Origin of the sequence: Pantoea sp. LS15, from assembly GCF_012241585.1 — a bacterium.
GTDB lineage: Bacteria > Pseudomonadota > Gammaproteobacteria > Enterobacterales > Enterobacteriaceae > Enterobacter.
Map to the genome: position 1 here is coordinate 1 of NZ_JAAVXA010000015.1, position 57,671 is coordinate 57,671.

Below are 57,671 nucleotides of genomic sequence, written 5' to 3' on the forward strand. Positions count from 1 at the left end.
AAGCTCTTTTCGTCCCCCATTGGGACCCCCTTTTGATTTCTTGTTTCTCTCTTGCAGTTGCCAGACCGCAAGTTGTTTTAACAAATCAAAAGGGGTTTTTATAACTGGCTTAAAGCTGAAAGCTTTCCGGAACCCCCAGCCTAGCTGGGGGTTTTCTGTGCACAAAAAGAAACCCGGCAATCGCCGGGTTTCTTTTTTAAGCGCCGTTAACGGTAGTTAACGATGACAGCATTACTCTGAACTTTCAGCGCCGGGATCAAACGCCCTCCACCCGGCACTTCCCAGATAAAACGCAAAGGTTCGATGGCCGGCACGCCATTAAATGCCTGTGTGGTGCCATTCTCTCCGTCGATTTCCGTACAGCGAGTCTGAGAGCAGAGGCGTACCTGCAACCCTGCTGGTGTTGGGCCAATCAATCTGTAGTTCCACACCACAAGTCCCATCAGGCCGGAAACCGGCTCAGAGGGCGACAACGGGTTTGATGACATGGCGACCCCACGATTGCTGAGGGTCACACCCATGCTGCTCGCCTGCCAGGTCCCTTCCCCGGCAGCCTGCGCCACCAGCGGGAAGAAGAAGATCCATAACCACTTACGCATTATTTTCCTCCAATCGTCGCCGTCATACGGATATGGCGGTTATCCGACAGCTCCATATTCGACAGCACGACCAGCTGGCTCAGGCTACGACGCAGGAAGCGTGACAGCAGCGGACGCAGCGCATGGTTAACCAGCAGCACCGGCGGCGCCCCCAGCATCTCCTGACGCGCCAGCGCCTCCTGCGTTTGCGCCAGCAGACGGTCCGCCAGACCCGGTTCCAGCCCGCCACCACCCTGCAAGGCCTGCAGCAGCAGACGTTCAAGCGGCGTATCGAGACCAATAACCTGCACTTCTCCGGTTCCAGGGAACCACTGCTGGGTGATTGCCCGTCCCAGCGCCACGCGCACCACCGCCGTCAGCTCATGCGGATCATTTTGTAACGGCGCATGCTCGGCAAGGGTTTCCAGAATTGTACGCATATCGCGGATCGGTACTTTCTCGTCGAGCAGGTTTTGCAGCACCTTATGCAGCGTGGTTAAGGTCAGCACGCCCGGCACCAGATCTTCCGTCAACTTCGGCATTTCCTGCGTGACACGGTCCAGCAGTTGCTGCGCTTCCTGACGGCCAAACAGCTCTGCCGAGAATTGGCCAATCAGGTGATTAAGATGCGTTGCCACCACGGTACTGGCTTCAACAACTGTATAACCCTGGATTTGCGCCTGCTCTTTCAGCGCGCTTTCAATCCAGATAGCGGCCAGACCAAAGGCTGGATCGATAGTTTGCTCGCCTGGCAATGTACCTGCGGCAGTCCCCGGGTTAATCGCCAGCCAACGGCCTGGATAGGCATCACCACTGCCAATTTCCACGCCTTTCATCAGAATACGATAGCGCGCGGGTGGGAGATCCATGTTATCCCGAATGTGAACAACTGGCGGCAGGAAGCCCATATCCTGGGCGAATTTTTTACGGATACTGCGGATGCGGCCAAGCAGTTCGCCATCCTGCTGGAAATCGACCATCGGGATCAGGCGATATCCGACTTCCATTCCCAGCGAATCTTCCAGTTGAACATCGTTCCAGGTCGCTTCGACGGCCTGGTTATTCTCCGGCATTTTGACCGGAACCGGTTCCGCTGCCGGTTTGGTTTCACGACCACGCATCCACCAGGCAAGACCCAGCAGTGCCGCCGTAAACAGCAGGAAAACGAGGTTTGGCATACCCGGCACCAGACCGAGCAACCCCAGTACCGCAGCGGCCAACAACATTACGCGCGGGTTACTGAAGAGCTGGCCAACCATCTGCTCGCCAACGTCTTGATCGGTACTCACGCGGGTCACAATCACGCCCGCCGCTGTGGAGATAACCAGCGCCGGGATCTGTGCGACCAGGCCGTCACCAATGGTCAGCAGTGTATAGCTTTCCGCCGCGTGGCCCATGTCCATACCATGTTGCAGAACACCGACCAGCAGGCCGCCGACCACGTTAATCACCATAATCAGAATGCCCGCAATGGCGTCACCGCGCACAAACTTACTCGCACCGTCCATGGAGCCGTAGAAGTCTGCTTCCTGCGTCACTTCCGCACGGCGTTTTTTCGCTTCATCTTCCGCGATAAGTCCGGCGTTCAGGTCGGCATCAATCGCCATCTGCTTACCTGGCATCCCGTCCAGCACAAAACGCGCGCCCACTTCGGCGATACGTCCGGCACCTTTAGTGATAACCATAAAGTTGATGATAACGAGGATCACGAACACCACGATACCGATGGCGAAATTACCGCCGACCAGGAAGTGGCCGAAGGCCTCAACGACTTTACCCGCCGCAGCCGCACCCGTATGACCTTCCATCAGAATGATACGCGTGGAGGCCACGTTCAGCGCCAGTCGCAGTAAGGTGGTAAACAGCAGAATGGTCGGGAACGCCGCGAACTCAAGGGTACGCTGGGTGAACATCGCCACCAGCAGCACCATGATGGACAACGCAATGTTGAATGTGAAAAGCAAATCGAGGATGAATGCCGGGAGCGGCAGTACCATCATCGACAGAATTAGCAGGATGAGAATCGGCCCGGCAAGGATCTGCCATTGGGTCGATTTCAGGTTGCCGGGCAGGCGCAACATTGCCACCAGATTAGCCATCAGTGTCCTTCTCGTTCAAAAAATCCAGCGCTTCAGGCACCGGAAGGTTCTCAGGTTTCACAGGTCGTTGTCCGCCAGCCAGACGCCAGCGCTTCAACTGCCATACCCAGGCCAACACTTCCGCCACGGCGGCGTAGAGTTGTCCGGGGATCTGTTGTCCAATTTCCGCATGGCGGTATAAGGCACGCGCCAGCGGAGGGGCTTCCAGGATAGGTACGCGGTGTTCAGTACCTACCTCACGGATGCGAAGTGCTATCAGACCCGCCCCTTTCGCCACCACTTTCGGTGCACTCATTTTGTTTTCGTCATAGCGCAGCGCAACGGAATAGTGTGTCGGGTTGGTGACGATCACATCGGCTTTTGGCACATCTTCCATCATGCGTCGACGGGCAGCGGCGCGCTGCATCTGGCGGATACGCCCTTTGACATGCGGGTCACCTTCCATCTGTTTGTATTCGTCACGGATATCCTGGCGTGACATGCGCAGTTTCTTGAAGTGGGTATAAAGCTGGAAAATCACGTCAAAACCCACCATCGGGATAATGCTGAGCACCACCAGCAGCGCACAGAGCCCGACCAGGTTCAGCGCATTGCTCATTGCGGTGAGGGGGGATTCGCTGATAAGACGCATCATTTCCGGCCAGTGGTACCAGAGGTAAAACCCCGCTGAACTCCCCATCAGTACCGATTTGAGAATGGCTTTGAGCAACTCCGCCCCGGTCTGCGCAGAGAACATTTTCGCAATGCCCGGCAACGGATTCAGTTTGGAAAATTTCGGCTGCAGCGATTTGGCACTAAAGACCAGACCACCCAGCATCACCGGAGAAACCAGCGCGACCAGCACAACCCCTGTAATCAGCGGCAGCAGCGCAACCATCGCCCCTTTTATTAGCTGGATAATCTGGCTGAGGATCAGATTCGGGTCATTGACCATGCTGTGGTCAAAACGTAAGCCAGTAGATAACATTCCCGCCAGCTTACGGGCGAGCGACTCCCCACCCCACCAGATAATGCACACCCCTACGATAAGGATCAGCAGGGAAGTCAGTTCTCGGGATCGGGGGATCTGCCCTTCCTCACGCGCCTTTTCTAGTCGGTGGGGTGTGGGGGCTTCCGTTTTGTCGTCGTTCTCTTCTGCCACAGTGCATGTCCAGCCCATTACGTCACGGGTATCATGCCTAAGATTCACTGTATCAATCGCGTAATTAAACCAACAAAAAGGGTTGAATTACTCCCTTAACAATAACAACGCTCCCCCTCCTCTCGTTTGTTGCGTAGCGTGTTCCAGTTCTGACAAATTCATATCGAGCCTTCTGGTACCAGTTATTTCAATTTGCTAGGTTGGCTGAACTGCCTCAATAAAAAGGATGTTTTATGGAATGGTGTAAGTTATTAAACAGTGGAAGACGCAAAGATAAAGAGAAAAATCCGGAATTGGAGCCTTCAGTTCTCTCTGCCGGGAGACAAGAAATTGAACGAGATTTTGACCGTTTGCTCTTTGCAGCACCAACACGTCGATTAGCTGATAAAACGCAGGTTTTTCCACTAGATCTTAATGACAGTGTACGTACACGATTAACCCACTCCCACGAAGTGGCAAATTTTGCCCGAGGAATTGGGATGCGCCTCGCCTTTGAAATGAAAGAAGAGATCTTCGGTACACATTGCGACCACCTCGTACTTGAAAGAGATGTTCCTGCTCTGCTGGCAACAATCGGTCTCGCGCACGATCTTGGTAATCCCCCTTTTGGACATCAGGGCGAGGCAGCCATGGCTGCTTGGTTCAGCCGAAATCTAGAGCCTGTAGTTAAGTATGATTTCGACGAAGAAAGTCGCTCTATATTCAATGACTTCATGAAATTTGATGGCAATTCTCAGACGTTACGTCTTGTGACGAGACTTCAAATCATCAATGACAATTATGGTTTAAATCTTACATATGCGTCACTTGCAGCAATGATCAAATACCCTCAGTCTTCCTATACCCAAAATAAGAAATGGAGTAAACACGGGTATCTGTTTTCTGAAGAACACGTCGTTCATGAAATCTGGGAAGAGACAGGGCTTACAGAAGGAGTTAGGCATCCCTTTACCTACCTGATGGAAGCTTGCGATGACGTTGCTTACTCCATTCTTGATGCTGAAGACACTATAAAAAAAGGTTTGGCCTCCTATCAGGATTTAATCAGTTTTCTGACCAACTGGAGAAATGGGACAGATCAAACAATTCAGGAACTGGTAAAGAGAGTGCAGAACAAAAATCAGGAATGGGACTATCGGAAACAGGATCTTTCCCCTGCAGAAATCAATGATATGAGTATGCAGATGTTTCGCGTACACGGCACAAACGTACTCATAACGAGTATTGTTGAAGCTTTTCGACAGCGTCATAAAGAACTTTGCCAAACTGATTGTAGTATCAAAGATCTTATTAGCATCAGTACTGGCCATGAACTCTGTTCAGCTTTGAAAAAATTCGATAAAACCCGTGGCTATCGTCACCGCACGGTTCTTGAACTCGAACTGAAAGGATCGAATTACATTCAGGGGCTAATGGATATGCTATGGCTAGGCATTAAAGGCCGCAAAAGTGGCGGAAAGAGCTGGGATACCCCCTTCGGCCGTTATGCTTATGGTCGTATATCAGAAAACTATCGACGTGTTTTTGAAGACCCGGAAAATGACTTGCCGCCTCTTTATAAAGAAGCCCAGCTCCTGGCGGATGCCATTTCAGGCATGACAGACAGTTATTTGATACGTCTTCACGATGAGCTAAAATCGCTTTATGAATATGAAAGTCGTATCCAGCCATCAACGCCTTAAGCTCAGAATCGAAGATTTTTTCGACATTAGCGAAGAGCGAAAGCAAGCCAGGGCACTCATTGATGCCCTGGCCGAGCGATCTCATGCGTGGATTTTTGGCGGAATGATTCGGGACATCGGACTTTTTGGGCGTGGTGGATTCACCTCAGATATCGATCTTGTTATCGACCTGTCGCGAGACGATCTGATTAACGTTCTGAAAACACTGAGCATCGATCGTTTCAGTGTGAATAAGCTCGGAGGGATCCGCTTTCATTATAAAAGCCTGGATTTTGATATCTGGAGCATCAGCGATACCTGGGCATTTAAGAACCGAATTGTTGAGTTTAAAGATACCTCGAGCCTGCTGAATACAACACTTATGTCATGGGATTCCGTTCTTTACGATGTAAAGAATAAACATGTCATTAGTCCTGAAAACTATCTCCATGATTTACATCATCGTCGGCTTGAACTCGTCCTTCAGAAAACACCAAACGAAGTCGGTTCCGTTATTAAGATCCTGCGCACGATTTACAACAAGCGAGTCCAGATTATCGGTCCCCAGCTTTCCATTTTTCTCTTGCAGGCACTACAAGAACACAGTTACGACCAGCTAAGGCAGTATGAATACTGTAGCTATCGCTCATCATCGTTTAACGATGATGACCTGCAGCGCCTAAAAGAGAATATCTGTCATTCCGAAACCGGATTTGATATCAAAATTTGTCTTTAAAACAGTAAAGACACCACCTCCTTGAGGTGGTGTCTTTATATCAGAAGCCGAGGCTGTCGAGCAGATCGTCCACCTGGTCCTGGCTTGCTACCACGCCCGCTTTGCTGGCGTCGAGCTGTGGACCATTGAGCAGGCTTTCGTTCTCGCGTTTTGGGCGGGCTGCAGGTTCTGGAATGTTCTCCAGCAGCACCATCAGCAACTGACGTTCAATCTCCTGGATAACATCCATCATGCGCTTGATAACCTGACCGGTCAGGTCCTGGAAATCCTGCGCCATCATGATGTCCAGCAGTTGTGCGTTGGTGAAGCTGGTATGGCCGGGAACATCCCCCAGGAACTGACGGGTATCGGTAACCAGCTCACGGGCGTCCGCCAGCTCGATTGGATTCTCAAACCACTCATCCCAGCGTTTTGTCAGCGCTTTCGCGCCCTTTTCCATCGCGTCCTGGTGCGGTTGTGACGCTTCAACGCTGTTCAGCGCACGTTCAGCCGCCTGAGCAGTCATCTGCACGACATAGTCCAGGCGATCACGCGCATCAGGAATGGCTTCCGCCGCTTCGGCAATCGCCTGATCCAGCCCCAGTTCACGCAGGCTGTCACGCAGCATGCGTGTCAGGCTACCGATGCGAACGATGATATCGCTCGGCGAGTGTTCTTCAACGGGTTTCATAGCAGGTTGCATCATGACCAACACCTCACATGCCGAGTTTCTCGAAGATCTTACCGAGCTTCTCTTCCAGGGTCGCTGCGGTGAATGGTTTCACCACGTAGCCGCTTGCGCCCGCCTGTGCAGCGGCAATGATGTTCTCTTTTTTCGCTTCTGCAGTAACCATCAGAACCGGCAGAGACGCCATGCCCGCATCTGCACGAATGGTTTTCAGCAGTTCCAGACCATCCATGTTTGGCATGTTCCAGTCGGAGATAACAAAACCAAACCCACCCGCCTGCAGTTTGTTCAGCGCATCAACACCATCTTCTGCTTCTTCAACGTTGTTGAAGCCCAGCTCCTTCAGCAGGTTGCGTACAATGCGACGCATGGTGGAAAAGTCATCCACAACCAAAAACTTAAGCTCTTTATCCGCCATCTAATTCTACTCCTGAGTCAAATACGTATTGCCTGTCCGGCACTGATTTTCGCCAACATCTGCTGGCTTACCTGGCTAAGATCGACCACTTCGCTCACGCCACCCATATTGATGGCCTCGCGCGGCATGCCGAACACCACACAACTTGCTTCATTCTGCGCAATCGTCCAGGCGCCAGCCTGGTGCATTGCAAGCATTCCGGCGGCACCATCGTTGCCCATCCCCGTCAGGATCACCCCAACGGCGTTGCGCCCCGCATGTTTCGCCACCGAATGAAACAGCACATCCACCGACGGACGGTGCCGGTTGACCGGCGGCCCGTCATGAATTTTGATTTGATAGTTGGCGCCACTACGCGCCAGCTCCATATGCTTGTCACCCGGTGCAATATAGGCATGCCCCGGGAGTACGCGTTCGCCGTCTTCCGCCTCTTTCACGCTGATCTGACACAGTTTGTTCAGACGTTCAGCGAACGAGCGGGTAAAGCCAGGCGGCATATGTTGAGTGATCAGAATACCCGGACTTGAAAGCGGCAATGGCTGGAGTACATGACGAATTGCCTCTGTTCCCCCGGTTGACGCCCCAATCACCAGCAGTTTTTCCGAGCTGAGTAATGGACCCGCCTTCAACGTTGCCGGTGCAGCCATCGGTTTGTGAGCGGCGAGTTTCGCGCGCGACGCCGTACGGATCTTCTCCGCGATCATCTCGCTGTAAGCCAGCATTCCTTCACGAATGCCGAGCTGCGGTTTGGTGACAAAATCCACCGCCCCCAACTCCAGCGCGCGCAGTGTGATTTCCGATCCTTTTCCCGTCAGGGAGGAGACCATCACCACTGGCATCGGACGCAGTCGCATTAACTTTTCCAGGAAATCTATGCCATCCATGCGCGGCATCTCGACATCCAGCGTTAGCACGTCGGGGTTATATTTTTTAATTAAATCCCGCGCTACCAGCGGATCCGGCGCTGTTGCCACCATCTCCATGTCGCTGTGGCTATTGATGATTTCAGTCATGATCTGGCGCATCAGCGCCGAATCATCGACAGACAATACCCTGATTTTACTCATGCTTTTTCCTTACTCAGCGCATATACCGTTTGCCCACGCAGGCTAAACTCACGCACGAGGTTGCTGAAGTTTTCCGAGTGCCCGGCAAACAGTAAACCGTCAGGCTTGAGCAACGGAACAAACCGACGCAGAATGTCCTGTTGCGTCGTTTTATCAAAATAGATCATGACGTTACGGCAAAAAATAGCGTCAAAAGGTCCCGGCACGTTGTACTGCTTATCCAGCAGGTTAACGGGCGCAAATTCGACGCAGTTCGCCAGCTCCTGGCGTACGCGTACCAGGCCTTCATGTGGACCCGTTCCACGCATGAAATAACGCTGCAGCTGCTGCGGCGACAGCGTTTTCAGTTCATCCTGGCGATAAACACCGTTACGCGCCTTCTCCAGTACCTCGGTGTCGATATCACTGGCGTAGACTTTCCAGCGTCCGGGTGCCATGCCCAGAGTATCGGCAAGAGTGATCGCCAGCGAGTACGGCTCCTCCCCCGTCGAGGCGGCCGCACTCCAGACGCGATACTCCCCGGTGCGGCGACGCGCGTGCTCTGCCAGGACCGGGAAGTGGTGCGCTTCACGGAAAAATGCCGTCAGGTTCGTGGTTAATGAGTTAATAAAAGCCTGCCACTCGGCGCTGTTCTGGTTCGCTTCGAGCATGCTCAGATAGCGACCAAAGTCATCCAGCCCCAGCGTACGCAAGCGCCGCACCAGACGGTTGTAGACCATGTCTCGCTTATGATCCGCAAGCACGATCCCTGCACGCTGGTAGATTAACTGACATATCCGACGAAAATGCGCGTCGGACAGCGCGAGGCGCTGTGTCATCTGCAACAATAATGACGTTTGCCCGGAGGGCATTGGTGATGTCATAGCGCCTTCTTAATTACATTCAGGATACAACTGGCACGGCCTGCGACCGCCCGACTTCTGTTACTGCTTCAACGTGCTCTTTCACATTAAATACCGCGACCAACCCGGTGAGATGATCCGCCTGGCTCGCCAGTTGATCGGTTGCTGCTGCCGCTTCCTCAACTAACGAGGCGTTCTGTTGCGTGACCTGATCCATCTGACTGACTGCCTGAGCGACCTGCTCAATCCCGCGACGCTGTTCGTCCGACGCAGAGGCAATTTCGCCCATGATGTCGTTCACCCGCGTGACAGAGGTGACGATCTCGTGCATGGTTTTTGCCGCCGTATCGACCAGCGTCGAGCCCTGCTGGACGCGTGAAACCGACTCTTCAATCAGCACCTTAATCTCTTTCGCCGCGTTGGCACTGCGGCTCGCCAGGTTACGCACTTCACCCGCCACTACCGCAAAACCACGCCCCTGTTCACCGGCGCGCGCCGCTTCGACAGCGGCATTGAGCGCCAGAATGTTGGTCTGGAACGCGATACCGTCAATCACACTGATGATGTCACCAATTTTCTGCGAACTGGTGGCAATCTCCTGCATGGTGCTCGCAACATGAGAGGCCTGATCCCCACCCTTTTTCGCCGTCATTGCCGCCTGTTTCGACAGGTCAGACGCCTGACGCGCGTTATCGGCGTTCTGACTTACCGTCGCAGTCAGTTGTTCCATACTCGCTGCCGTTTGCGCCAACGAGGCCGCCTGTTGCTCGGTACGGGACGAGAGATCGTTATTGCCTGCCGCTATCTCTGAAATCCCGGTGTGCATGGCATAACTGCCCTGACGCACATCGGATACCGTTTCCCGCAACGATCCCTGCATTGCCTTCAGGCTGGCAAAGATCGCCGAAATTTCGTTCTTGCCATAAACCGCCACCGGACGCGCCAGATTCCCCTTCGCAATACTGTCGAAGTGGCTGCTAATGATCGCCAGCGGCTGCACAATCATCCTGCGCGACCAGAGCAGTGCCCCGCCGGTCAGCAGCGCCGCCAGAATCACCACCACGGCAAAAATCACGCCGGACATGTGGTAGCTCATTCGGCTGTCTTCCCCTGCGCGTTGGACAAACTGGTTAATATCCTGCTGCCACGCATTGAAGCTGCCATCAAACGCCGCCTGAGACGCCTGAACCGGTGCGGTCATAAAATCTGACAGCTGGTTGTTCTCAAGCCAGGTTGCCTGATGGTCCAGATCGCTGTACCACTGTTCAAAGTTCTTTTTCATGGCAGCCTTTAGCGTTTTCTCTTTCTCGCTAACGGCTTCCTGCGCCGTAAAGGCTTTAAATTGCCCGTCTGCCTGTTTCAGACTGTCACGCGCGGTCGCCATCAGCGCTTTGATGTCATCCGGCGGATAACTCAGCGCGGTTAAGGTTCCCGCTTTGTTCAGCGCAGTGCTTGCCTGCAACAGCACGGCACGCGTTTGTGCCAGTGCGGAGCGCTGCTGATTACTCGCCTCAACTTCCTGCAAATTCTGATAGCCATCGCGAAACGCCCAAAAAGACAACCCGTTACTGCCAACCTGCAACACACCGCAAAGGATCAGAATCAAAAACAGTGTGGTCGAGATACGAATACGATTTAACATCCACGCTCCCATCAAGCGGCAAGCAGCCGCGGTTTAATTGTCAGTCAAAATGTTTCCCAGTTTTCATCTTGTCCGGTCGTCGCAGCACGGGTACGGGTTGCCGCTGATTCTGCAGCGGGCACACGATAGGTGGCTTGCGGGGTGACCGTGTTTCCAGCGAGTGAAGCGAGACGAAACGCCGAGACGGCCATCTTCAGACGGCTCGCCTGGTCTTCCAGAGCAGCGGCCGCCGCAGCGGACTCCTGCACCAGCGCGGCGTTTTGTTGTGTCACGCGATCCATTTCCGATACCGCCAGAGCAACCTGGTCGATACCACGACTCTGCTCATCAGATGCAGAGGCGATTTCACCCATGATGTCCGTTACGCGAGTAACAGCATTCACGATGTCATTCATGGTTTCCCCGGCACTTTCTACCAGCACGGAGCCGGTATCCACGCGGGAAACGGAATCTTCAATCAACGCTTTGATCTCTTTCGCCGCGTTGGCACTGCGACTGGCGAGGTTACGTACTTCACCCGCGACCACGGCAAACCCACGTCCCTGCTCGCCCGCACGTGCCGCTTCCACGGCGGCGTTCAGCGCAAGGATGTTAGTCTGGAAAGCAATGCCATCGATGACGCTAATGATGTCGGCGATTTTCTTCGAGCTGTCGGCAATTTCGTGCATGGTTTTCACCACGCCATCCACCACGCGACCACCACGTTGCGCCGTCTCAGAGGCACTTTCAGCCAGTTGAGAGGCCTGACGGGCGTTATCGGCGTTCTGCTTCACGGTCGCAGTAAGTTGTTCCATGCTGGCGGCCGTCTCTTCCAGAGCAGATGCCTGCTCTTCAGTACGGGAAGAGAGATCGTTATTACCCAGCGCAATTTCGCTGGTGCCGGTATAGATGGCTTCTGATCCATTACGTACGTTGGCGACAGTCTCGATCAACGAACGCTGCATATGGTCGACGCTGTTGGCCAGTTCGGTTATCTCATTGCGCCCGGTTACGGTCAGCGTTTTGGTCAGGTCACCACCGGCAATTTCACGGATATGACCAATGACACGACCAAGAGGATTAAGCAGGATATGGCGAATGCCATACCATACCGCCACCAGCACAATGACCAGTGCCAGTGCCATTACGGCCATCTGCCATTTCGCAAAGCGGTAATCATTCTGACTTTCAGTAAAGGCCGAGTGATACAGATCGCTACTGACCTTCGCATATTCCCCCAGCGCCGCACCGAGTGCGTTTTGCATCCCTTGCGTTGGCTGTGCGAAATAGGCGTCCATGTTGCCGCTTTCCAGGAACTGAATCAGTTCCGTCAGACCGGCATTGTAGGCGTTGTATTTTTCGTCGACGTTCTGGCTCACCTGCTCCATGGCAGGTTGCGGGGTGATCTTTTTGAAGGCGTCGTAATGTTTTGCGGCGTCAGCGAGAGTAGCACGGGCATTTTTCAACAGATCGGTTTTCGCGCTGCTCTGCTGATTATTCGGATCCATCATCATGCGCGCGGACGAGCGGCTCAGGTTGATACGCGTTTGCAGCATCAGATCCCACGTCGACGTGAGTTCACTCTGCTGCAGGCGGAGATCGTTCGAGGCCGCGAAACTGTCCTGGTTCTGTTTTAATGACGAGAAAAAAAGCCCGCCGGAGATGAGCTGAAGAAGTGCGAAAATGACCAGCACCATCATAAGCATTGTGACAACGCGGATACGGTTCAACATACAACACCTTCTCATAGATTTATTAACGGTGTTATCGGCACTGCCCACAGGAACTTTACATTTGAGAAAGGGAAAAGCGTGGGGTTAAAACGCCACGTCGACAATCAGCGTATCGGTGTAGGTTCCGGCGGGGGGCGTGGCCTGATTTGTCAGGACTTTCGCGGTGTAGTTGTAGGTGCGCAGTAAACCATCGGTACTGACCTGGGACGATACCGCACTGGACCAGCGCTCGCTGCCGCTTCCTCCCCAACGGTTACTGGTGGCTTCTTTATAAATGTCGTAGCTCATAAAGTTGCTGCCATTCACCATGCGCCGCACATTGTTCAGCGCATTAGCACCGTTATTAATGCCGATGGTATACGTACTTCCTTTGGTGCAGGTGACGGCAATCGCCTGCAATACAGTGGGGAAACTTTGTACCAGCGGCGCGCTGTTAAAGTTGACGTCCGGCGTGGTCATGGCGCTGCAGTCATTGGTGACGGTCATATCCAACGTGATGCTGGTTCCTTTCGTTCCGGTTTGCAGTCCCGATAAACACGCGTTGAGCACGCCCACCGAGCAGACTCTATAGGTGATATCGAAGTTTAGCGTCACCTGATAAGGACCAGCGGTCACATTTTGCCCCGGGACCGTCCGGAAATAGAGAGGGATATTGTATTGTTTGCCGCCGATCAGATTTAACAAGGTACTGCTGTCCCAGGTATAGGTTTTACTGGTTTGCACTTCGCTGTTGTTAGCGCAGCCCGACTGCCCGCACAGGCGCGTCGGGATCACATCCGTAATGGCCGCGTTGTCGGTACGCTTCATGGTCGCACGACCATTTGCCGAAACAGTCGCTGAGACAAAATTTAGCGTGATGGTGTCCCCGGTCAGCAAGTTCACCAGCGCATCGCAGTCTACGACCAGCGTACCGGTGGTTGCCACTTCGCCAGAACCACTCAGCGCGAATGAGGTCACACTCCCAAACGCGGCATTGACCGTGCTGACCCGACAGTCAGCCCAACTGCCGCTGGTCGCCAGCAGCAGAAGCAGGAATAGCAGGTGCTTCACTGTCCCTCCCGACAAACCAGAGGACCGTAGGTTTGCAGTTTGTGTTGTGGATTGGCACCCACCGTCAGCGTGACCGAGCAGTGCTTTCCGTCAGGTGTGATAACGTCGAGCAGGTTCACATCACTGAGATTTTCCAGCCAGGCGATCCCGTCATATCCCACCACCGCATTGCTACGCGAGGCGCGTCGAACCTGGCTTCCCACCGGAATCGCCTCTCCCTGCGCATCATGCAGAATAACGCTGGCCACCCGCTCCTGCTCCATTGGGAAATCTACCAGATAGCCGCTATGGCGACGGATCGCAACCCGGCGTTCGGTCTCTTTCAGCCGGGTATCCGCAGGCAAATTCAGCGTATCAATCCGATAGCTTGCCGGATAATACGCCGACACGCCGCTGACCAGCAGATAACCGTTGTTATTGGTTTTACCGACGGGCTGGTTCTCATAACTGACGGGGACATCCGAGTGACCATCGGTACTGATGACCACAAACGCATCGTTGATTTTGTTGGCCGCAAACAACTCTCCGTCCATCAGAACAATCGCCCCCATCGCCTCCCCCCACCATGTCATGGTGTCCTTTTCACCATAACCGCCTCCCTGCAGCTCAATGTTGTTATTGCGCCAGCCCAGCGTTCCTTGCTGATAGTCACTGGCTTTCGACTGGTTAGCCCATGCCATGTTCCAGCTAAACCCGCCGTCGGAAGGCATGGCGTGGTTATAGTTGATGCGCTGCGTGCTGCCTGCGTCCGGGGTGTTTTCGAAAGTGACGGCGGTACTGTCACGCGCCCCCAGCGGCACCTGCAGCGACAGCGCCACCGTCCAGTCTCCCCGTTGCTGGTCCCGACTTGCTGCCAGATAAATACTGCTCGCGCCCCACAGGTTGCGGCTCCAGGAGAAATTGAGCAGTTCGGTTTTTTGACTGTCGAAACTCTCTACACCGATCCAGGCTGCACCAATATTGCCGTACTGCCCCAGGTTAAAGGTCAGAGAATACTGATCCGTATTACGACTAAAACTGGCGATGGGTTTGTCATTTTCGTCGTAGACCGTCGGCTGATCGTAAAGGGCCAGATTACTAAAGCCGCGATCGCGCCGCGTATGCTGGGTCGCCACGCTAAACTCACTGGTGCTGTACTGGTAACCCCAGTTGATTTGCCCGCCCGTGTCACCGCGCATGCGGCTGTGCGAGTAAGAGGTATTCACCACGCCAAACTGGCCGAGTTTTATCACCGTCCCCGCCCCGCCCAGCGCCAGCTCTTGCGCCCCTTCCGCATGCCCCTCCAGCGTGAGCCAGTCGGTCAAACCATAGCGATATGAGCCACTGCCTGCGGCAGGACCGTAGTCAAAATTCCTGATGCCATAATTACGCCGCAGGCTGCCCAGCGTCACAGCCCCGTCGCTCAGGCCTTGTTTTAACAAATCACTGGTGACATAAAACGGTAGCGTGGTACTCACCTGACGCCCCAGTGCATCAGTGGTGACCAGCACCGCATCCCCTGCACCGTTGATATAGGGCAGATTAGTCAGCGTAAATGGCCCCGGCTGGAGCTGAGTGGAGCCGGAGCGATAGCCATTGATAAAGAGATCAACCGAGGTGGGTACTGCGGCTTCTCCCGAAAATTCTGGCAATGGCCATGTCACCAGATCCGGACGCAAGGAGAAATCCCTTCCGAAACTTATCCCGCCCATGCGCACGCTGGTACTCCAGCTCAGAGCGTCGCTGATCACATCCCCGACACTCCAGGAAATTGCCTCATCCTCATTCGTGAACAGTAGAGTGGTGTCATAGCGGACATACCCTTCCTGCTGATCATTATTCCCGGCGAAATTTTCCCGGGCGTAACCGGTAGAAGAAAACGAGCCGTTCTCGTTAAAGTAGCGGAATTCATGCCAGAGTGACGCCTGACCACCGAAGTGCTCCGTGTGGTTGGTGTAGAGATCATAATTAAGCAGTGCCCCACGCCCGAAGTGCGGTTTGCTCTGCGCCGTTTGTGTGCTGAACGGCGTCACACGGGTCGTGACCCAGTCGCGGGGAACGGTCAGCAACAGCCGTTGCGCAGCGCTGTCATACTCCACCCGAACCTGAGAAAGCGAGGAGAGATTAACCTCTCCGGTTGGCACATGCTCAGGGGGAAGTCCTGCGCGTAGCAAATCGGCGCTGGAGATAAAGAAAGCGCCTTTACGTTGCGTTACAGGCACCACCAGACCGGTATCGTAGTGGTTCAGCACGAGGTCAAGCTGGAAGACGGCCTCATCATTGATCACCTGTGCCTGAGGAGGCGGCGGTAAACTGTCGTCGCCGGGTTCAGCCCAGGAGGTGGTGCTGACGCAAAGCAGTATCATCATCGCCGGTTTCAGTTGACGGGCGTCGACTGCCATTGAGCGTCCCTGGCATTAATTTGCGCACTCATCCGGTCAGGCTGACGAACCCCGGCGGGTATTGGCCAACTGCGGGTGCTGCCGGGGAGAACGTAACCCAGTAATCCCTCCGCCACGGTGCGTTTTTGTCCTCCCTGATCCAGCGTCACCTGGCTGAGCCTGACATGGACATCACCCTGATTACGGACTTCCAGGGCAGGATGCCCGGCTTCCTGCGTCACGCGCCAACTCAGGTTTCGGGTCTCTGCCAGCGCATGATGCGCCCCCTCTTTTATTGTCGGGATCCCCTGCCCATAGACAAACAAAGGGATGGAATAGCGCATCTGTAATTTGAGGCCGATAGCAGGCTCAGCGTTGGCATCGGGCTGGGGAATTTCATCCACAATTATGCGGTAGGCTTGTTCAATACCAGCTGGCACGGTGCCCTGCTTAATAAGACGAATGAGCTGTTTGTTACCTTTTTCAATGGTGACAATTGGCGGGCTGGCGACCACGTCCTGCTGCGCGGAATAGCGCTCGTACCCACCCTCCTGCTTCCAGCGCATAATCCGTACCTGCATCGTTGTTGCACTGTTCCCCTGGTTCTGGATCCACAATTCGGTGGCTTTGGCATCCGCTGAAAGCCATGGATCAATGGGCCATAGCAGAATGGTGGCTGCCGCCTGCGCCTGGCCGGTTACCGCAGCCATACCCAACACGCCCGCCAGACATACCGGTCTGAAAAATGGCTTCATCAACACTCTCCCTTTATTACCATGACAAGGTCACGGTGAGCTGATCGGAATACGTTCCTGCCGGGCTAACCCCGCTCAGTAGCGCCACGCCAAATAGCGGCAGCGCGATGTTATTGCTGTTGGTATACGTCACCGGTATGGCCTGGTTGACCCCAATTTCACTGTTTGCTGCCAGTGAACTGCTGCTGTATAGCCGGTATCCCACCATTTCCGTTCCGCCTGAGCGTTTCATACGGCGAACAGATGAGTAATTCTGTCCACCATTAATGCTCATGCTCAGCGTGACACCCGGTGTGCAGGCAATTGACAAGGCACCGTTGGGTACAAAACTGGTGCTGACCTGCGCGCTTTCCACACCGGTATGGGTGCCAAAATCCAGCGTACCGAGAAGCCCTCCACTCCCCGTGGCCACCGCACATCCAGGTACAATGGTCGCGCTGACCTTAAATGACTGCGATGTCACCGCACCCGCTATGGGTACCATCAGCAACCCGAAGGTGAGCGCGATAAAAAGTTGCACATATCCCTCTGCGCATCTGCGCAGACTTATAAAGGATGCTCTCATGGCGATGCAGGTACTAATAGGTAACGCTGACGTTTATCGTATCGGTGTAGGTTCCCGGAACGACCGTCACGCTGTTACCGCCGCCGGTAATGCGCCCGTAGAGGGTGTAACTGTCTACCCCTCCTGCTGTGGACGTGATCGGCAACGCGGTGTTATTGGTAATCTCGGTGTTGAATCCGCTGTCAGTGTAGAGGCTGTAAGCGACACCCTGCGCCGTGTTGGAGGTATTAATCAGATAGCGAGCAGGCGTCCCCGGCGTACCTACAACAGTACCCGGTGCAGTGGAGTTAGTATTACCGGTAATCGCCACCGTATAGCTGGCCGTCGTGCATTGAATAGTGAAGGTGTTGCCGCCGCTGGCGCCGGTCAACTGCGTGGTCAGAGTGGAAAACGTGGCGGGATGGGTACCGAAATCCAGTGTCCCGAAATTAATGCCATTTTGCGTGGGTGAGCCATTTATCAGACAACCGTTTGTCAGCGTCAGCGTTGCACCGACGGTACCACTGCTGGTGACGGCCAGTGCCTGATGGGCTGTTGTCGCAACCAGTAAAGTGCCTGTGCAGATCAAAAGGAGTTTTCTGTTCATTTACCACCCTCCAGAAGACGTCTTCGTTCCCTCGCAACATTTTATTTTGTTGTTCAAGATGTTATCCCCGCTTAGTGTTCCTCTGGGGGTTACTGAGAATTTAGTTTATGGTTATCGCTTCTACCACCTGCTCCACGACGCATAAGCCATATGTCTTATTGACGAAAATTTTTCCTACATAACAATTAGTTAAATACAAACCATCAGAGATTTTATTTTTTCCGGAGAGAATATATCCGCCATAATGTGATCTCGATCACGATATATCGTCAGCGAGTTAACAACAAAATTAATAAAACTTAAAAAGGAGTTGTATCCCCCCCCGCTTTGCGTCAATTTATGTGCCGAATAATTTCCGGCGTCGTATTAAAAAATTTATATATATCGACGCGGGCTACATCTAAAGCGCATAGAGGGTCTTTTTTCGTGGCAAGTGCAAACAAACTCACACTCTTCATCGTGATTTTCATGCTGGCGGGTATTCTTTCTGGGGCAGCAATTCATGAGTACGCATCTGCGGATGCTATCAAAGCCTGGTCGGATAACATTACCCTTCTGACCGATATCTTCCTTCGCCTGATCAAAATGGTGATTGCACCTTTGGTCTTCAGCACGTTAACCGTCGGTATTATGAAACTGGGTGAAACCTCCACCATTGGTCGCGTTGGCGGCAAAGCGATGGTGTGGTTTATCAGCTCATCCGTGCTGTCCATTCTGGTGGGGCTGTTTATCGTCACACTTGAGCATCCGGGAAGCGGTTTAAACCTGACGATCCCAACCGAGGCGGTCGATACCGGTCTGGCCGTTGGGGGCATGACATTGAAAGCCTTCCTGTCGCACACCATTCCAACCAGTATCGCTGGGGCGATGTCGAACAATGAGATCCTGCAGATTGTGGTGTTCTCAATGTTCTTTGGTATTGGCGGCGCGTCGCTGGGACAGAAATTCAACGCACCTCTGGTAGCTGCGCTGGATGTGGTTTCCCATATCATGCTTAAGGTGACGGGTTACGTGATGTACGTTGCGCCACTGGCCATTTTCGCGGCGATTTCATCCGTTATTGCCACTCAGGGTCTGGGTATTCTGCTGAACTATGCGTCCTTTATTGGCGGATACTATGTGGCGATCCTTCTCACCTGTATGGTGCTGCTGGCCGTAGGTTACATGGTGTTGAAAAAAGAGGTGTTTCGCCTGGTCAGTATGCTGAAAGACCCGGTACTGGTGGCGTTTACCACCAGCAGCTCTGAAGCGGCCTATCCAAAAACGCTGGAACAGCTGGAGCGTTTTGGTTGCTCGCGCAACATCGCCTCTTTCGTGCTGCCGATTGGCTACTCCTTCAACCTGGTGGGTTCGATGGTGTACTGCTCTTTCGCCTCAATGTTTATCGCCCAGGCGTACAACATTCACCTGAGCTTCTCTGAAGTAACGGTTCTGATGCTGACCCTGATGCTCGCCTCAAAAGGCATTGCAGGCGTACCGCGTTCATCGCTGGTCGTTCTGGCGGCAACCATTCCAAGCTTCAATATTCCGGTGGCCGGTATTCTGCTGCTGATGGGGATTGATCACTTCCTGGATATGGGTCGTTCTGCGATTAACGTTCTGGGGAATGGTATCGCGACCGCGATGCTGTCGCAGAATGAAGGGGTGCGGGAAGCGGAAGCCGAAGCTGAGCTGGTAAAACAGGAAGCATAAGGGTATGAAAAAGCCGGGTAAGCGTCAGCGCCACCCGGCTTTGTTTTACGCTACGTGACTCGCGGCGATATCCAGCAGAGCCATCTCATCGCTGTTCAGCAGCTTCTCAATGTTCACCAGAATCAGCATTCGCTCGCCGAGCGCGCCCAGACCGGTCAGGTATTCCGTAGACAGCGTGACCGCAAACTCCGGAGCAGGACGGATTTGGTCAGAGGTCAGGGAAAGCACATCAGACACACCATCCACCACAATGCCCACTACGCGCTGCCCCAGGTTCAGAACAATCACCACGGTGTTGTCGTTGTAGTCAACGTCGCCCTGGCTGAACTTCACGCGCAGGTCAACGATTGGCACAATCACACCACGCAGGTTGGTGACACCTTTAATAAAAGCAGGCGTGTTAGCGATGCGGGTAACCTGGTCGTAACCACGGATTTCCTGCACTTTCAGAATGTCGATACCGTACTCTTCGTCACCTAAAGTGAAAACCAGGAATTCCTGCCCTGATGGCTCGCCCGCCAGTTTCGTTACATTACTCATACCGGTCATGTTATTACCTTCTACTTAATCAGGCGGCTGTGTACGCCACACGTTGTTCACGATTTAATCCCTGAAGCGCCGACACATCGACGATCAGTGCCACACTACCATCACCCAGAATGGTCGCGGCAGAAATACCCGGCACCTTGCGGTAGTTGCTTTCGAGGTTTTTCACCACCACCTGGTGTTGGCCAATCAGCTGATCAACCAGCAGCGCGTAGCGGCGGCCTGCACTTTGCAGGATCACAACGATACCCTGCGTGGCCTCTGTCTTCGCACCGTCCACTTCAAACACTTTCCACAGTTCCACCAACGGCAGATACTCACCGCGCACTTCGAGAACACGCTCGCCACCCGCCAGCGGATGCAGATCCTCCTCACGCGGTTGCAGCGATTCCATCACGGCGTTCAGCGGCAGAATAAACACTTCGTCTGCCACTTTGACTGACATACCGTCCAGAATTGCCAGCGTCAGTGGCAGCAGGATGCGAATGGTGGTGCCAGAGCCCTGCTTAGACTGGATCTCAACGTGGCCGCCCATCTCCTGGATGTTACGTTTCACCACGTCCATGCCCACACCGCGCCCGGAAACGTCGGTCACTTGTTCCGCAGTCGAGAAGCCTGGCGCAAAGATCAACATGCCCACTTCTTCGTCGGTCATGTTTTCATTGACCGCCATCCCCTGCGAAATCGCTTTTGCCAGGATGCGCTCACGGTTAAGGCCCGCACCGTCATCGGTCACTTCGATGCAGATGTTCCCACCCTGATGCTCTGCAGAGAGGATCAGGTTTCCGACAGGAGATTTCCCGGCGGCAATACGGTTTTCAGGCAGCTCAATACCATGGTCGAGACTGTTACGCACCAGGTGCGTTAACGGGTCAATGATGCGCTCGATCAGACTCTTATCGAGTTCTGTTGAGCTGCCCATCAGGGTCAGTTCAATCTGTTTATTCAGTTTGCTGGCCAGGTCGCGAACCAGACGCGGGAAGCGGCTGAAGACGTATTCCATCGGCATCATACGGATGGACATGACCGATTCCTGCAGATCGCGGGCATTACGCTGTAATTGCCCCATGCTGGTGATCAGATCGCCGTGCGTCACCGGGTCCAGTTCGTTCGAACGTTGTGCCAGCATTGACTGAGTGATAACCAGTTCACCCACCAGGTTAATCAACTGATCAACCTTCTCAACAGCCACACGGATGCTGGTGGACTCACTGGAACGCGCAGCCGGTTTTTCACCACGGCCTGGTGCCGCAGCCTCTTTTGGCACGGCTTTCAGCGCCGGAGCCGCAGGCACAACAGCCGGAGCTGCAGCCTGAGCAACAACAGCGACCTCTTCTGCTTCTGCTGGGGTTTCGACAACGGCGGTTTCGGTTTCGAAGGCAATCTGATCGGCTTCAATGACGAAGCACAACACCGCCACGATATCGTCCTGGCCAATACCGTCATCAAGTGTCGCAGCAAGGCTGTCTTTACCTTTTACTACGTTGCTTAACTTCGCCAGGTTACCCAGCTCTTCTTCCAGCAGGTTAACTTCATTTTCTTTGAGGCGTGACAGCACAACGCGCAGTTTGCCCGCTTGTGCAGCGGCTGGCGCGGCCTCTTCAGCAGCATCGACAACGCTCAGTTTTGCGGCCGGAACAACGGCTGCGGCCACCTCACCTTTTGCTTCCAGCGCGAGCTGGCGCAGCGCATTGCAGATGTATTCAAAGCTGGCGGCATCAGGCTCTGCCGAGCTTTTATAGGCGTCGAGCTGTTCCTGCATAATATCTTTGGTTTCCAAAAACAGGTTGATAATATCGGTATTGAGCTGCATCTCACCGCGTCGTGCTTCATCAAGCAGGTTTTCCATCAAATGGGTCGTTTCCTGCAGGATGGTAAATCCAAACGTTCCGGCTCCGCCTTTAATGGAGTGCGCCGCACGGAAGATGGCATTGAGCTGCTCAGAGTCCGGTGCTTCAGGCACCAAATCGAGCAAGTGTTGCTCCATATCGGCCAACAACTCGTCGGCTTCATCAAAGAATGTCTGGTAAAAATCGCTAATATCCATGCTCACGCTATCACCTCGGATTGGCTGGTGGCGATGTTGGAACGGCAGCCGAAGGAACGGCCCCAGGCTGTTTTAAATCGTCCAGTGACTCATTCTGACTTTCGGCGTTTTCATGCAGGATGGCCTGCTCCGCCTGCTGGTTCAGCACTAAAAGACTGATACGACGGTTGATGGCGTCATCCGGCCCGCGGTCAGAGACACGCATGGTTGCTGCCATACCGACCACACGCAGTACCTTGCCATCATCAAGCCCACCGGCCACCAGCTCGCGACGCGAGGCGTTGGCACGATCGGCAGAAAGCTCCCAGTTGCTGTATCCCTTCTCTCCACTGGCATACGGGAAATCATCCGTGTGTCCTGACAGGCTGATTCGGTTAGGAATGCCATTCAGCACCGGCGCAATGGCACGCAAAATATCGCGCATGTACGGTTCGACTTCCGCACTCCCGGTTTTAAACATTGGGCGGTTCTGGCTATCAATAATCTGGATACGCAGCCCTTCCTGTACCAGATCGATTTTCAGATGCGGACGCAGCGCGCGCAGTTTGGGATCCGCTTCAATCAGTTGATCAAGATCGCCACGCAGTTTCTTCAGACGCGCCTGCTCCATCTTTCTTTTCAGCTCGTCGATGTTCGGCTCTTTTTTCACCTCACCCTTCTGCTGGGTGTAATCATCGCCACCGCCCGGGATTGGGCTGTCGCTGTTAGAAATGCGCGGCCCACCGGCCACCGCCGTCGCCAGCGGCGTTCGGAAGTATTCAGCAATCTGGATCAGTTCTTTCGGGCTGGAGATGGAGATCAGCCACATCACCAGAAAGAACGCCATCATTGCAGTCATAAAGTCGGCGTACGCAATTTTCCACGAGCCATGTGCGCCATGCCCGCCGCCCTTATGCTTGCGTTTTTTTACGATGACGATCGGATGGGACTGGTTTTTCATGCGTCCTCAGTTGTCGTCTGTTGGTTTGGGTTTTTCACCGCGCGCACGTGTTCTTCAAGCTCGATAAACGACGGACGCTCACTGGAGTAAAGCGTTTTACGGCCAAATTCAACCGCGATCGGTGGCGCATAACCATTGAGGTTAGAGAGCAGCGTGATCTTCACGCACTGCATCATTTTAGTGGTTTCCGCGCTCTTCTGACGCAGGACGCTTGCCAGCGGAGAGATGAAGCCATACGCCAGCAAAATACCGAGGAAGGTACCCACCATCGCATGGGCGATCAGTGCGCCCAGCTCAGCGGCAGGACGATCCGCCGAGGCCAGGGCGTGAACAACACCCATGACCGCCGCGACGATACCAAACGCCGGAAGGGAGTCGCCCACCAGTGCCAGGCTGTTGGCAGGCACTTCGGATTCACTTTCGTGGGTTTCGATCTCTTCGTCCATCAGCGCTTCAATTTCGAAGGTGTTCATATTGCCGCTGATGATGAGTCGCAGGTAGTCAACGATGAAATCCAGCATCATGGCGTCGGCAAGAATACGTGGATAGCTGGCAAAAATTTCACTCTCTTTCGGGTTTTCAATATCCCGCTCAAGAGAGAACATGCCCTGTTGACGTGACTTCGCCATCAGGCGATAGAGCAGCGCCAGCAGATCCATATACATGCTTTTGGTGTATTTTGAGCGACGGAACAGCAATGGAATCGCTTTCAGCGTGCCCTTGATCGATTTACCGTTGTTACCAACGATAAAAGCCCCTACCCCTGCGCCGCCGATGATAATAAGTTCAGCCGGTTGATAGAGTGCTCCAAGGTGCCCGCCGGTCATCATGTAACCGCCGAAAACTGTACCGAGAACTACCAGGTAACCTAATAAGATAAGCACGACATCATCCTTCCGCTAGTGACTATGGCAAGGACGTTCAGTTCGCAGCGTTTACCGTTTGCGGGGTAAAAAAAAGCAGCGGTAATTGCTTACCGCTGCTGGAATCTTGCCCACACGTTCGGGTTAAACAGCTTGTTCGATCTGTTCATCCAGCAGTTGTGGAATAATATCGGCAGCATCCCGGGAAAGTTTACGTCTTTTTACTGCACGGGATGGAGGCTGACATAAACTACAGGCGAAGCTGCCTGCAGGCTGATGAGCATGGGTAATAAAATTGCCATCGCAGCAATTGCAGCGCGACAGCTCAAGCATTCCGCTTTCAACAAAACGCACCAGCGTCCATGCGCGGGTCAGCGCCAGCAGTGGACCATCTTCCTGCTGTGGGCATTGTTCAAGGTAAAGTTTGTACGCTTTGATCACAGCGTCAACGCCGCTACACAAACCGGTTTTGAGAAGATACTGCCAGGCATTACAGAACATGGAAGCGTGAATATTCTGCTCCCACGTCATAAACCAGTCGGTAGAAAACGGCAGCATGCCTTTCGGCGGGGGACTACCACGTAACTCTTTATACAGTTTGATGAGACGACCACGGCTCAACTGAGTCTCGCTTTCCAGCATTTGTAAACGAGCACCCAGTGTAATCAGCTCCATGGCCAACTGTATGTCACGCGCTTCCTGAACAATGCTTTTTTCGCTCATTGCTAGGCCCTTTTCTTACGGGCTGCGTCATCAGGCTGGCTGATTTCGTTAAGCAAGCGAGTGGAGAGAAGAATACCGGTATGGATCTGTTGAAGATCGTCAACACGGGATTCCTGCGTCAGACGCGTTATTGTCTGCGAATCATCGAAACGGAACTGGCAAACCAGTTGATTCGTTTCAGCCAGTTTAACCATCTGCGGGAGGGTTAAGCCCCCCAGCATGGTTGCCATTTCTTCGTTAATACCCAGACGAAACATCGCGGACGCCTTGTCCTGACTAATCAAACGCTGCGCGAGCAGTAAATACGACAAATTGATGTCATAGATATGTTTTAGCAACTCGGATGTATGCATTGTTCCCATCCCGAATAACCAACTATTATTTTTATGCGGAAAGACCGCACCCCGTGATGTCGCCGGGAAATCACCCGGTATAAAAAGAAAAGGCCAAATGCATAGTTGAATTTAGGTTTGTATTCATTTGAAACACGCAAGAGCAGAAACGCCGTTGCGTCTCTTACATGTTTTATCATTTCTTACAAATAACTAAGATTTTTCCTAATTCGACGCAAACTCTACTCGTCAGTTTTGATACATACAATGCAGCCTTCCTCAAATTTAAAAAAAATGTGATCCACGTCACATAATTTAAGTGAATATCACCCATAAATCCATCAGTATGACTTGTAATTTGCTCAACTATTGAACAATCAGTACTGTTTTGTATTCTTAATTGACGAATACTCATGCAGAAGGGTGATCCATACTGGCATACAACGTGCTTTTCCTGCCGTAAGCGGCGCGCGGAAACATTCACATCAATCTCATCTCTGAGAAACATTTTTCTTACCGTGAAAAAACATATAGTTATGCAGGTAGCACAAAAAAACTGTTTCAGCTCGCAATCATTAGAAATGGTTTTGTAACGTGGCAAAACGGTTTAACAACGAAAGCGGCCATTTGTGTGATTTACGTTAAGTTGTTAATTTTTTTCATTTAGACGCATTTTTCAGTTATTCTTCTTATAAGAATAATTAATGAATAATTATGATAAGCTTCACACTAATGTCGTATTCAGCTCTTGCAGAACCCGGTAATTCGCGGTAATGGTGAGTAGACGCAGTCTGTCAGACATCTAAGGAGTGCACCATGAGTTACTCCCATCTTCTTGTTTCTGTTGCAGTTTCACCCGAGAGTCATCAACTTGTCGCCCGGGCAGTTTCCATTGCCAGACCACATAATGCCCGCATCAGTCTCATCACCCTCGCGGCCGAACCCGAAATGTATAACCAACTGGCTGCCCCTATGCTTGAAGATATTCGAGAGGTACTTCAGGAAGAAACACAGCAATTTCTGCGGGAGCTGACTGAAAAGGCACAATATCCTGTTTACGAAACCGTTATTGCGACGGGGGAACTTAATGCACATATTCTCGACATGTGTCGTAAACAAAATATTGATTTAGTGATATGTGGGAACCATAACCACAGCTTTTTATCGCGCGCTGCCTGTGCAGCGAAATCTATTGTCGCTTCAAGCCAGGTTGATGTGCTGTTAGTGCCTCTTGGGGGAGGTTAATCCCCCAGTTGAAAATCAGGCGAGTTTAGGAAATGTCGCGATCTTTTTTTGCAGATCACCTTCCCTGCTGTTCGGGGCAATATCACGTAAATCCCGAATAAATTGAGCTTGCCAGTGATTAATGTCGTTCTTACGGATCGTCTCCATCATCTCGGCATGCCGGGAAATACGCTCCGTTAGCGGCATAGTCAGGGCGCGATTCAGTGCGTTAGCCACATCATCCCGATCGTAAGGATTCACGATAAGCGCGGAGGAAAGTTCATTTGCCGCCCCGGCAAATTGTGAGAGCACCAGTACACCAGGGTCGGCAGGATCCTGAGCCGCCACATACTCTTTTGCCACCAGGTTCATCCCGTCACGCAGCGGCGTGACCAGGCCAACATCCGCATAGCGGAAGACTTTCATCAGGATTTTACGGTCAAAGTGTTGATTCAGATAAAAGAGCGGTGTCCAGCCCAGTTGGCCGTAGCGGCCATTGATGCGCCCTGCTTCTGTCTCCAGTTGGTGCCGAATATCCTGGTAGGCCTGAACTTCACCGCGTGACGTTGGCGCTATCTGGGTATAGCGGATTTTACCGTGGTGTTGAGGGTATTTATCCAGCAGCGTTTCATACGCCAGAAAACGTTCCGGTAATCCTTTGGAATAATCAAGACGCTCTACCGAGAAGATATTTTTTACATGCTTGAGTTCATTCTTAAGCTGGGCCAGCTTGGGTGGCAACGGGCCGGAGGCCTGCTCCGCGATCTCGTCGGGTTCAATCCCTATCGGATACACGTCGGCGTGGAATGTTTTCCCCCAGGCAGTATGCGTTTTCCCACCTTTGGTCACCAGCCGCGTTTTGCCTGACACAGAATCCAGAAACGCAAGGCGATCATTTTCCGTCTGGAAGCCCAGTAAGTCGTAATCACATAGCGCCTCCAGCAACGCTTCATGGGGGGGTAACGCGGTAAAAATCTCCGGTGTCGGGAACGGGATATGCAGGAAAAAACCAATCCGGTTATTTACGCCCCTTTCCCGCAACTCTCTGGCGAAGGGAAGCAGATGATAATCGTGGATCCATAAAATATCGTCTTCTTCGATTAAAGGCAGCAGTTTATCTGCCAGCAGTGCATTGACTCGCGTGTAGCCTTCGAAGGATTCACGCTGGAATTTAACCAGGTCAAGACGGTAGTGAAATGCAGGCCACAGGACGGCATTCGAGAACTGCGAGTAATACTCGTCATAGTCTTTCTCTTTTAACGCGAACGATGCCCACGTAATATTTCCGCGCGTCACTTTTTTGAGCGGTTTTTCGTCTTCACTGATTTCACCACTCCAGCCAAACCACAGCCCGCCAGCAGCTTTTAAGGCACCTAACACCCCTACCGCCAGGCCACCAGCACTGACTTTTTTATCATCAGGCGGCGCGATTCGGTTAGAGACGACGACTAAGCGACCCATAATGGTTTCCCCCTTGGTTTTGCGCTATTTGTTGTTGTTGCTGGTTAGCGATGTCAGATATCCACTGCCAGACGCTGGCGACATCCGCCAGCCGCCATTGGGCAACCGTGTCGCCGGGCCCAACCTTAACGGAGATCCCTCTGGCCTGATTCACCACGCGGAACCCTGCCTCGTCGGTCAGGTCATCCCCAATGAACACGGGCGTCCGGTCTTTGAAAGGCGGTGTCGCCATAAACGCAGTGATGGCCGCACCTTTATTGATCCCTTGCGGTTTTAGCTCCACCACGCATTTACCTGGCTGTAACGCCAGCTGCGGATGCGCATTCGCAATCTCTCTGGCAAGAGCCACCACACGCTCTTCGTGTTGTGGCGCCTGGCGATAATGCAGAGCAAAGGCCATGCCTTTAGCTTCCAGTTCTGTGCCCGGCAGTTCTGCCAGCGCAGCAGAAAGTTTCTCCTGGAGACGTTGTGTGAGTGCATCGGGAAGTGAAACGATATGCGTTTGATCATGGATGTCGCGGCGCTCCGCTCCGTGTACACCGGCCAGCGGAAAGTGGTAAGGACTGGCGAGCATATCCAGCTCGGCCATTGAGCGCCCTGATATCAATGCCAGTGCTCTCTCATTCATAAGCGAGAGCTGATGCAAATCCTGTAATACCGCATCCGGAATAGCCACCTGATCAGGGTGCGGTTTTATCCCGGCGAGCGTGCCGTCGAGATCAAAAAAGAAAGCATAATGTCCGGACAGTACAGGCGGTGCAGTTAACAAGTCAGCCACCCTTTTCCTCCTTACGGTTTGCGAGAGGTAAACGCCTTTACCTCTTTCATAGCCATGTAAGTATAGACAGTGTGACGTCGCTCGCCATTTGACAACCGCCCCGCAGGTTTAACTGGCGGGGCGGCTAAGGGGACAACTAAGGTTATTAGTTGGGCAAGAAAAAGTAAGAACTGGGGTTACACAGTACGCTTCGCTTTTTGCTTGTAACGGTCGAAAATCACCGCTGCCAGCAGGATCAGACCGCGAACCACGTACTGAGAGAACGGAGAAATATTCAGCAGGTTCATAGCGTTCTCTACCGTCCCTAAGATCAGGATACCGGCCACCACATATGAGATTTTTCCGATGCCGCCTTTAAGGGAAACGCCCCCTAAAACGCAGGCAGAAATGACGATCAGCTCATAACCGATAGAGGTCATGGGCTGGCCGCTAGTCATGCGTGATGCCAGAATAATCCCCGCGGCAGCAGAAACCAGCCCCGAAAGCACAAAGATAATAATCTTGGTTCGCACGACTGGTACCCCAGCCAGACGCGCCGCTTCTTCATTTCCACCAATCGCCAGTGTATTACGGCCAAAGGTGGTCCGGTTGAGCAGGAAACCGAACAGAATCAGGCAGGCAACCGTCAGCCAGATAGGTGCAGGCAACCCCAACCAGTTGGCGTAACCCAGCGTAAAGAAGCGCTCGTCTTCAATCCCCACCGCTTTACCGTCAGAAATAATATAGGCCAGGCCTCTGACAATTTGCATTGTGGCAAGCGTGGTGATCAGGGCGTTAATCTTCAGACGCGCAATGACAAAACCGTTGACCAGACCGCTGATGACGCCCAGTAACAGACCGGCCAGGACACCGATCCACAGGCTTTCAGTCATGTTGATCACCACTGCGGTAGTCACACCCGCGCAGGCAATAACGGATGCCACCGACAGGTCAAAATCGCCGGAGGCCAGGCAGAATAGCATACCGCAGGCCACCATCCCTGACATGGAAATAGCCAGCCCCAGCCCTTTCATATTAATGAAGGTGGCAAAATTAGGAACAAAGATCGCACAGGCGACGAACAATGCGGCAAAGACCACCAGCATGCCGTACTGATCCCAGATGCGTCCAAAACTGAAAGCCGACTTCGGCACTCCGGATGTAGTAACAGAGGACATCATTAACTCCTTACTCAGGCGACAGCCTGGCTGACTTTAGGCATGGCGAGGTTCAACGCCTGTTGTTCATTCGCCTGTTCATGAAGTAATTCACCGGCAATTTCACCTTCACGCATCACGACAATGCGGTCGGCAACGCCAAGCACCTCCGGCAGATCGCTGGAGGCGAAGAGCACCGCCACGCCGCGTTTTGCCAGTTCATAGATCACGTTATAAATTTCGTGTTTTGCCCCCACATCAATACCGCGCGTTGGCTCATCTAATAAAATGACCTTCATATCTTCCGACAGCCAGCGGCCTAAAATAGCCTTCTGCTGGTTTCCGCCGGAGAGATTCATGATCAGCTGTTCCGGGCCAGGCGTTTTGATATTCAGCGAACGAATATGGTGGTCGGCGTTGCTCGACTCCCAGCTATCGTTAATCAGGCAACCTGCGCGGATAAACTTACGGCGGGCGGAAATATTGATGTTATCGCGCACCGAATGAACAGGAATAATCCCCTCCGCTTTACGGTCTTCCGGGCAGAGCATCATCCCGGCCTTGATCGCGTGGGCCGGTTTCTGGATATCTACCCGCTCGCCATCAATAGAAACCTGACCTTCGGTGATCCGGGTGCCGCCGAATAACCCTTTCATTAACTCACTGCGCCCCGCCCCCACCAGACCAAACAGTCCGACGATTTCACCGCTGCGTACTGACAATGAGATTGGCGTACGCACGCCTGGCGCTTTTACGCTATCCAGACGCAGGCGTTCAGGGCCATACTCGCGCGGCTGCCAGTGATAAATGTCACCCAACTCGCGGCCAACCATCGCCTGAACAAGCTGGTCATGGTTAACCTGTTGCATGTCGGTAAAGGTGCGCACATAGCGTCCGTCTTTAAAGACGGTAATGGCATCACTCAGGGCGAATATCTCTTCCATACGGTGCGAAACGTACAAAATGGTGCGGCCTTCCTGACGCAATTCGCGGATCACACGGAACAAATTTTCGATTTCACGCGCGGAGAGCGAACTGGTGGGTTCATCGAAGGCAATAATTCGGGCGTTACGCGCCAGCGCCTTAGCAATTTCAACCATCTGCCACTGACCAATAGAGAGATATTTCAGTGGCGTCTGAGGATCGACGTCCAGGCCAAGATGTTTAAGCTGCAGCCCCGCTTCATAATTAAGTAGCGAACGATTCACCACGCCGCTTTTATGCGGAAGCTGTCCTAAATAGATGTTTTCTGCCACGGTCATCTCAGGGATGAGGTGCAGTTCCTGATAAATAATGGCTACCCCGGCGTTGAGCGCCGCCGTGGTATCGGCAAACGCCACCTCGTCTCCGCGAATTGCCAGCGTGCCAGTCGTCGGTGTGTAGTTGCCGCTGAGGATTTTCAACAGCGTGGATTTTCCCGCACCGTTTTCCCCCATCAGGGCGTGAACCTGGCCGGCATAGCAGTCGAAACTGATATCGGTCAGCGCATTAACACCGGGGAAAGTTTTACCGATGCCGCGAAAAGAGAGATACGGCTCAGACTGTTGCATAACGTCTCCGTGATTCCAGTAGTGTGTACATCTGGCCCCTCACAGGAATGAGGGGCACAATCACAGCGTATTACTTACCGCCCAGTCCTTTTTTCGCCAGCTCCTCTTTGAAGTTGTCACGGGTGATCAACACCACGTCGGTCACTTCGGTAAATTTCGGCGGTTCAGCCCCTTTGGTTACCCAGTTGTAGAGCATCTCGCTGGATTTGTAGCCGTGAACGTCCGGGCTTGGCAGCAGAGAGCCGTAGAAGCCAGTGGCCTGCGCTTTGGACAGTTCGCTGACGGCGTCAACACCGTTGATACCGATCCCGATCACATCAGGTGCTTTGAAGCCCTGACCTTCCGTCGCGCGTACACCGCCCAGCACGGTGTTGTCGTTCATCCCGACCACCAGCCAGTGTTTCACTTCCGGATGCTGAACCAGCATAGAGTTCGCTGCGTCGAAAGCGCCCGGAATATCGTTGGATTTGGTTGGGACTTTATAGATCTGTTTTTCCGGGAAGCCGGCTGCTTTCAGCGCGTCCATGGAACCGGTAGTACGACGACGTGCCGTGTCCAGTTCGTCCGCAGTAATGGCCATCACAGCGGTTTCTTTCACATCCCAGCCACGCTTTTGCATCTCTTTATAGAGCTCCTGGCCCTGACGTTCACCGATTTTGGTCGCCGCCATCATCACCAGAGGGACGCTGTCCATCGGTTTGCCTTTGGCGTTAACGAACTGATCGTCAACCGCAATGACCTTCATATCGTAACCACGCGCTTTCGCCGCGATTGCCGATCCCAGTTTTGGATCGGGTGTACAAATAACGAAACCTTTCGCGCCGCTGGCCGCCAGGCTGTCGATGGCATTCAGGGTTTTTTCACCGTCAGGCACGGCGATTTTAATCACTTCAAAACCTAAATCTTTTCCGGCTTTATCTGCGAATTTCCACTCAGTCTGGAACCAGGGCTCTTCGGGCTGTTTTACCAAAAAACCGAGTTTTAAATTCTCAGCGATAGCGGATTGTGACATAACGGCAGCCAGACCGATGGCCGCCAGCGCTTTAGTAAATTTGTGCATGGTAAACTCCAGCTTTAGCATTCTTTTCTGTAGGGAATATGTGCGTGCTTCTTATTTAATCGGACTTAAAACAAGGCATTAGCGCTTACCTCGTCATAAGCGTTATTGCTGGTGATAGTTTTAGCGGGAAATTAATCATCCATAAGAGAGCCCCATCACACCGCAGAATTACAGTAATTGCGTACATAAATTCAGCGAAAAATGACATAAAAAAGGCAGGATTTGTCAGACAAATGAAAGAGGGTTAAGCAGAATTATCCATAAGATTAGCTAAGAAATCCCTGACACCGTCCGCCGGGCAAAATGGCAACCAACGTAAAAAAAGGATCAAACTGCGTTTCATCACAAATGAACAGGAACCACACCGAACTGTTATTCTGCAGAAATTGATTTAGCTCAATTTTTCCAGCGCATCATATATTCGCAATGAATAATCCGTATTTCATTTTTTCTCAGAGCATTATTCCAACTTAATATTTACGGAAGGATATTAGCATGCAAGAATTCGAAACAAACATTATTTATCAATGAGTTATATTATATTTGTTTTGTGGCAATCCATTTGCAAATTTGTAGTATTTTAATTTTTGTAATGTATGGTAAACATAAGGTGTTTAGGAGTTTTCTTACCCCAGAGACAAGGGTATGCTTATTTATATCGAACACAGGAAGTGAATTTTCGGTCGATTTTAGTTACTGCGGAAATTGTATTTCTGCGAATTATTCGTCATTGCCTGACGCTCAGGTTAAGCAGTGGACATCACGTCCCACAGTCAATAAGGATATGAGTATGGCTACCCCAACGATGATGCAAAAACTGAATGCGCAGATGAACCTTGAGTTCTATGCGTCCAATCTGCACCTTCATTTAAGTGCGTGGTGTGCTGAGAACAGTCTTACGGGTTCTGCAACATTCTTCCGTACTCAGGCACAAAGTAACGTCACGCACATGATGCGCGTCTTTAACTTCATGAAGGCCGTTGGCGCCAATCCAGTCGTTAAAGCCCTTGATACCATTAACGATGACTACTCTTCCCTGGAAGAATTGTTCCAGAAAACGCTTGAAGAGTATGAACAACGTTGCGCCACTCTCAGTAAACTGGCCGATGAAGCCAGAGCGCAGCAGGACACGATAACCCTCAAATTCTTACGCGATATGGACAAAGAGCAGCAGCAGGACGGCATGCTGCTGAAGATACTGGCGGATGAACTCCGCAATGCGCGACAGGCAGGGTTATGCCCGGAACAAACTGACCGTCACCTGCTCGACATTGTCACGGTGCAACATCACTGATCCCTTTTAACCTGCTCCCGCCCGGGGGCAGGTTTCTCTTCTTACCGCCAACCTTTTGCTTTTGCTGAAATTTAACAAATCAGATCTTGCTCCCAATGATTATCCACACAACGTGTAATGATTTATTTAATTACATAATCATTGACGAGGGAGCATCATGATCACCATCGAGTTTGTTGTCATTCTCCTCTGCCTGCTGACAGGTACACGTTTCGGCGGCATGGGACTTGGGTTAATAAGCGGTATTGGTCTTTTTATTTTGTGTTTTGTTTTTGGGCTGCAACCAGGCAAGCCCCCGGTTGACGTCATGTTGACCATCCTCGCGGTGATTGGTTGCGCTGCAACACTGCAGACCGCAGGCGGTCTCAATGTCATGATGCAATTTGCAGAGCGTCTGCTGCGTAAACACCCACAGCACATCACACTTCTCGCCCCCTTTACCACCTGGATGCTGACTTTTCTGTGTGGCACCGGACATGTGGTCTATACCATGTTCCCGATCATTGCAGATATCGCCCTGAAAAAAGGGATCCGTCCGGAACGTCCAATGGCGGTGGCATCCGTTGCCTCACAGATGGCGATTACAGCATCACCGGTTTCCGTTGCCGTTGTATCTCTGGTGTCCATCCTGGGGGCTCAGCATGGAATTGGCCATGCGTGGGGGATACTTGAAATACTTGCCGTGTCAGTTCCTGCTTCACTTTTCGGCGTTGCCATCGCTGCCCTGTGGAGTTTGCGACGCGGGAAAGATCTGGCCGACGACATGGATTTTCAGGAGAAGCTTAAAGATCCAAAGCAGCGCGAGTTTATCTATGGCGGAACAGAGACGTTAATGAATCAACGTTTTCCAAAACAAGCCTACTGGTCCACGTGGATTTTCTTTGCCGGTATTGCCGTAGTGGTGCTGTTGGGCGCATTCCCGGAATTACGCCCCGCTTTTGAACTGAAAAGCAAAATGACGGCGCTGTCGATGAACCTTGTCATTCAGATGATGATGTTGATTGCAGGTGCCGTGATGCTGATGGCCTGCAAGGTCAATGCCTCTGCAATTTCTAACGGAGCGGTATTCAAAGCCGGAATGGTGGCGATCTTCTCGGTGTTCGGCGTAGCGTGGATGAGCGATACCTTTTTCCAGGCGCATCTCGACGAGTTAAAACTGGCACTGGAAGGCGTAGTGAAAAGTCACCCGTGGACGTATGCCATTGTACTGTTTCTGGTGTCGAAGCTGGTGAACAGCCAGGCGGCTGCGCTGACGGCTGTTGCGCCCATGGGCCTGATGTTGGGTATTGAGCCGAAAATGCTGATCGCCTTTTTCCCGGCGTCATACGGGTATTTTGTCCTGCCGACCTACCCAAGTGATTTGGCCTGTATCGGTTTTGACCGTTCAGGAACGACCCGCATCGGCAAATTTATCATCAACCACAGCTTTATTCTGCCAGGGTTGATTGGCGTGAGTTGCGCGTGCGCGGCAAGCTACCTGCTGGTCCAGACGTTCTTCTGATGGCATTGAAGGGCGACAAATACTGTCGCCCATTTTCACTCTTCAGTGAGACTCACTCTGTGGCGTGAATCGCAGCTCAATCAGCGCAATGGCTTTCTGGATGGCACGAAGCGTAACCGGATCAGCCGCTGCCGGATGACTGGCGAAATCAATGTTTTTCAACTGAGTTGACATCTTCTCGCGCACTTCAACTGGCGCAATAACGTCCAGGACATCAAGGATTTGTTTGATAACCAGCTGACAGGCGACAACGTCAGAGACCAGTTCCTGATCGGCACTCAGGTTTTGAGACATGGGGGCTTTCTCCTTATATAAAGGCCGCCATAGTAGCAAAACGCAGGCCCTTTTATCTCCCCTTCGTCACGTGCAGGTACAAAAAAGCCGGCGATATAACATGCGCCGGGTGCGGATTACATTCAATTCCATCCCGTTGCAAAGAGAGAGGGCAGATTGTCCGGCTATTCCAGGCATTGCAGCAGACATCTGCAGGTACGATAACGTATTTCCATCCATTCAGAGCGAACCATGAAAAGAGTCATTGTAGCTGGCACGATCCTGCTGCTCGCGGGGTGTAGCATTAACCGCCAGGCTGAGGTCAGCAGCCTCGACGCGCCCAACGGCATAGTCCGCCTCGACTACGGCCAGGCGGCGCTACAAAATGCGTATTCTGATGAGTATGTGAATAACGGTACTGCAGCAAAAGCGTGTCAGAGCATGGGGTATGCTACCGCCTCTGCCTATGGCCAGCCCATCAAAACCTGCACACTGATTAGCGGTTCTCTGTGTCTAAACGAGAGCGTGACTATCCAGTATAAATGTATGGGCTTTGCCGTTAATCCTAAGTCAAATAATCCGTGGTATTAATCAAGACTGCCAGTATTTGCTGGCAGTTTATTTAACTAAGAACAAAAACAATTCTCATTAATAAATATAAAACCGTCAATGCGTTTTATTCCCATTCGTATTTTAAACTAAAAATTAATAAATTAACGTTTTGCAAATAATTAAATAACAAATTATAGTATCGCTCATTGTGAATCAGAAATAATAATCCGGAGCGTCACCATGCTGAAAACTGAAATGATCGACAAGCTCAACGCACAAATGAACCTTGAGCTTTTTTCATCCCTGCTCTACCAGCAGATGAGCGCATGGTGCAGCTACCACAGTTTCGAAGGCGCTGCCGCGTTTCTGCGTCGTCACGCTCAGGAAGAGATGACTCATATGCAACGTCTGTTTGATTATCTGACAGATACTGGCAGCCTGCCGCGCATTGAGAACGTGGCATCACCTTTTGCTGAGTACACTTCTCTCGATGAACTGTTCCGCGCGACCTATGAGCACGAACAATTGATCACGCAGAAGATTAATGAGCTGGTTCATGCAGCCATGACCAGCCAGGATTATCCAACCTTTAACTTCCTGCAATGGTATGTCGCTGAACAGCACGAAGAAGAGAAGCTGTTTAAATCCGTACTGGATAAATTATCTCTGGTGGGTAAAACCGGTGAAGGTCTTTACTTTATTGATAAAGAACTTTCTACCCTCGATACGCAGAATTAATATTAACGCGGTGCCGGTTTCCGGCACCGCGTTAATTTACATACACCCCGCGCAACTGGTACAACGCCAGTCGTGGGGATTCACTGCCTGATAAAAATAGCGGTAATTCGCCGTTTCCAGCGGAATATTCGCTTCGAAGAACAGGTCAGTCAGCCAGTCTACATTTTCAATAATCCACTCATCTTCGTTTAACCCCTGCGCAAATGTTTCATCTTCAGGATCAATAACTGAATAGATTCCCCAGGTTCCTAAGTCTTTTTCGCGTCGGGACTCCGGAAGCATCAGGGGATGGTTCTGCCAGCTGATGATCCAGTGGCCGTGGCATAGCAGGTTGCCTCCCCGGCTCCAGGACGCGGTAAATGGATTTCCCCCTGCCATAAAAACCCTCACTTTATTTGATTATTTATAATTGTTGTTTACGTTACGCCTGAATGGCGCAGCGCAACATTGCCCTTATGAAGTAGGCGTAACCCTCCAAAGGATCAGATGGCCAGTAAACCGTAAACCATTCATTACACTACTTGTAACGGTGATTTGACGAATTACCGTTTTTCCCTTACTCTGCGCCGCAGATTTTGTCGCGATTACGAATCGTTGTAGAGGAAAGCGTGAAAAACAGAACCCTGGGAAGTATTTTTATCGTCGCCGGAACGACGATTGGAGCAGGAATGCTGGCAATGCCCCTGGCAGCCGCAGGCGTGGGATTTGGGATGACCTTGCTGCTACTTGGCATGCTCTGGGCGTTAATGTGCTACACCGCACTGTTGTTGCTTGAGGTTTATCAGCATGTGCCAGCCGACACGGGTCTGGGTTCTCTTGCAGCACGCTATCTGGGACGCTACGGTCAGTGGATAACCGGCTTTAGCATGATGTTCCTGATGTACGCTCTGACTGCCGCCTATATCAGCGGTGCCGGGGAGCTCATCGCCTCTAGCGTCAATGACTGGTTCGGCTCGGATATTACCCCGGCAACGGGGGCCATTTTCTTTGCGCTCATTGGCGGTGGCGTGGTCTGCGTGGGGACGTCGCTGGTTGATCTGTTTAACCGTTTTCTGTTCAGCGCCAAAATTCTCTTCCTGATTGTGATGCTGGTACTGCTCGCACCGCATGTACACAAGGTCAACCTGCTGACCCTGCCGCTGGAAAAAGGATTGGCGCTTTCCGCGATCCCGGTCATTTTCACCTCATTTGGTTTCCACGGCAGCGTGCCGAGCATTGTCAGCTATATGAACGGCGATATTCGCAAGCTGCGCCGCGTCTTTGTTATCGGCAGCGCAATCCCACTGATCGCCTATATATTCTGGCAACTGGTGACGCTGGGCAGCATTGATTCTTCGACCTTTATTGGGCTGATGGCGCAACACGCCGGCCTGAATGGTTTTCTACTGGCACTGCGCGAGGTTGTCACCTCCCCACATGTTGAACTGGCGGTACATCTGTTTGCCGACCTGGCACTGGCCACGTCGTTCCTGGGTGTTGCGCTGGGCCTGTTTGATTACCTGGCTGACCTTTTCCAGCGTCGCAATACCGCGGCTGGTCGGTTGCAGACGGGCGCAATCACCTTCCTGCCGCCACTGGCCTTTGCGCTGTTTTACCCACGCGGGTTTGTGATGGCGCTGGGTTACGCGGGGGTGGCACTGTCGATCCTTGCCCTGTTGCTCCCTTCCCTGCTGGCATGGAAGAGTCGTCAGCAACATCCACAGCAAGGATACCGCGTGGCAGGGGGAAAACCGCTGCTGTGTATCGTGTTTGGCTGTGGCGTGGTGATTATTCTGGTGCAGGTTTTGATTGCAGCGGGAATGCTGCCGGAAGTGGGTTAACTAAAAAAGGGGCTATCATTAGCCCCTTTTTTATCAGTGCAAACAGCAGCTCTTAAACTTCTTCCCGCTGCCGCAAGGACACGGATCGTTACGCCCGACCTTCGTCCCATTCACAATAGGCTTCTTCGCTTCCGGTTGCTGCGGGTTGTTCACCCAATAATTGTACAAACGCAGTGCCGCAGGCTGGATGCTTTCAATGCTGGCTTTATATTCCTCTTCTGTCAGCGCATCCAGCTTGTCGCTGTTCTCTTCAGTACCGTGCAGCGCAATCACATCCAGATCGGCCTTTAGATCTTCCGGTAAGGCAGACCAGTCCGTCAGCGCCACGCCGCGCATGTAGCCGTAGCACCACTCTTCCACAACGGTATAGCTTTCACCGTCCACGTCGTTGTAACCAAACATCGGTTCAAACTGATCCGGGTATTCGCTCAGGCGCTCGGCGATATCGTTCATGTGCTTAAAGCAGAGATCGATAAAACGGTTCATCTCACGATCGTTTTTCCAGCGTGGAATGTATTTCTCGCCACCCCACACCGCCACCAGCCAGGTATCGGGCTCGACGACAACGGGGCCAGAAAGCACTGCGGTAAGCATGCCGTCCAGTTCGGAGACGTCAATCACGGACGCATCGTCGTGACCGTAAGACATTAATGTCTCTTCAAGCCACTCCATTTCGCTTTCATTCAATGGGCCTTCAGTCATCGCTGACACTCCTGATAAAAAGGAAAGGATCCTAACACATATCGCACACCTTTCCTGGTTGAAGTTTAGGTCTTTATTGCTGCAAAAACGTGCAAATCGTGACTCCTGCACAACTTATGGGCTTTATTGTTAACGATATGTGATCTCCGCTGTAATTTCTTCTCCTCCCGCAAGGCGACATAACACGGGGCTCTATACTCAAACATGTCGCAAACTCATCAATGGGTTAACCATTCTGGCAACGTTTTTGCTTAATGTTCTTCGCGCGAAGTTGCGCATGGAAACCTCGCCGTATCACGCAGGATGCAGTCTGGATCTTGTTCGTTTAGTGCATTTTGTTCTTGCTCGTGTTTTGGACTGGCTGCGCCGACGGGCGTTTGGGTATACGCCGTGGTGCAAAAACCTCTTTGCTAAGGAACATAATAATGTCGCTGAAATTTATCAGAACGCCTCTTTCTCTTGTGCTGGCCGGTTGCCTGGTGACCGCATTTTCCGCCCAGGCAGATATTGTGATCGGTGTCGCCGGACCGTTCACAGGCCCCAATGCCACCTATGGCGATCAGTACTGGCACGGCGCAACGCAAGCCGCTGAAGACATTAACGCCGCTGGTGGCATCAACGGAGAGAAGATCAAACTGGTTCAGGGGGATGATGCCTGCGAACCTAAACAGGCTGTGGCAGTAGCTAACCGTCTGGTGGACCAGGATAAAGTCAATGCCGTGGTCGGCCACTTCTGCTCCTCTTCCACCATGCCCGCTTCCGAGGTCTACAGCGATGCAGGGATCATTGCCATCACCCCCGGTTCAACCAACCCGCTGATCACTGAACGCGGTATGAGCGACATGTTCCGCATGTGCGGGCGCGATGACCAGCAAGGCCAGGTTGCCAGCGACTTCATCATCGACAAGCTGAAAGCTAAACGAGTGGTGATCATTCACGATAAAGACACCTACGGTCAGGGTCTGGCTGACGCTACCAAAGCAGCACTGGCGAAACGTGGCGTTCAGGATGTGATGTATGAGGGGCTATCACGTGGTGAAAAAGACTTTAACGCGCTGGTGACGAAGATTGGCGCGCAAAAACCGGACGTGGTGTTCTTTGGGGGCTGCCATCCGGAAGCGGGCCCGCTGGTTCGTCAAATGCGCGAACAGGGTGTACAGGCGAAATTCTTCTCCGGCGACTGTATTGTCAACGAAGAGATGGTAACCGCAGCGGGTGGCCCACAATATACCAACGGCATTTACATGACCTTTGGTAAAGATCCGCGTCTGATCCCCGACGGTAAAGCGGTTATCGAGAAATTCCGAGCCGGTAAATTTGAACCCGAAGGTTACACCCTCTACTCCTATGCCTCCGTACAGGCCATTGCCGCAGCCTTCAAGGCCACTGGCGGGAAGGATTCTGCTAAAGCGAGCGAATGGCTGAAAGCCAATGCCGTCGATACGGTAATGGGCAAAAAAGCCTGGGACAGCAAGGGTGACCTGAAAGTCTCTGACTATGTGGTTTACCAGTGGGACGACAAAGGAAAATATAAGGAAGTGCAGTAACGGGACGGAATCACGCTCAACGCCGGCAGGCCAGCCTGTCGGCGCGTAATAAACATCAGGCTGCGCAAGTCGCGCAGCCTATAAAAACGAGCGCGCTAAGATGAGTACATTCTTCCTGCAACAGTTAATAAATGGCTTAACACTGGGCTCCGTCTACGGCTTAATCGCCATCGGCTACACCATGGTGTATGGCATTATCGGCATGATCAATTTCGCCCACGGCGAAGTGTATATGATTTCCGCCTATCTCTGCGCTATTGGCCTGGCGCTGCTTTCCTTCTTCGGGCTGCAGTCTTTCCCGCTGCTGATCCTCGGGACGCTGGTTTTCACCATTGTGGTGACCGGGGTTTACGGCTGGACCATCGAACGAATCGCCTATAAACCGCTGCGGAACTCCACGCGCCTGGCACCACTGATCTCCGCCATCGGTATGTCGCTTATTCTGCAAAACTACGCGCAGTTGAGCCAGGGTCCGCGCCAGCAAGGAGTTCCAACCATGCTGGATGGCGTTATTCGCCTGCATCTGGGGGAAGGGTTCGTTCAGATAACCTATACCAAAGTGTTTATTCTGGTCGCCTCGTTTGCCGGCATGCTGATACTCACCTGGATAATCAACCATACCCGCCTGGGACGGATGTGCCGCGCGGTGCAACAGGACCGCAAAATGGCCTCCATTCTGGGGATAAACACCGACCGGATTATTTCGCTGGTCTTTGTCATCGGCGCGGCAATGGCGGGTCTGGCGGGTGTGCTCATCACCATGAATTACGGCACCTTTGATTTCTACGTCGGATTTGTCATTGGCATCAAAGCCTTTACCGCGGCGGTACTCGGCGGCATCAGTTCCCTGCCCGGGGCAATGCTCGGCGGACTTATTCTCGGCGTGGCGGAAGCCCAGTTCTCGGGCATGGTGAATTCGGACTATAAAGATGTGTTCTCGTTTGGGCTCCTGGTGATGATCCTGATTTTCCGTCCTCAGGGACTGCTTGGTCGCCCGATTGTGGCCAAAGTGTGAGGGAGCAACGATGACAAGCCACGGTTTTTCTCTCAAGCGCTGCACTCTGGACGCCATTTTTTCCGGGCTGATTGCACTGATTATCTTCGGCCCGATTGCGGGCGTGGTGCTGGACGGGTACAGCTTTAACTTCGCCGGGCAGCGACTGGCCTGGATGGTTGGCATCGTCATGCTCGGGCGTTTTCTATTAAGCGCCTTTTTAGGTACCGCCGCGGGTGCCCGTTTCCAGGCACGCTTCGAAGCCGATAGCGCGGGCGTGTATGTCCGCCCCCCGGAATACAAAAGCCGCATGCGCTGGATTATTCCTCTGGTGATTACCCTTGCGATTTGCTTCCCGTTTGTCGCCACCAAATATGTGCTGACCGTCGCCATTCTCGGGCTGATCTACGTGCTTCTTGGTCTGGGCCTGAACATCGTTGTGGGGCTGGCCGGTCTGCTGGACCTGGGATATGTCGCGTTCTATGCCATCGGTGCTTATGGCCTGGCACTGGGTTATCAGTATCTTGGGTTAGGCTTCTGGAGCATGCTACCGCTGGCGGCAATCATGGCCGCTGCCGCAGGTGCCCTGCTCGGTTTCCCGGTGCTGCGCATGCATGGTGACTATCTGGCCATCGTGACCCTCGGGTTTGGGGAGATCATTCGTCTGATCCTGAACAACTGGCTGACCTTCACCGGCGGCCCAAATGGCGTTTCAGCCCCTCCCCCCACCTTTTTCGGTCTGGAGTTTGGCCGACGGGCTAAAGAAGGTGGTGTGCCCTTCCACGAATTTTTCCACCTGACCTACAACCCAAATATGAAGTTTATATTCATCTATGCGGTGCTGTTTCTGGTGGTGATGCTGGTGCTATATATCAAGCACCGCCTGACGCGGATGCCGATTGGCCGGGCGTGGGAAGCATTGCGCGAAGACGAAATCGCCTGTCGCTCAATTGGGTTGAACCATGTTCTGGTCAAGCTTTCGGCCTTTACGCTCGGTGCGTCTACCGCCGGGATTGCCGGGGTGTTCTTTGCAACTTACCAGGGCTTCGTGAATCCGACCTCATTTACGTTTTTTGAATCGGCGTTGATCCTCGCCATCGTGGTGCTGGGCGGCATGGGCTCCACGCTTGGCGTCGTGCTGGCGGCCTTTGTGCTTACCGTCACGCCCGAGTTGCTGCGCAGTTTTGCCGAGTACCGGGTCCTGCTGTTTGGCATGCTGATGGTGGTGATGATGATCTGGCGTCCACGCGGTTTGATCCGCATAAACCGCAGCGGGTTTGCCGTGCGTAAGGGTGTTGCGCCATGAACGATATGATATTGCGCGTTGAACATCTGATGATGCACTTCGGTGGGATTAAGGCATTAAACGACGTTAACCTTGAGGTTAATCGCGGTTCCATTACCGCCTTGATCGGCCCAAACGGGGCAGGAAAAACGACTGTGTTTAACTGTCTGACGGGCTTCTATAGAGCTTCAGGCGGGACTATTTTATTTAACACCCGCAGTAAAACGACCAACGTTATTCAGGTCCTCGGACAAAAATTCCAGCCAGGTGACTGGATTAACCCCGCGCAGTTTGGGCAGCGTCTTTTCTACAAAATGTTTGGCGGAACCCACCTGGTGAACCGAGCAGGACTGGCGCGGACGTTTCAAAATATCCGCCTTTTTCGCGAGATGTCGGTCGTGGAAAACCTGCTGGTCGCACAGCATATGCGCGTTAACCGCAACCTTCTTGCCGGGATCTTAAATACGCCGGCATACCGTCGGGCGGAGAGTGACGCCCTGGACAGAGCCTTCTACTGGCTGGAGGTGGTTGATCTGGTGGAGTGCGCCAATCGCCTGGCGGGAGAGATGTCGTACGGGCAACAGCGGCGTCTGGAAATCGCGCGGGCAATGTGTACCGGGCCGGAGATGATCTGCCTGGATGAACCCGCAGCCGGGCTTAACCCGGTAGAAACACATAAGCTGAGCAGCATTATTCGTTTTCTGCGCGATCATCACGACATCACGGTGTTGTTGATTGAACATGATATGGGGATGGTGATGGAGATATCGGACGACATTATCGTACTCGACCACGGCGATGTTATTGCCAGAGGAAAACCCGAGCAGATCCAGCATGATGAAAAGGTGATTGCGGCCTATCTGGGAACCGAAGAAAGCGAGGTTAACCTGTGAGCGAAACGATGCTTGAATTTCGGCAGGTGGATGTGTTCTACGGTGTCATCCAGGCACTGAGACAGGTTTCCCTGGAGGTCAATAAGGGTGAAACCGTGGCGCTGATTGGCGCAAACGGTGCGGGTAAATCGACATTGCTGATGTCCATCTTTGGCCAGCCCCGTATCCGTAACGGACAGATCCTTTTCTGCGGAGAAGACATTAGCCATAAATCGACTCATTACGTTGCATCTGGAGGTATCGCCCAGGCGCCAGAAGGTCGACGTATCTTCCCTGATATGACGGTTGAAGAAAACCTGCTGATGGGGACTATCCCCATCGGCAATCAATTTGCGACTGAAGATATGCAAACCATGTTTGACCTGTTTCCGCGCCTCAAAGAGCGTCGCAAGCAGCGCGCGATGACCATGTCCGGTGGCGAACAACAGATGCTGGCCATTGCCCGGGCGCTGATGAGTCGCCCGAAATTGCTGCTGCTGGATGAACCGAGTCTTGGGCTGGCACCTATTGTGGTAAAACAGATCTTCCAGGCGCTGCGCGAACTGGCCCGCAACGGAATGACTATTTTTCTGGTCGAGCAGAATGCGCACCATGCGCTGAAACTTTCTGACCGGGGATATGTGATGGTTAATGGCCAGATCCGCCTGAGCGGTAGCGGCGAGGAGCTGCTGGGCAATCAGGAGGTGAGGAAGGCTTATTTAGGTGGTGTATGATTCAACATAGGTGCATGCATCAAAATCATTTCCTATAAATAACAATCAGTTATTCACAGCATGTATAGCACGCAATGCCTTGAGAAGGTCTGGTTATGCTGATTTATTAGTCTCTGACGATCACGTCAAACTAACTGAAAAGGAGCTTTCAGCATGGCTATACCCGCATACCTTTGGCTTAAAGATGACGGTGGTACAGACATCAAGGGGTCTGTAGATGTTCAGTATCGCGAAGTTTCGTTACCCGTCATGGTTACAGCCCAACTGAGGGCGTTTGGCACAATACAGGTATATTGATGAAACCCTTATCACAGGTACTTATCTGGTATGCAGAACTTGCAACCCTCTTCATATTATATTCAGTGTTTTGCTACTTTACGCCCGATTTGGAGATCTATGGATGGTATGTAGAAAAATATGGTTTTGTCGTGGAGGAAGACTTTCTTGATTACTACACGTTGATTTTATTCACAGCTGCGATTTTAACCACGACTTTAATAATCTGGATAGTTGCGATATTCCGTCAAAAGCGGTTAACACGAACAGGTAAAAACTGAACTCCAAACGCTCTACGACAACGATTATAAGATCGAAAGGTGAGAAACCTTCAGGTGAAAAACCTTCAGGTGAAAAACCTGAAGGTTTTTCTTTGGGATGTATCATAGGGTCTGGGCTTCTTCGAGTTAGATAAAGAACCAATAGTTATTCAGGTACCCGATTTAGTGAACGTTTCTGGGTTTACGCTCTCTATGACGCGCGCACGTATCAAACTGGTATTGGTAATATAGGTAAACAGTACGGCCCCAAGTCCGGATTTTATTTATTAGTCGAGCCGAACGGGAAAGGCGAAACGCCGAAGGGGATTGCAGGGATTATCCGTTCGTCCACTGAAATGGCCAACGTTATTCCGCGCGTGCCGGTGGATGACACCCCGGAAGATCGTATAGCGATTCAGGGGCCAATTAAAGAAATCATGACCTAACCGTTAAACCAGTTTGGCGGGAAAATGAAATCCTTTGAATACTCAAAAACTCCGGCCATTGGTGATAAGCCCACTGAGGTGTGCAAATGGATAGATAAAGCGGCCATCGAGACGGATAAAACAGTTCTTACAGAATTCTTTAAATGGAAGAATAACGGCGTGCCTGCCGGCAATGGTTGAAATCGCTCGAAAAACAACGCCGAGTTCGGTGTGGACTACTTCAACCGAACCGGCACCTCCAAATCGAATATGTTCGATAACAAACCGAACGAAACCCAGTATTTCTACGCCGACAATGATGCCGCAAACGTACAACTTCCCGGAGCCCATGACTACACGGTAACCTTCGCAAAGGGCGAACTTCCTCCTGTAAAAGGTTTCTGGTCACTCACGCTTTACAACAGCAAGCATCTGTTTAGTCCAAATGAGCTTAACCGTTACTCACTGGGGACGAAAAAAAATCTGAAGTACAACGATGACGACTCGCTGACACTGTACGTCAGCAAAAACCGCCCATCAGAGGAATCGATCGTTACGCTTTGGTCGAGGTCAGATGAGCAAATTCAGTAAACCACTGCAAAGGCTCTAGCCGCGCATATCAAAGCCGGATCTTTGAAAATCTCTATAGACTTCCTTATTGTTGAAAGCCGGGAATTTAGCTTTACGGGCTGCTGATTCTAACGCTCCACAGTAGGCCTTATTGCCGTCGCTGGTTGATATGTTCAAAGGTGTGCCATCCTCAGCGAATTCAATATGCAACCTGCATTTTTTCCCTTTCCAGTTCTGTGGCTCATCAAGTTTGGCATTTATGGCCGCCCTGATTGCCCGAGCTTGCGCGCCCCATTCATCCTGGTCATCCCAGCGCCCTGAGCTGCAGTTACCCGTTGCCGTTGTTTTATGGCACCCAGAGGGATGTAACGGTGCGCATCCCGCAGCCAGGTTCATCACTACAACCAACATGACGATTTTTTTAACTATTGCAGTCACTCCCACTCCCTGGACCTCAATCCATTTAATTACAGCAACATTGGTATATTCTTCTGTTATTCCATGTTTCTTTTCAACTACCAATATTCACATCAACCAGATGCTTCGGATGAATACTTTATGGAAAACAGGAAATTTCAGGCAATAAGGATGGGTATAACGGGAAAATTACTGTAGTGCCGATGGTCGGAAGGCAGTAATGCCCTCTTCTTATGGCGAAACTGAATGGCGAAACAATGGAGAATGGCGAAAAATAAACAATAAAAAACCACCTTTCGGTGGTTTACACGACACTGCTTATCATTGATTTTATTCTTCTTTTCCCATGGTAGCCGGAGTGGGACTTGAACCCACACAGCGCGAACGCCGAGGGATTTTAAATCCCTTGTGTCTACCGATTCCACCATCCGGCCAGGGAAGAAAGTGGAGGCGCGTTCCGGAGTCGAACCGGACTAGACGGATTTGCAATCCGCTACATAACCGCTTTGCTAACGCGCCGTTAAATCTTTCAAACTGACACCCGCTATTGCGCATGTCTTTAATCTGGAGCGGGAAACGAGACTCGAACTCGCGACCCCGACCTTGGCAAGGTCGTGCTCTACCAACTGAGCTATTCCCGCATGTCATCAAGTAAATGTCTAACCACTTGATTTCATTATCGTCCGGCTTGCTGTGCCGCCGTTCGATGCGTTGCATTCTACTGATATGACGTTATGAGTCAACGTTATTTTTTGCATCCCCGGATCGTTTGCTGAAAATTACGGCGAAACGATCACTGATCAAGCAAATCCCCGCGGGCAGCGTTTAAATATTGCAGCATTGACCACAGCGTCAGCACTGCCGCAACCCATAGCAGACCAATCCCCGCCCACTCAACCCAGGCGTTCGGACGCCAGAGCATCCAGACCAGTGCCGCCATTTGCGCGGTCGTTTTCACTTTACCGATCCAGGAGACCGCCACGCTACTGCGTTTACCCAGTTCGGCCATCCACTCACGCAGTGCAGAGATAATAATTTCACGGCCGATCATCGTCGCCGCAGGCAGCGTCACCCACCAGGTATGATAGTGCTCGGCCACCAGCACCATCGCGATAGCGACCATCACTTTATCAGCGACGGGATCAAGAAAGGCACCAAAACGGGTACTTTGATTCCAGCGACGAGCCAGGTAGCCATCAAACCAGTCGGTGACCGCCGCGATCAGGAAGATCAATGCGCACGCAAAAGGTGCCCAGACAACCGGCAGGTAAAACGCCAGTACAAAGAATGGGATAAGCACGACACGAAAGAGAGTGAGCAACGTAGGGATATTAAATTGCATAATGACGGTAACTGTTTGTTGTCAGTAAAATTTAGCTCTATGTTGCTACAGAGCCCTCAATGTTTCAACGAGTAGTAGATCTTTTCTGCCAGCCCTTGCGAAATACCCGGCACTTTTGCAATTTCCTCCATGCTGGCGTTGAGTAATCCTTGCAATCCGCCCATATATTTCAGCAGCATCTGACGACGTTTTGGCCCCACACCCTCAATCGTTTCCAGGGTACTGGTATTTTTGACCTTTGCCCGTTTTTTGCGATGACCGCTGATAGCATGGTCGTGTGATTCATCGCGAATATGCTGAATGACATGCAACGCCGGGGAGTCCGGCGGCAGGCTGAAGCCCTCACCTTCCGGCTCGAAGAAAAGCGTCTCCAGGCCAGCCTTGCGATCGGCCCCTTTTGCGACACCCAGCAACAGTGGATGGTTTTTATCCCAACTGACATCAAGCGATTCAAATACCGCTTTAGCCTGGCCGAGCTGCCCCTTCCCACCGTCAATCAGGATCACATCCGGGATTTTGCTCTCTTCAATCGCTTTACCATAGCGACGGCGCAGCACCTGGTTCATGGCTGCATAATCATCACCTGGCGTTATTCCGGTGATGTTATAGCGGCGATACTCGGCACGCAGTGGGCCATTTGCATCAAATACCACGCAGGACGCCACCGTCTGTTCACCCATCGTATGGCTGATGTCAAAACATTCCATCCGTTTCACTTCCGGCAACTTCAGGAGCGTTGCCAGGGCCGTCAAACGTTGACTGACTGTCGACTGCTGGGAAAGTTTCGTTGTGAGCGCAGTTGCCGCGTTGGTTCGCGCCAGCTTCAGATAACGCGCGCGATCGCCACGCGGTTTGGTTTGTACGTTAACCCGACGACCAGCGAGTTCAGAAAGTGAATCGGCCAGCAGCGTTTTATCACCGAGATTAAAATCAAGCAGGATCTCCGATGGCAGCGTGCGCATCTGGCTCCCCTGCAGATAGAACTGGCCGACAAAGGTTTCCACCACTTCACCCAGTTCGGTACCGCCAGGCACTTTCGGGAAATAACTTCGGCTGCCAAGTACTTTGCCCTGGCGAATAAAAAGAACATGCACGCAGGCCATCCCGGCGTCAAAGGCCACACCGATAACGTCAAGATCGTCACCCGTGTTCGACACAAACTGCTTCTCAGTGACTCTGCGCACCGCCTGGATTTGGTCGCGGATCCGCGCTGCCTCTTCAAACTCGAGTGCGGCGCTGGCTTTTTCCATCCTTTCGATCAGCTGCGTTAATACCTGATCGTCCTTTCCAGCCAAAAACAGGCGCACATAATCAACCTGCTGGGCATACTCTTCTTCACTCACCAGCCCGGCAACACAGGGCCCCAGACAACGTCCAATCTGGTACTGCAGGCACGGGCGCGATCGGTTACGGTAGACGCTATTTTCGCACTGGCGGATCGGGAAAATTTTCTGCAGCAGCGCCAGCGTCTCGCGAACGGCATAGCCGTTTGGAAACGGCCCAAAATATTCACCTTTCGCATGTTTTGCACCGCGGTGCATAGCAAGACGCGGATGGGTATCACCACTGAGAAAGATAAATGGATAGGACTTATCATCACGCAACAGGACGTTATAGCGCGGCTGGTAGAGCTTTATATAGTTGTGTTCAAGCAGCAGCGCTTCGGTTTCGGTATGCGTGACGGTGACATCAATGTTCTGAATGAGTGAGACCAATGCTTCGGTCTTACGAGAGGCAAGGTTGCTGCGGAAATAGCTGGAGAGACGTTTTTTAAGATCTTTTGCTTTCCCAACATAGATAACCGTACCGCCAGCGTCATACATGCGATAGACGCCAGGCTGGCTGGTTACGGTTTTCAGAAACGCTTTTGAATCGAACACATCACTCACTGACTTAACAACGTCTCCGCATTACACAAACCATGTCGGATGGCCAAATGAGTCAGTTCGACATCACCATGAATGTTCAGTTTACTGAACATCCGATAACGATAGCTGTTCACCGTTTTCGGGCTGAGATTCAGTTGCTCCGAGATCTCATTCACCTTCTGACCTTTGGTTATCATCAGCATAATCTGCAATTCACGCTCAGACAAACTGGCGAACGGTGATTCATTTTTCTCAGGTTCGATCTGACTCAACGCCATCTGCTGAGCAATGTCGGAAGCGATGTAACGCTGTCCGGCAAACACAGAGCGGATAGCATTGACAACTTCTTGCGGCGCGGCACCTTTACTCAGGTAACCCGCAGCACCTGCCTGCATCACTTTCGCGGGCAGCGGATTTTCGGTATGCACGGTCAGCATGATGACTTTCGTATCGACGAAAGTACGTGCGATTTTGCGTGTTGCTTCAAGCCCACCGATACCGGGCATGTTCATATCCATCAGCACCACATCGGCCGAGTTTGTGCGACACCATTTTACGGCATCTTCCCCACAGCACACCTCGCCGGCAACTTTAATACCTTTAATATCTTCAAGAATGCGTCGTATCCCTGCGCGCACCAGTTCGTGGTCATCAACAAGAAGGACGTTGATCAAAGGAAATGTCTCCAGAATAGGGATAACGCTACTGAGTGATAATTTGGTTTATATTAACGGTTTTCCTCACAAGATTAAAACGTTAAAAAACTGGCTATTCGATTTCGCTCTCGTTTCTGGAAATTAGCCTGTACAGTCCGTGGAAAGCAAGCCCGTGCACTTAGGGCCTTTGCGGCTTTTTTTAAGCATCTGTATTCAAAAAGTTACAAAAAAATTGCAGAGATTCCCCACCAGAAAACAGCACTCAAATTTTTGTAACAATAATTAACGACAAGCGAACCGGACATAAACAATTAATAGCCGTTCGAAGTGGCTCACTTTACCCGCATGCTCTGTTTACGCAATTAAACATCAACGTAAAAGTACGAAAAACAACCGCTGCATTTTTTGCTTCAGCTTGTGGTATACTCCGCCGCCTTGACTTTCGTCGTCGCGCTTTAGCGCCGTTTAATAATGAGGAAAATAAATGAGCACACCTGAATTTGCCACTGCGGAGAATAACCAGGAACTGGCACAGGAAGTAAACTGTCTGAAAGCACTGCTAACACTGATGCTACAGGCGATGGGCCAGGCTGATGCCGGTCGTGTGATCATTAAAATGGAAAAACAAATCGCGCAGATGGAAGACCAGGCTGAATCAGCGGTATTTGCCAACACCGTTAAGCAAATCAAACAAGCCTACCGCCAGTAAAAAAAACGGCTGGATGCACTGCATTCAGCCGTTAGTTCGTCTGTCACGCAGAACGCAGAATCTAATCAGATCAGTCCCGTTGCTGCTGCATAGCACGCAATCTGTGTCTTGTTTGGCGCGTTGAATTTCTTCTGCATATTCTTCTGATGGAAGTTAACCGTATTCTCTGAAATTGAGAGAATGATCGCTATTTCCGCTGACGTCTTCCCTTCCGCTGTCCATTTCAGAATTTCACGCTCACGCTTGCTGAATTTCATTTCAGGCGGCATGACCATCTCATCTTCAAAACGGGTCAGCGTGGTTAAGGCCATTTGTACCAACATCTGCAAGCGTAATTCTATTTCTTCGCTGGCTAAGGGTATTTCCAGCATACTAGTACGAGAAACCGACAGAAAACCAAGTGCGTGATTCGGCAGCATCAGACACTGCGTTATTCCTTTACGTAAACCGTGGTCCTGCGCGCTACTCCATAATTCCTGAGCATCCGCAAATAATTCATCGGTCCAGGGTAAATGACCATGAATGAAATTCTCGGGTTTTAACACTGGATCAACCGCGAAATAGTTCGCAGATTGATATTGTGCCATCCACTGCTTTGGATAAGTGGTATGCACAGCAATCCTCGGACGTGTAAATGGCACGGGATGGCGCACACAGAGTGCGTAATAATCAAATTCCAGCGCCTGTGTTTGTCTCTGTAGTTCCTGATATACCTCGTCGGCACAGGTCAATTCCTGAAACCGGAGGGAGCAATCCCGTCGCCAGGTGAAAAAGTCTGAATCCTTCATACTTACTAAATGAAGCCTCTGAAAAGATAATCATTATTATGGTGAATATAAATTAACACATAAAACTTATTTCTAACTACAAAATATCGGCAATAGCACAATTAACTTTACTATTGATAAGGTTTATCCGAGCTGGATGGAATAAAAAAACATGGGATAAGGCGATGAAGGAGAATAATTTGCTCCAGGCTAAATTCCTGGAGCAAATTAGTGCAAAAATGCTACTGCATGAGGAATTTTTCAAGGAACTGGCGAGTTCGCGGCTGCTGAGGGTTAGCAAACAGGTTTTTCGCCGGCCCCTGCTCCACAATTCGTCCTTGATCCATGAAGATGGCTCTGTCGGCAACATCGCGGGCAAAGCTCATTTCATGGGTCACGATCACCATCGTACGTTTTTCCTGGGCCAACTGACGGATTGTGTTCAACACCTCCCCCACCAGCTCTGGGTCGAGTGCAGAGGTGGGCTCATCAAACAGAATCACGTCAGGACGCATGGCCAGCGCACGCGCGATTGCCACGCGCTGCTGTTGCCCCCCTGACAAACGGCGCGGGTAGCTTGTCTCTTTCCCCGCCAGCCCGACTTTGGCAAGCAGTTCACGCGCACGAACCGTTGCGTCCTCTTTTGATTCCCCTTTGACAATTACCGGCCCTTCAATAATGTTCTCCAGCACCGTGCGGTGCGGGAAAAGATTGAAGTTCTGGAAAACGAAACCAACATGCTGGCGCAAACGGCGAATCAACCCTTTCTGCTGACTGATGGATTTACCAGTATCAATGGTTATCTCACCGACACGGATGGTTCCGCCTTCCGGCTGTTCGAGCAGGTTAATACTGCGCAGCAGTGTCGTCTTTCCCGACCCACTAGGACCAATAATTGCCACCACTTCACCCTGTTCAACTTCAAGATCAATCCCGTGGAGCACCGTTTGACCGTGGAATTTTTTCACCAGGTTTTTGACGTCGATAGCACTCATTTTGGATCACGCTCCTGGCGGTTAAGCTGGTTTTCGAAGTAGTTTTGCAGGGCGGACAGCACCGTCGCCATCACCCAGTAAATCAGCGAGGCCGCCAGATACATCGTGAAGACTTCCAGCGTACGCGAGGTAATGAGCTGCGCCTGGCGGAACAGCTCAGGCACCTGAATCGTCGCCGCCAGAGAAGTATCTTTCACCAGACTGATGAAACTATTGCTGAGTGGCGGAAGCGCTACTCTGGCAGCCTGCGGCAGAATTGCCCGGCGAAGTGTCTGCCAGGGTGTCATACCGATACTGGCGGCCGCTTCCCACTGTCCTTTGTCAATGGATGAGATGGCCGCACGCAGCGTTTCTGAGGTGTACGCCGCTGTATTGAGCGACAGGCCAATCATTGCCGCCGGGATCGGATCCAGTTCAATACCAAACTGCGGTAAACCGTAGTAAATCATAAAGAGCTGAGCGATAAGTGGCGTACCGCGAAACACAGAAATATAAAAACGCGCCAGCCAACGCACCGGTAAAACCGGCGACATGCGCATTAAGGCCAGCACAAAGCCCAGCACCAGCCCAAAGAACATCCCGCCAATACTGAGTTGTAACGTAAATACCGCACCTTTTAGCAGATACGGCAGCGAATCAATAACCAGTTGAATACTTTCTTGCATTATTATTTTTCGACCTGATATTTAGACATGAGGATGGTAGGCAAACAGCGCAGGTGCCCCACCTGTATGGACAAATAAAATTGGCCCTTCATCCTTAAAGCGTTTCTGTGCAATGCCATCAATAAGCCCGGCCATCGCTTTACCGGTATAGACCGGATCAAGCAAAATACCCTCAAGGCGAGCCAGCAGCTTAACCGCTTCCATGCCCTCTTCGTTAGGTGTGCCGTAACCCGGCGCAAAGTAGTCATCCCAGAGCACAATATCGGCCTTTGCCTTGAGCTCCAGTTGCTCTGCCACCGCCTGCTGCAAGGTGACCACTTTCGGTTTCTGATCCGCAACGCTACGAGAGACCGTCACGCCAATCAGCTCAGCATCGGGCAACAACTGCTCCAGCCCCACCGCCAGCCCGGCATGCGTGCCCGCACTTCCTGAGGCCACCACCACAGAAGAGAGGTTAACCGCACCCTCGCACTGCTGAGCAATTTCCAGCGCGCTTTCCACATACCCCAGCGCGCCCAGCGCATTCGAGCCACCGACAGGAATAACGTAAGGACGAAAACCCTGCGCTTCCAGACGTGTTGCCAGTTCATCAAGCTGTGCGGTCGGGTCGTTCAGGGCATCCACCATCTCAACCTGCACATTAAAGAGATCTAACAGCAGACGGTTACCGTTGGTCAGATAGTTTTCTGCCCGCGTCCCAATCGGGTTCTCCAGCAAGGCCACGCAGTGAAGCCCGAGTTTTGCTGCCACAGCCGCCGTCTGACGAACGTGGTTAGACTGAATGGCACCGGCGGTGATAAGCGTATCCGCTCCTTCGCGCAGCGCATCAGCCGCCAGAAACTCCAGCTTGCGTAGCTTGTTGCCTCCCATTGCCATCGGCGTCACGTCATCACGCTTAATAAAAATATCGCGTCCTAAATAATCAGAAAATCGCGGCAGATACTCCAGCGGAGTCGGTGCGCCGATAAACTCCAGGCGAGGAAAGCGCGTTAAATTCTGTAGTGACATGGGTTCTCCGGTAGCTCAGACAAAATGTGATATTTTTCATTATGCACGCAGACGCGTAAGAAATAAAAAAGGCGCTTTTAAAAGCGCCTTTTTTTAACGTCAGAAACTTATTTCGTGACGTCTGCCCCGAACCACTTCTCAGAGAGTGCTTTCAGACTTCCGTCTTTCTGCATATCAGCAATCGCGGTATCAATGGCTTTTACCAGGTCTTCGTTGCCTTTACGAACGGCCACACCTGACTCCTGACGAGAGAACGCATCACCCGCTACTGCCAGGGTATTATTGGTTTTCTTCACCAGATCCAGCGCCGCCAGGCGGTCAACCAGAATCGCGTCAATACGGCCCACGCGCAGGTCCTGGTATTTCGTCGGGTCATCATCATAGGTGCGGATATCCACGCCCTGAACGTTCTGGCGCAACCACTCTTCGTAGTTGGTTCCCAGACCTACACCGACTTTCTTACCTTTCAGGTCTGCAGCCGTTTTGATGGTACCTTCGTTGCCTTTCTTCACCAGCGCCTGAATACCGGACACGGTGTACGGCGTGGAGAAGTCATACTTCTTCTTACGCTCGTCAGAAATGGTCACCTGGTTAATCACCACATCAATACGTTTGGAATCCAGCGACGCCAGCATACCGTCCCATTTGGTCGGTTTCAGGGACGCTTTAACGCCAAGGTGCTTCGCCAGTTCTTCTGCAAACTCCACTTCAAAACCGGTCAATTTACCGTCATCACCCTGGAAGCTGAACGGAGGATACGTTCCTTCCAGCCCAACCAGCAGCGTGCCGCGCTCTTTCACTTTATTCAGCAGGTTTTCTGCGGCGAACGTTTTTACGCTCATTCCCGCAACCAGCGCGACAGCCATGACTCCCATCAGCGCCTGACGACCCAGAAGTGCAAATTTCATAAATACCCCGATATAGTGGAATTTTTACGTAGTGTAGAGAAATCGCCTGCAACGTCAAAGGCGACTGCGCTACATCTTATTCTTTTTTAATATATATCAGAAGTTGTTCCGGCGAGCGCTTTCTGCTTCATAACACCCGGCATTTGCACCTTGTACTGAGCATACTTGCGCAGCGCAATACGGTAATTGTTGGTGCTGGTTGCAGGCAGCCACGGCTCCAGATTTTCATCCAGATAACCGGTCTTCAGCAGATCGCGGGAAATGTTGTTTACGGTCAGATGTTGCCCAAGGCGACGCAGGCGAACGACATATTCGCGAACGGTCCCGTGGCTCATCTCCGTTTGTTCAAACAGGAATTGTTTGAAGCCGATAATATCGAAGAAGTCGCTTTGCTCTTTGCAGTGGAGATCACCGCAGAAACGGCAAAGCGCCACCCACTCTTTCTGTTCTTCGAGCCATGCTGATTCATCCATCAACGTGTCGAGACGAGAAATCGCAATCTTATTGACGATTTCGCCACGACGAACCAGCGTGATACGATCGAGTAACTTGTTACAGTGGGCGCAATGCGTCTGGCTGTGTTTAAAGTCTTTCAGGTAGCGGCTTAAAGGCCGTCTTTTAGATTGCTGCACCGTCATGATAACTCCTGGTTGTCAATACGTTGTGCGGCATTTCCCAGGTGAATTAATCACCTATAACTTACCCAGCTTTGTTCGTAAGCGTTTAATGGCCTGGCTGTGCAACTGGCTCACCCGCGATTCTCCCACCTCCAGAACAGCGCCAATCTCTTTGAGGTTTAGCTCTTCCTGGTAATAAAGGGTCAACACCAGCTGTTCACGTTCCGGTAAAGCTTCAATCGCTTCCATTACGCGCTGGCGTAAATTGCCTTCCATTAAATGGTGTAACGGGTTTTCTTGCTGATGCTCATCCGTCACCAGCTCGATGCTATCGCCATGCTCTTCGCGCCACTCGTCATAAGAGAAGAGTTGGCTATTGTTGGTATCGAGCAACATCTGACGATACTCTTCAACAGCAATGCCAAGACGTTCCGCCACTTCAGTTTCCGTTGCGTTACGTCCCAGTTCCTGTTCCAGCTGCCCTATCGCATGCGCCACTTCGCGGGCGTTACGGCGAACACTGCGCGGCACCCAGTCGCGGCTGCGCAGTTCGTCCAGCATCGCACCACGAATACGCTGAACTGCGTAAGTCGTAAATGCCGTTCCTTGCAGAGCGTCGTATCGGTCAACTGCATTCAATAACCCGATACCGCCCGCCTGTAGCAGATCGTCCAGTTCCACGCTCGCCGGCAAGCGCACCTGGAGGCGCAATGCTTCGTGGCGCACCAGCGGGACATAACGCTGCCACAGCGAGTGTTTATCCATTACACCTTCAGCGGTATAGAGTGAATTCACGATAAACAGCCCTGCGTTAGTTGAGTTATCGGCATGATTATCCGATTCTGCAGGGCGTTCAATTGGATGAAAAAGGGGGATAAAGTGAGGTTATTCTGAGGTTGCCCACAGCAGGGGCAACTTTTCTACCTAAATTAACAGTTGTAACAATGAAAGATCGTCACCCAGTTTGACGCTATCTATATGTTGATGAAAGAGCTTTCCCGCTTCCTGATTATGCTGGCTAAGCGAGTGGAAGCTGTAAATAACATCAATAATATTATCTTGTTCAATTTTCCCCGCCACGATAGCCTGACCAGCAAGCAGCGCTTTAAGAAAATAGAACTCCGCGACAATTAAATAAAGATTATTCAACATGCTGCGGCCATTGTTCTGTGGGAACCCTTGCTCCCAGAGTTTGTATTTAAAAAAGTTCTTAAATAAATGGTCATTGACCGCCAGGTAACTGCCCGCCACATCGCGCCAGACGGACTCGATGTTTTCCATGACCTTTTCTGCCGGAACAGTGTCACCGACAGATTCAAACTGTTGATACAGCTGGGTAAAATAACGGTTTAATACCTCACCGCCGCGTGCTGTCGCTTTCTTCGTAAAGTAGCTCTGGATAAGTGAGATTAACGCGAATTTCAGGTTATAGTTCTGATTAAATCCGTCTAATTCTGTCCTGATTTTACCGCTCACCAGTTCGTTAACCAGTGAGAAATAAACTGTTTCGAGGGTGCTGATATTCTCGGATAGATTCTCTAGCTTTTCAGCCACCATCAGGAATTTCACCACGGCGTAAACTTGTTCTTCAACGCTGACACCGTCAACGCTGAATAAATTCTGGCAGAAAAGATTGATGACCTTG

At 51.9% G+C, this 57,671-nt stretch carries 55 protein-coding genes, 3 tRNA genes and 3 pseudogenes (1 of these 61 running past the window's edge); 18 read left to right on the forward strand and 43 right to left on the reverse strand.

Going from position 1 to position 57,671, the window contains the following annotated elements; genetic code table 11:
* Window positions 1-206: 206 nt before the first annotated feature.
* From flhE to flhB, 3 genes are read right to left on the reverse strand one after another with little or no spacing between them, the layout of a single operon-like run.
* On the reverse strand, window positions 207-599 hold the full coding sequence (gene flhE, locus HED65_RS18500; RefSeq protein WP_114979672.1) for a flagellar protein FlhE: 393 nt from the start codon (window positions 597-599) through the stop codon (window positions 207-209).
* Entirely contained in the window at window positions 599-2,677 is a 2,079-nt protein-coding gene (gene flhA, locus HED65_RS18505; RefSeq protein WP_114979673.1) for a flagellar biosynthesis protein FlhA, read from the reverse strand. The genes flhE and flhA overlap by 1 nt, the downstream gene beginning before the upstream one ends.
* A complete protein-coding gene (flhB, locus tag HED65_RS18510) occupies window positions 2,670-3,818 on the reverse strand; it encodes a flagellar biosynthesis protein FlhB (protein WP_114979674.1) in 1,149 nt (382 codons plus the stop codon). Before flhB ends, flhA begins: the two co-directional genes overlap by 8 nt.
* Window positions 3,819-4,051: 233 nt before the next feature.
* On the opposite strand from flhB, the gene HED65_RS18515 reads away from it, so the two are divergent.
* Window positions 4,052-5,500: a deoxyguanosinetriphosphate triphosphohydrolase family protein gene (locus tag HED65_RS18515; RefSeq protein ID WP_114979675.1), complete on the forward strand. Its 1,449-nt coding sequence runs from the start codon at window positions 4,052-4,054 to the stop codon at window positions 5,498-5,500.
* Window positions 5,463-6,215, forward strand: a complete 753-nt coding sequence (locus HED65_RS22545; RefSeq protein WP_189338753.1) for a hypothetical protein — start codon at window positions 5,463-5,465, stop codon at window positions 6,213-6,215. The genes HED65_RS18515 and HED65_RS22545 overlap by 38 nt, the downstream gene beginning before the upstream one ends.
* Window positions 6,216-6,255: 40 nt before the next feature.
* Here the strand turns inward: HED65_RS22545 and cheZ are convergent, their stop codons facing one another.
* From cheZ to HED65_RS18575, 11 genes are all read right to left on the reverse strand, one after another.
* Window positions 6,256-6,900 (reverse strand): protein phosphatase CheZ, encoded by a 645-nt coding sequence (gene cheZ / locus HED65_RS18525; protein ID WP_008500432.1) that lies wholly within the window; start codon window positions 6,898-6,900, stop codon window positions 6,256-6,258.
* Window positions 6,901-6,910: 10 nt separating this feature from the next.
* Window positions 6,911-7,300, reverse strand: coding sequence for a chemotaxis response regulator CheY (gene cheY / locus HED65_RS18530; protein WP_000763862.1), 390 nt, complete (start codon window positions 7,298-7,300; stop codon window positions 6,911-6,913).
* Between the two features lie 17 nt (window positions 7,301-7,317).
* Window positions 7,318-8,367, reverse strand: coding sequence for a protein-glutamate methylesterase/protein-glutamine glutaminase (locus tag HED65_RS18535; RefSeq protein WP_014884341.1), 1,050 nt, complete (start codon window positions 8,365-8,367; stop codon window positions 7,318-7,320).
* The gene (gene cheR / locus HED65_RS18540) at window positions 8,364-9,230 is read right to left on the reverse strand and encodes a protein-glutamate O-methyltransferase CheR (RefSeq protein ID WP_028018614.1); all 867 of its coding nucleotides are present in this window, start codon (window positions 9,228-9,230) and stop codon (window positions 8,364-8,366) included. Before cheR ends, HED65_RS18535 begins: the two co-directional genes overlap by 4 nt.
* A 19-nt stretch (window positions 9,231-9,249) precedes the next feature.
* Window positions 9,250-10,851: a methyl-accepting chemotaxis protein IV gene (tap, locus tag HED65_RS18545; protein ID WP_114979676.1), complete on the reverse strand. Its 1,602-nt coding sequence runs from the start codon at window positions 10,849-10,851 to the stop codon at window positions 9,250-9,252.
* 44 nt (window positions 10,852-10,895) lie between these two features.
* Entirely contained in the window at window positions 10,896-12,563 is a 1,668-nt protein-coding gene (gene tar, locus HED65_RS18550) for a methyl-accepting chemotaxis protein II (protein ID WP_114979677.1), read from the reverse strand.
* 84 nt (window positions 12,564-12,647) lie between these two features.
* Window positions 12,648-13,613, reverse strand: a complete 966-nt coding sequence (locus HED65_RS18555) for a Csu type fimbrial protein (RefSeq protein WP_114979678.1) — start codon at window positions 13,611-13,613, stop codon at window positions 12,648-12,650.
* On the reverse strand, window positions 13,610-15,994 hold the full coding sequence (locus tag HED65_RS18560) for a fimbria/pilus outer membrane usher protein (RefSeq protein ID WP_114979679.1): 2,385 nt from the start codon (window positions 15,992-15,994) through the stop codon (window positions 13,610-13,612). The genes HED65_RS18555 and HED65_RS18560 overlap by 4 nt, the downstream gene beginning before the upstream one ends.
* Window positions 15,970-16,728, reverse strand: coding sequence for a fimbrial biogenesis chaperone (locus tag HED65_RS18565; RefSeq protein WP_114979680.1), 759 nt, complete (start codon window positions 16,726-16,728; stop codon window positions 15,970-15,972). Before HED65_RS18565 ends, HED65_RS18560 begins: the two co-directional genes overlap by 25 nt.
* Window positions 16,729-16,744: 16 nt before the next feature.
* On the reverse strand, window positions 16,745-17,293 hold the full coding sequence (locus tag HED65_RS18570; RefSeq protein WP_114979681.1) for a Csu type fimbrial protein: 549 nt from the start codon (window positions 17,291-17,293) through the stop codon (window positions 16,745-16,747).
* Between the two features lie 13 nt (window positions 17,294-17,306).
* Window positions 17,307-17,879 carry a Csu type fimbrial protein gene (locus tag HED65_RS18575; protein WP_114979682.1) on the reverse strand — a complete coding sequence of 191 codons (573 nt, stop codon included), beginning with the start codon at window positions 17,877-17,879 and terminating at the stop codon, window positions 17,307-17,309.
* Window positions 17,880-18,305: 426 nt separating this feature from the next.
* Between HED65_RS18575 and HED65_RS18580 the strand changes: the two genes are divergently transcribed.
* Window positions 18,306-19,571: a dicarboxylate/amino acid:cation symporter gene (locus HED65_RS18580; RefSeq protein WP_114979683.1), complete on the forward strand. Its 1,266-nt coding sequence runs from the start codon at window positions 18,306-18,308 to the stop codon at window positions 19,569-19,571.
* Window positions 19,572-19,616: 45 nt separating this feature from the next.
* Here HED65_RS18580 and cheW read toward each other — a convergent pair whose 3' ends face one another.
* The 6 genes from cheW to flhD form a co-directional block, all read right to left on the reverse strand.
* The gene (gene cheW / locus HED65_RS18585) at window positions 19,617-20,120 is read right to left on the reverse strand and encodes a chemotaxis protein CheW (RefSeq protein ID WP_008500420.1); all 504 of its coding nucleotides are present in this window, start codon (window positions 20,118-20,120) and stop codon (window positions 19,617-19,619) included.
* Between the two features lie 19 nt (window positions 20,121-20,139).
* Entirely contained in the window at window positions 20,140-22,170 is a 2,031-nt protein-coding gene (gene cheA / locus HED65_RS18590; protein ID WP_114979684.1) for a chemotaxis protein CheA, read from the reverse strand.
* A gap of 4 nt (window positions 22,171-22,174) precedes the next feature.
* The gene (motB, locus tag HED65_RS18595) at window positions 22,175-23,104 is read right to left on the reverse strand and encodes a flagellar motor protein MotB (protein ID WP_028018604.1); all 930 of its coding nucleotides are present in this window, start codon (window positions 23,102-23,104) and stop codon (window positions 22,175-22,177) included.
* Window positions 23,101-23,988, reverse strand: a complete 888-nt coding sequence (gene motA / locus HED65_RS18600; protein WP_008500417.1) for a flagellar motor stator protein MotA — start codon at window positions 23,986-23,988, stop codon at window positions 23,101-23,103. The genes motB and motA overlap by 4 nt, the downstream gene beginning before the upstream one ends.
* Before the next feature lie 123 nt (window positions 23,989-24,111).
* The gene (gene flhC / locus HED65_RS18605) at window positions 24,112-24,690 is read right to left on the reverse strand and encodes a flagellar transcriptional regulator FlhC (protein WP_010432486.1); all 579 of its coding nucleotides are present in this window, start codon (window positions 24,688-24,690) and stop codon (window positions 24,112-24,114) included.
* Window positions 24,691-24,692: 2 nt separating this feature from the next.
* Window positions 24,693-25,043: a flagellar transcriptional regulator FlhD gene (gene flhD / locus HED65_RS18610; protein ID WP_023312264.1), complete on the reverse strand. Its 351-nt coding sequence runs from the start codon at window positions 25,041-25,043 to the stop codon at window positions 24,693-24,695.
* Between the two features lie 795 nt (window positions 25,044-25,838).
* Between flhD and uspC the strand changes: the two genes are divergently transcribed.
* The gene (gene uspC, locus HED65_RS18615; RefSeq protein ID WP_114979685.1) at window positions 25,839-26,267 is read left to right on the forward strand and encodes a universal stress protein UspC; all 429 of its coding nucleotides are present in this window, start codon (window positions 25,839-25,841) and stop codon (window positions 26,265-26,267) included.
* 15 nt (window positions 26,268-26,282) lie between these two features.
* On the opposite strand, the gene otsA is transcribed toward uspC, so the two are convergent.
* The 5 genes from otsA to araF all read right to left on the reverse strand — a co-directional run bounded on the left by otsA (window position 26,283) and on the right by araF (window position 32,231).
* Window positions 26,283-27,707, reverse strand: coding sequence for an alpha,alpha-trehalose-phosphate synthase (gene otsA, locus HED65_RS18620; protein ID WP_114979686.1), 1,425 nt, complete (start codon window positions 27,705-27,707; stop codon window positions 26,283-26,285).
* Entirely contained in the window at window positions 27,682-28,485 is an 804-nt protein-coding gene (gene otsB, locus HED65_RS18625; RefSeq protein WP_114979687.1) for a trehalose-phosphatase, read from the reverse strand. Before otsB ends, otsA begins: the two co-directional genes overlap by 26 nt.
* Window positions 28,486-28,661: 176 nt before the next feature.
* Window positions 28,662-29,642, reverse strand: coding sequence for an L-arabinose ABC transporter permease AraH (gene araH / locus HED65_RS18630; RefSeq protein ID WP_114979688.1), 981 nt, complete (start codon window positions 29,640-29,642; stop codon window positions 28,662-28,664).
* Window positions 29,643-29,656: 14 nt separating this feature from the next.
* Window positions 29,657-31,171 (reverse strand): L-arabinose ABC transporter ATP-binding protein AraG, encoded by a 1,515-nt coding sequence (araG, locus tag HED65_RS18635; RefSeq protein WP_114979689.1) that lies wholly within the window; start codon window positions 31,169-31,171, stop codon window positions 29,657-29,659.
* 70 nt (window positions 31,172-31,241) lie between these two features.
* Window positions 31,242-32,231, reverse strand: coding sequence for an arabinose ABC transporter substrate-binding protein AraF (araF, locus tag HED65_RS18640; RefSeq protein ID WP_008500409.1), 990 nt, complete (start codon window positions 32,229-32,231; stop codon window positions 31,242-31,244).
* Between the two features lie 790 nt (window positions 32,232-33,021).
* On the opposite strand from araF, the gene HED65_RS18645 reads away from it, so the two are divergent.
* Together HED65_RS18645 and HED65_RS18650 are read left to right on the forward strand one after the other, a co-directional pair.
* Window positions 33,022-33,525: a non-heme ferritin-like protein gene (locus HED65_RS18645; RefSeq protein WP_114979690.1), complete on the forward strand. Its 504-nt coding sequence runs from the start codon at window positions 33,022-33,024 to the stop codon at window positions 33,523-33,525.
* 157 nt (window positions 33,526-33,682) lie between these two features.
* Window positions 33,683-35,026, forward strand: coding sequence for an anaerobic C4-dicarboxylate transporter (locus HED65_RS18650; RefSeq protein WP_114979691.1), 1,344 nt, complete (start codon window positions 33,683-33,685; stop codon window positions 35,024-35,026).
* A gap of 42 nt (window positions 35,027-35,068) precedes the next feature.
* Here HED65_RS18650 and HED65_RS18655 read toward each other — a convergent pair whose 3' ends face one another.
* Window positions 35,069-35,320: a DUF2766 family protein gene (locus HED65_RS18655; protein WP_028018595.1), complete on the reverse strand. Its 252-nt coding sequence runs from the start codon at window positions 35,318-35,320 to the stop codon at window positions 35,069-35,071.
* A 231-nt stretch (window positions 35,321-35,551) separates the two neighbouring features.
* Here HED65_RS18655 and yecR point away from each other — a divergent pair, with 231 nt between their 5' ends.
* Window positions 35,552-35,890 (forward strand): YecR family lipoprotein, encoded by a 339-nt coding sequence (gene yecR, locus HED65_RS18660; RefSeq protein WP_028018594.1) that lies wholly within the window; start codon window positions 35,552-35,554, stop codon window positions 35,888-35,890.
* A gap of 201 nt (window positions 35,891-36,091) precedes the next feature.
* Complete coding sequence (ftnA, locus tag HED65_RS18665) at window positions 36,092-36,589, forward strand: non-heme ferritin (protein ID WP_114979692.1); 498 nt, start codon at window positions 36,092-36,094, stop codon at window positions 36,587-36,589.
* Between the two features lie 36 nt (window positions 36,590-36,625).
* Here ftnA and HED65_RS18670 read toward each other — a convergent pair whose 3' ends face one another.
* On the reverse strand, window positions 36,626-36,967 hold the full coding sequence (locus tag HED65_RS18670; RefSeq protein ID WP_114979693.1) for a PM0253 family protein: 342 nt from the start codon (window positions 36,965-36,967) through the stop codon (window positions 36,626-36,628).
* 230 nt (window positions 36,968-37,197) lie between these two features.
* Between HED65_RS18670 and tyrP the strand changes: the two genes are divergently transcribed.
* A complete protein-coding gene (gene tyrP / locus HED65_RS18675; RefSeq protein ID WP_114979694.1) occupies window positions 37,198-38,409 on the forward strand; it encodes a tyrosine transporter TyrP in 1,212 nt (403 codons plus the stop codon).
* Window positions 38,410-38,442: 33 nt separating this feature from the next.
* Here the strand turns inward: tyrP and HED65_RS18680 are convergent, their stop codons facing one another.
* The gene (locus tag HED65_RS18680; protein ID WP_114979695.1) at window positions 38,443-39,111 is read right to left on the reverse strand and encodes a YecA/YgfB family protein; all 669 of its coding nucleotides are present in this window, start codon (window positions 39,109-39,111) and stop codon (window positions 38,443-38,445) included.
* Window positions 39,112-39,536: 425 nt separating this feature from the next.
* On the opposite strand from HED65_RS18680, the gene HED65_RS18685 reads away from it, so the two are divergent.
* The 7 genes and pseudogenes from HED65_RS18685 to HED65_RS22945 form a co-directional block, all read left to right on the forward strand.
* On the forward strand, window positions 39,537-40,658 hold the full coding sequence (locus HED65_RS18685; RefSeq protein WP_028021355.1) for a branched-chain amino acid ABC transporter substrate-binding protein: 1,122 nt from the start codon (window positions 39,537-39,539) through the stop codon (window positions 40,656-40,658).
* A gap of 100 nt (window positions 40,659-40,758) precedes the next feature.
* Complete coding sequence (locus tag HED65_RS18690; RefSeq protein ID WP_114979696.1) at window positions 40,759-41,673, forward strand: ABC transporter permease subunit; 915 nt, start codon at window positions 40,759-40,761, stop codon at window positions 41,671-41,673.
* Window positions 41,674-41,683: 10 nt separating this feature from the next.
* On the forward strand, window positions 41,684-42,958 hold the full coding sequence (gene livM, locus HED65_RS18695; RefSeq protein ID WP_114979697.1) for a high-affinity branched-chain amino acid ABC transporter permease LivM: 1,275 nt from the start codon (window positions 41,684-41,686) through the stop codon (window positions 42,956-42,958).
* A complete protein-coding gene (locus HED65_RS18700) occupies window positions 42,955-43,830 on the forward strand; it encodes an ABC transporter ATP-binding protein (RefSeq protein ID WP_114979698.1) in 876 nt (291 codons plus the stop codon). The genes livM and HED65_RS18700 overlap by 4 nt, the downstream gene beginning before the upstream one ends.
* Window positions 43,827-44,543, forward strand: coding sequence for an ABC transporter ATP-binding protein (locus tag HED65_RS18705; RefSeq protein ID WP_114979699.1), 717 nt, complete (start codon window positions 43,827-43,829; stop codon window positions 44,541-44,543). The genes HED65_RS18700 and HED65_RS18705 overlap by 4 nt, the downstream gene beginning before the upstream one ends.
* Before the next feature lie 153 nt (window positions 44,544-44,696).
* Window positions 44,697-44,795: pseudogene (locus HED65_RS22750) on the forward strand (type VI secretion system tube protein Hcp); the annotation flags it as partial.
* 413 nt (window positions 44,796-45,208) lie between these two features.
* Window positions 45,209-46,095: pseudogene (locus HED65_RS22945) on the forward strand (DUF1214 domain-containing protein); the annotation flags it as partial.
* Window positions 46,096-46,110: 15 nt separating this feature from the next.
* Here the strand turns inward: HED65_RS22945 and HED65_RS18715 are convergent.
* The 7 genes from HED65_RS18715 to uvrY all read right to left on the reverse strand — a co-directional run bounded on the left by HED65_RS18715 (window position 46,111) and on the right by uvrY (window position 50,375).
* The gene (locus tag HED65_RS18715) at window positions 46,111-46,485 is read right to left on the reverse strand and encodes a cell envelope integrity TolA C-terminal domain-containing protein (protein WP_114979750.1); all 375 of its coding nucleotides are present in this window, start codon (window positions 46,483-46,485) and stop codon (window positions 46,111-46,113) included.
* 353 nt (window positions 46,486-46,838) lie between these two features.
* Window positions 46,839-46,925 (reverse strand) — tRNA-Leu (locus HED65_RS18720).
* Window positions 46,926-46,936: 11 nt separating this feature from the next.
* Window positions 46,937-47,010 (reverse strand) — tRNA-Cys (locus HED65_RS18725).
* Window positions 47,011-47,056: 46 nt separating this feature from the next.
* Window positions 47,057-47,132 (reverse strand) — tRNA-Gly (locus HED65_RS18730).
* 152 nt (window positions 47,133-47,284) lie between these two features.
* The gene (gene pgsA / locus HED65_RS18735; protein ID WP_028019572.1) at window positions 47,285-47,833 is read right to left on the reverse strand and encodes a CDP-diacylglycerol--glycerol-3-phosphate 3-phosphatidyltransferase; all 549 of its coding nucleotides are present in this window, start codon (window positions 47,831-47,833) and stop codon (window positions 47,285-47,287) included.
* Window positions 47,834-47,889: 56 nt separating this feature from the next.
* A complete protein-coding gene (gene uvrC / locus HED65_RS18740; RefSeq protein WP_028019573.1) occupies window positions 47,890-49,722 on the reverse strand; it encodes an excinuclease ABC subunit UvrC in 1,833 nt (610 codons plus the stop codon).
* The gene (gene uvrY, locus HED65_RS18745; RefSeq protein WP_023330806.1) at window positions 49,719-50,375 is read right to left on the reverse strand and encodes a UvrY/SirA/GacA family response regulator transcription factor; all 657 of its coding nucleotides are present in this window, start codon (window positions 50,373-50,375) and stop codon (window positions 49,719-49,721) included. The genes uvrC and uvrY overlap by 4 nt, the downstream gene beginning before the upstream one ends.
* A gap of 372 nt (window positions 50,376-50,747) precedes the next feature.
* Between uvrY and HED65_RS23050 the strand changes: the two are divergent.
* Both HED65_RS23050 and HED65_RS18750 read left to right on the forward strand, forming a co-directional pair.
* A pseudogene (locus HED65_RS23050) lies at window positions 50,748-50,816 on the forward strand (hypothetical protein); the annotation flags it as partial.
* Between the two features lie 25 nt (window positions 50,817-50,841).
* On the forward strand, window positions 50,842-51,066 hold the full coding sequence (locus HED65_RS18750) for a DUF2594 family protein (RefSeq protein WP_014832453.1): 225 nt from the start codon (window positions 50,842-50,844) through the stop codon (window positions 51,064-51,066).
* 65 nt (window positions 51,067-51,131) lie between these two features.
* On the opposite strand, the gene sdiA is transcribed toward HED65_RS18750, so the two are convergent.
* From sdiA to fliB, 8 genes are all read right to left on the reverse strand, one after another.
* On the reverse strand, window positions 51,132-51,854 hold the full coding sequence (gene sdiA, locus HED65_RS18755) for a quorum-sensing transcriptional regulator SdiA (protein ID WP_114979701.1): 723 nt from the start codon (window positions 51,852-51,854) through the stop codon (window positions 51,132-51,134).
* Between the two features lie 221 nt (window positions 51,855-52,075).
* Window positions 52,076-52,828, reverse strand: a complete 753-nt coding sequence (gene tcyN, locus HED65_RS18760) for an L-cystine ABC transporter ATP-binding protein TcyN (RefSeq protein ID WP_114979702.1) — start codon at window positions 52,826-52,828, stop codon at window positions 52,076-52,078.
* The gene (tcyL, locus tag HED65_RS18765; RefSeq protein ID WP_028019576.1) at window positions 52,825-53,493 is read right to left on the reverse strand and encodes a cystine ABC transporter permease; all 669 of its coding nucleotides are present in this window, start codon (window positions 53,491-53,493) and stop codon (window positions 52,825-52,827) included. Before tcyL ends, tcyN begins: the two co-directional genes overlap by 4 nt.
* A 21-nt stretch (window positions 53,494-53,514) precedes the next feature.
* A complete protein-coding gene (gene dcyD, locus HED65_RS18770) occupies window positions 53,515-54,501 on the reverse strand; it encodes a D-cysteine desulfhydrase (protein WP_114979703.1) in 987 nt (328 codons plus the stop codon).
* A gap of 107 nt (window positions 54,502-54,608) precedes the next feature.
* The gene (gene tcyJ / locus HED65_RS18775; RefSeq protein WP_028019578.1) at window positions 54,609-55,409 is read right to left on the reverse strand and encodes a cystine ABC transporter substrate-binding protein; all 801 of its coding nucleotides are present in this window, start codon (window positions 55,407-55,409) and stop codon (window positions 54,609-54,611) included.
* An 86-nt stretch (window positions 55,410-55,495) separates the two neighbouring features.
* Entirely contained in the window at window positions 55,496-56,047 is a 552-nt protein-coding gene (fliZ, locus tag HED65_RS18780; RefSeq protein WP_028019579.1) for a flagella biosynthesis regulatory protein FliZ, read from the reverse strand.
* A 54-nt stretch (window positions 56,048-56,101) separates the two neighbouring features.
* Window positions 56,102-56,821 (reverse strand): RNA polymerase sigma factor FliA, encoded by a 720-nt coding sequence (locus tag HED65_RS18785; RefSeq protein ID WP_028019580.1) that lies wholly within the window; start codon window positions 56,819-56,821, stop codon window positions 56,102-56,104.
* 129 nt (window positions 56,822-56,950) lie between these two features.
* A protein-coding gene (gene fliB / locus HED65_RS18790; protein WP_114979704.1) for a flagellin lysine-N-methylase crosses the window boundary here: on the reverse strand, window positions 56,951-57,671 show its 3' portion. The gene runs 485 nt beyond the window's last position; 721 of the gene's 1,206 nt are visible here — the last part of the coding sequence; its start codon lies off the right edge, out of view; it ends in the stop codon at window positions 56,951-56,953.

Bases quoted from the DNA above. Each gene is read 5' to 3' on its own strand.
- flhE (WP_114979672.1), bottom strand. From the start codon at position 599: ATGCGTAAGTGGTTATGGATCTTCTTCTTCCCGCTGGTGGCGCAGGCT.
- flhA (WP_114979673.1), bottom strand. From the start codon at position 2,677: ATGGCTAATCTGGTGGCAATGTTGCGCCTGCCCGGCAACCTGAAATCG.
- HED65_RS18515 (WP_114979675.1), top strand. From the start codon at position 4,052: ATGGAATGGTGTAAGTTATTAAACAGTGGAAGACGCAAAGATAAAGAG.
- HED65_RS22545 (WP_189338753.1), top strand. From the start codon at position 5,463: ATGAATATGAAAGTCGTATCCAGCCATCAACGCCTTAAGCTCAGAATC.
- cheZ (WP_008500432.1), bottom strand. From the start codon at position 6,900: ATGATGCAACCTGCTATGAAACCCGTTGAAGAACACTCGCCGAGCGAT.
- cheY (WP_000763862.1), bottom strand. From the start codon at position 7,300: ATGGCGGATAAAGAGCTTAAGTTTTTGGTTGTGGATGACTTTTCCACC.
- HED65_RS18535 (WP_014884341.1), bottom strand. From the start codon at position 8,367: ATGAGTAAAATCAGGGTATTGTCTGTCGATGATTCGGCGCTGATGCGC.
- cheR (WP_028018614.1), bottom strand. From the start codon at position 9,230: ATGACATCACCAATGCCCTCCGGGCAAACGTCATTATTGTTGCAGATG.
- tap (WP_114979676.1), bottom strand. From the start codon at position 10,851: ATGTTAAATCGTATTCGTATCTCGACCACACTGTTTTTGATTCTGATC.
- tar (WP_114979677.1), bottom strand. From the start codon at position 12,563: ATGTTGAACCGTATCCGCGTTGTCACAATGCTTATGATGGTGCTGGTC.
- HED65_RS18560 (WP_114979679.1), bottom strand. From the start codon at position 15,994: ATGGCAGTCGACGCCCGTCAACTGAAACCGGCGATGATGATACTGCTT.
- HED65_RS18565 (WP_114979680.1), bottom strand. From the start codon at position 16,728: ATGAAGCCATTTTTCAGACCGGTATGTCTGGCGGGCGTGTTGGGTATG.
- HED65_RS18570 (WP_114979681.1), bottom strand. From the start codon at position 17,293: ATGAGAGCATCCTTTATAAGTCTGCGCAGATGCGCAGAGGGATATGTG.
- HED65_RS18575 (WP_114979682.1), bottom strand. From the start codon at position 17,879: ATGAACAGAAAACTCCTTTTGATCTGCACAGGCACTTTACTGGTTGCG.
- cheW (WP_008500420.1), bottom strand. From the start codon at position 20,120: ATGACCGGTATGAGTAATGTAACGAAACTGGCGGGCGAGCCATCAGGG.
- motB (WP_028018604.1), bottom strand. From the start codon at position 23,104: ATGAAAAACCAGTCCCATCCGATCGTCATCGTAAAAAAACGCAAGCAT.
- flhC (WP_010432486.1), bottom strand. From the start codon at position 24,690: ATGAGCGAAAAAAGCATTGTTCAGGAAGCGCGTGACATACAGTTGGCC.
- flhD (WP_023312264.1), bottom strand. From the start codon at position 25,043: ATGCATACATCCGAGTTGCTAAAACATATCTATGACATCAATTTGTCG.
- uspC (WP_114979685.1), top strand. From the start codon at position 25,839: ATGAGTTACTCCCATCTTCTTGTTTCTGTTGCAGTTTCACCCGAGAGT.
- otsA (WP_114979686.1), bottom strand. From the start codon at position 27,707: ATGGGTCGCTTAGTCGTCGTCTCTAACCGAATCGCGCCGCCTGATGAT.
- araH (WP_114979688.1), bottom strand. From the start codon at position 29,642: ATGTCCTCTGTTACTACATCCGGAGTGCCGAAGTCGGCTTTCAGTTTT.
- araG (WP_114979689.1), bottom strand. From the start codon at position 31,171: ATGCAACAGTCTGAGCCGTATCTCTCTTTTCGCGGCATCGGTAAAACT.
- araF (WP_008500409.1), bottom strand. From the start codon at position 32,231: ATGCACAAATTTACTAAAGCGCTGGCGGCCATCGGTCTGGCTGCCGTT.
- HED65_RS18645 (WP_114979690.1), top strand. From the start codon at position 33,022: ATGGCTACCCCAACGATGATGCAAAAACTGAATGCGCAGATGAACCTT.
- HED65_RS18650 (WP_114979691.1), top strand. From the start codon at position 33,683: ATGATCACCATCGAGTTTGTTGTCATTCTCCTCTGCCTGCTGACAGGT.
- HED65_RS18655 (WP_028018595.1), bottom strand. From the start codon at position 35,320: ATGTCTCAAAACCTGAGTGCCGATCAGGAACTGGTCTCTGACGTTGTC.
- yecR (WP_028018594.1), top strand. From the start codon at position 35,552: ATGAAAAGAGTCATTGTAGCTGGCACGATCCTGCTGCTCGCGGGGTGT.
- ftnA (WP_114979692.1), top strand. From the start codon at position 36,092: ATGCTGAAAACTGAAATGATCGACAAGCTCAACGCACAAATGAACCTT.
- HED65_RS18670 (WP_114979693.1), bottom strand. From the start codon at position 36,967: ATGGCAGGGGGAAATCCATTTACCGCGTCCTGGAGCCGGGGAGGCAAC.
- HED65_RS18680 (WP_114979695.1), bottom strand. From the start codon at position 39,111: ATGACTGAAGGCCCATTGAATGAAAGCGAAATGGAGTGGCTTGAAGAG.
- HED65_RS18685 (WP_028021355.1), top strand. From the start codon at position 39,537: ATGTCGCTGAAATTTATCAGAACGCCTCTTTCTCTTGTGCTGGCCGGT.
- HED65_RS18690 (WP_114979696.1), top strand. From the start codon at position 40,759: ATGAGTACATTCTTCCTGCAACAGTTAATAAATGGCTTAACACTGGGC.
- livM (WP_114979697.1), top strand. From the start codon at position 41,684: ATGACAAGCCACGGTTTTTCTCTCAAGCGCTGCACTCTGGACGCCATT.
- HED65_RS18700 (WP_114979698.1), top strand. From the start codon at position 42,955: ATGAACGATATGATATTGCGCGTTGAACATCTGATGATGCACTTCGGT.
- HED65_RS18715 (WP_114979750.1), bottom strand. From the start codon at position 46,485: ATGTTGGTTGTAGTGATGAACCTGGCTGCGGGATGCGCACCGTTACAT.
- pgsA (WP_028019572.1), bottom strand. From the start codon at position 47,833: ATGCAATTTAATATCCCTACGTTGCTCACTCTCTTTCGTGTCGTGCTT.
- HED65_RS18750 (WP_014832453.1), top strand. From the start codon at position 50,842: ATGAGCACACCTGAATTTGCCACTGCGGAGAATAACCAGGAACTGGCA.
- sdiA (WP_114979701.1), bottom strand. From the start codon at position 51,854: ATGAAGGATTCAGACTTTTTCACCTGGCGACGGGATTGCTCCCTCCGG.
- tcyN (WP_114979702.1), bottom strand. From the start codon at position 52,828: ATGAGTGCTATCGACGTCAAAAACCTGGTGAAAAAATTCCACGGTCAA.
- tcyL (WP_028019576.1), bottom strand. From the start codon at position 53,493: ATGCAAGAAAGTATTCAACTGGTTATTGATTCGCTGCCGTATCTGCTA.
- dcyD (WP_114979703.1), bottom strand. From the start codon at position 54,501: ATGTCACTACAGAATTTAACGCGCTTTCCTCGCCTGGAGTTTATCGGC.
- tcyJ (WP_028019578.1), bottom strand. From the start codon at position 55,409: ATGAAATTTGCACTTCTGGGTCGTCAGGCGCTGATGGGAGTCATGGCT.
- fliZ (WP_028019579.1), bottom strand. From the start codon at position 56,047: ATGACGGTGCAGCAATCTAAAAGACGGCCTTTAAGCCGCTACCTGAAA.